We start from the raw sequence: 51,109 nt of genomic DNA on the forward strand, positions 1-51,109 counted from the left end.
AAGATCGATGTTCAATTTTCTTCTCCTGGAGGATTGATTGTCGTTCGGCACCGCAGGACGGAGCCGGTATCCGGCAGAGAAATCTCACGCCGCCGCGTCGAGACTGTCGAAAGCGGCCCGGTGCGAAGCCACGAAGTCCTGCACGATCATCGGCGGCACGCCGGTCACCTCGGCGATGATCTTGTCGGCGCCGGAAAAGATGCCGTTCTGGTAGTCGACCGCGATCGCGCAGAAATGCTGGATGAGAAACGCCGGAAGGCCGAACTTTTCGAGGCGGTCGCGATACTCGGGGATGGTCAGAGGCTGATAGCTGATCTTTCTGCCGAGCACCTCGCCGATGGCAGCGGCGATACCCGGCTGGTCCAGCTCGGTCGGGCCATGGAGGGTGTAGGTCTTGCCGATATGTCCGACCGGATCCGCCAGGAACGCGGCGATCAGGCGTGCCTGATCCTCGGCCGCAATCGGGGCATGGCGCCCGGCACCATAGGGCAAGTCGATGATGCTCTGCTCGACGATGGTCTTGCGCGCGAACGGATAGAGCAGCCATTGCGAGAAGAAGGTCGGCCGCAGATGCACGGTCGGAACGCCCGACCAGTCAAAGACCCGCTCGGCGATCCAGTGATCGCGCGCCGCGTGGCTCTTGGAATCTTCACGAGCCGAAATTTGCGACATGTTGATCACGGCCTTGAGCCCGGCGCGTTTGGCCGCATCGGCGAAGTATGCTGTCGTCTGGATGATGCCAGGGAGCACCGGGTAGCAGAAATAGGCGGCGGTGGTGCCTTCCACTGCCTGGATCGCATCGTCGTGCTCGAAGAGATCGCCGACAACGACCTCCGCGCCTTCCCGCCGCAGTGCCTCGGCGCGCGCGTCCTCCTTGTGAACTAGCGCCCTTACGGAGTGGCCCTTTTCGAGAAGGCGTTGGACTGTGTAGCGACCGGTCTCGCCCGTTGCGCCGGTGACCAGGAATTTTTCGGTAGTCATCTTTTATCTCCGTGTGGATGCTTGCATTAATTTATGTGTAATTGCACAGTTATGGTCAAAAAAAGGGGCTACTCCCCCAGGTTCAGTTCGAGGATCTCGTTGCGGATTCGAACGGCCCGATCCTTCCCGACGTCCTGTTCGAACGCGGCTTGGGCACTCTTCCAGAGAGGAACGGCCTCAGCCACTTTTTCCAGGCCGGAACGGGAAAGCGCCACGTCGAAAGAGCGGCCGCTTTCTGGCCTTCCGGCGACAACCCAGCCGGCAGCCTGCAGCGGCTTCAGTGCGCGAACAAGGGTCGTCCGCTCCATGATCAACATCTCCGCCAGTTTGGTGATCTTCAGCGTGTCGTAGGCCTCGAGCAGCGACAGGATCGAGAACTGCGAGACGGACAAACCCGCTGGGGCCAGATGTGTGTCGTAAAGACGGCTTAGGTACCGCGCGTTCTGGCGGGCAGCGAGGGCATAGCAGAGATGAGGACCATTGGGCATCGTCATGTGGCTTTCTTAAATGTGCAATTGCACAGTGTCAAGCCCCGCCGTAGCTTTCCGTCCTACTTTTGGACTCTTCAGGTCCGAAGATGGGGACTGGCCGCGACCGGCCCCCACCTCCAAATGATGCACCGCGTTAGCCGCGAAGGAATGCCAGCAGATCGGCGTTCAACCGGTCCTTGTCGACATGCAGCAGCCCGTGGGAACCGCCCTCGTAGACCACCAGCTTTGCCTGCGGGATAAGCTTGGCGGTCAGCTTCGCAGAGATCTCGAGCGGGACGATCTGATCGTCGCTGCCATGCACCACCAGCGCGGGGACCGTGATCTGTTTGAGGTCGCCCCGGAAGTCCGTCTCCGAGAAAGCGCCAAGCGCATGGTAGGCCGCAAGAAAGCCGGTCGCCTGCCCCTGCCGCCAATAGTTCTGCCGCAAACCTTCCGAGACCTTCGCACCCGGCCGGTTGAAGCTGTAGTACGGTGTGGTGACGTCGAGATTCCATTGCGAGCGGTCAGCCCGAACGGCCGCGCGGAAGCTGTCAAACAGCTCCTTCGGTGCACCGGCCGGATTTGTCGGCGTCTTCAGCAGAAACGGTGTCACCGCGGAAACGAAGGCGACCTTGGCGACGCGGCTCTGGCCGTGACGAGCGACGTAACGGGCAACCTCGCCGCCGCCCATGGAATGGCCGACGAACGTCGCCTGCCGCAGATCGAGCGCATTGACCAGTTGCGCAAGATCATCGGCGAAGGTGTCGTAGTCGTAACCCTTTGCGGGCTGGCTCGACCGCCCCAAGCCACGACGGTCATGGGCGATGACGCGATAGCCGTTCTGTAGCAGGAAGAACATCTGGTCCTCCCAGGCGTCGGAGGACAGAGGGTAGCCGTGGCTGAAAACGACGGCGGGACCCGAGCCCCAATCCTTGTAGTAGAGGCTGGTACCGTCCTTCATGGTCAGCCGGTCCTCTGTCGGCTTGCCGGTATTTGCCGGCGTCGGTGTTTTTGCATCGGCTGCGTTGACGCTAACAGCGGCAAGACCAACGCCGGCGGCGGCAACCCCCTTGAGCAGGTTGCGCCTGGAAGCGCCATTGGGTGTTGAGATCGTAGCCATAGTGAACTCCATGCGAAAGGAAGTCGCTTGCGACGGCGAGATTGGAGGATGGGGGCGGAGCGAAGAACCGCTCTGCCTCGGTGCAGGCGCGGATAACCTCGTGTGATCAGAACCCGAGCCGGCGCAGATCCTCAGTGACGAACGTCTGGCCGCTGCGGTTCTTGACGCTCGGCAGCTCGGAGACTTTCGCGCGCCAGGCGGTGAGCGCGGAATAATCCTCCGGCACGGCGATGCCGGCGGCATCGGCGAACATCAGCCCGGCAAACACGGTGATATCGGCCATCGAGAACGCATCGCCAGCGACATAGGGATGGCTCCGAGACACCGTGTCGAAATACTTCATGCCGCCAAGAGCTCGATCGCGCTGGCGGTTGCCCCAATCCCGCCGGCCGGCCCATTCAGGGCTCTTGAACACTTGAAGGGCGGCCCCAAGACCAGGCGTCGCGTAATGGAAGTAGTCGCCGACCGCATCGAGAAGCTCGGTTTCAGCCCGCTTCTGCATCATGTGGATAAGAGCCTTCTCCTTCGGTGTCTTGCCGGTAAGCTTCGGATCGCCGTCGAGATTGTCGAGATATTCGGTGATGGCGGTTGCCTCGGCGATATACGTGCCATCGTCAAGCTGCAGGACCGGCAGCACGCCGGACGGGTTCTTTTCAAGAAAGGCCGGCTGCTTGTGTTCGGCGGCGATGAGGTCGACGGAGACGAACTCGACCTGCGGCTCCAGCCCTTTCTCGGCGAGGACGATGCGGATACGAGCCGGATTGGGAAAGCCGGGGCGATCGAAGATTTTCATAACGCGGTTCCTTTAACTGTCTATCGATAGATAGATAACGCTTTGCCGTTTATCCCTTCCCTTTTCCAACGTCAACAACTATCTATCGAGTGATAGGTATGGAACGGCGATGGCTAGAACCAAAACGGATATGCATGAGGCGCTGATGGCCGCCGCAAAGGCGACGGTGCAGGCGCGTGGCTACAATGCGCTCAGCTTTCGCGAGCTGGCAAAAGAGGTCGGGATCAAAAGCGCCAGCGTGCACTACCATTTTCCCACCAAAGGCGATCTTGGGGCTGCGCTCGCACGCCGTTATACCGAAGATGGGGCAACCTATCTGGCCGAGCTGCTGGCGACGTCGAAGGACGCGGCGTGGTGCATGGATCGCTACACCGAGATCTTCCGCTCCGCATTGGCCAACGACAATCGCATGTGCCTGTGCGGAATTATGAGTGCAGAGTTCGATGATCTTCCGATCGAGGTTCGGACCGAAGTCGACAAGTTTGCCGAGACGAACGTTGGCTGGATCACGCGAGTCTTGGCGCGGGCCAAGCCTGCGGCGAGTGAGCAACAATTGCAGGAGCACGCGATGGCAATCTTCGCCGCCATCGAAGGTGCCCAGCTGGTCGCCCGCGGCTGCCAGGATATTGCCATTTACGACGGAACGATCCGCGCTTATCGGAGCACGGGCCTCATCCCGTGATGTCCAGCCGACGGCGCCAACGGCCAATGTTCGATGTGTCCGCCTGAACGGGTCGGAACCGCTAGTTCCGCTCGATCCATTATGCGATCTTCTTCGCCCATAACGTGAACGCCACAGCAACAAGCCTGGCATTCGGCTTGGGTTAGACGGCCAAATTCCTTACTCAATCGCATTTCGCGGACTTTCAGTTATTGCAGTTAGTGGCTTTGGGCACTATATTCGTGATTCAGGAGATATTGCCATGGCAAGCCAAATCGTTCACTTCGCCGGACTGTCGGATCGCGATCGCAAAGCAGCCTCGCCTCTGCCGAAACTGGGCGCGGGCGACAGGTTGGAACTTCATGTTCGTCATGAAGGCGGGAAGGAACAGACGCTCTCGATACCGCCCTCGGCCGCCGCGGCAGTTGAGGCGCTTTTGGCGCACATGCTGCGCGGCGAACGTGTTGCCGTGCTGGCCGAAGACCAAGAACTGAGCCCGACCGAGGCGGCGGCCGTTCTCGGCATTTCTCGTCCACTCGTCGTCGTGCGCATGGACCGGGGCGAGCTGCCATTCCGTTATGTCGGCAAACACCGCCGCGCCTTGCTGAAGGACGTGCTTATACTGAAATCGAGGCTCGACACCCGCCAGACCGCGATGGACGCTCTTGCTGAGGACACCGAGGACCTGATCCAGACCCATGGCCTCTAAACCGTCCGTCGCGGTCTATGATGCCTGCGTCCTCTATCCCTTCCACCTGCGCAACGTCCTGATCCAGTGCGCGTTCGATTGCCTCGTCGATGCGCGCTGGACCGATGACCATGACGCCGGCAGTGCAATGGAAAAGCACCATGCCCGCTCATCGACGATTGCCTCAATAACGGACCGGATCGCATCTATCCGGCTCGACAGAGCCACTTGGCAACCAGTAGACGAATGCTTGGGCAGGACTCAAGTTTTGCATTCGAACCGCAGATTTTCTATCATCCACTTACCAGCGGGACCCGGCGGACGGGCGCGCTTGTAAGCTATCGAAAGCGGGATCGGCATCCACCCGTCGGGCAAATTTTCGACCTCGGTCCGCTTCCGCAACAGCCGCCCTGTCCTGAAATCGTCCTCAACGAGATGTTCGGGCATCAAACCCCAGCCGAGGCCGGCGCGAAGAAATTCGAGTTTCGAACCGAGGTCCGCCACTCTCCAGAACTTCTCGGAAAAAACACCGAACGAACGCCCGCTCGATCTTGATGTCTTGTCGGAAATGATCAGTTGGTTGTGCTGGCAAAGGGTCTCCCTGCTCACGGGTTCGCTGGTTTGCGCTAGTGGATGCGCGCTACCCACGACAAGGCACATGGGTACTTCGCACAGTGGCGCGGTGTAGAACTCGGCAGGAGCGTCGGGCAAAGTGCCAATTACCGCGAAGGAAGCTTGGTTGTCCCACACGCTCTGCAGCGTAGAGCCCAACGACTCCGAGTACACTGAAAGCGCCGTATGCGGAAACTCGCGTTGGAACCTGTTAATGACGGCCGTGAGACGCGAAGTGGGCAACATGACGTCTACGGCGAACGACAGCTCCGCTTCAACGATTCCCTGGAAATTCGCTGCCTTGGCCTTGAAGGCGTCCGCGGCTTCCAGGGCGGCCTTTGCTTCTGGCAACAGTGCCACCCCATGATCTGTCAACTCGGTGCGCCGCCCGATTTTTCGAAAGAGCAAGTATCCGAGCTGTCCTTCCGTGGCGGCAATTGACTCGCTGACAGCCGATTGAGCCTTTCCGAGGAACCTGCCCGCAGCGGACAGGCCGCCCTGCTCGGCAACCGCAACGAACGCTCGTAGTCTTTCAAGGGACACGTCGCGCATAACACCTCCATCGGAAACTCCGATGAAACATATCTAATTTCATCGGCTATCCAAGGCCAGATTCGAAGCTTATTGCGGTGGCTATAGCCTACCGAAATCGATGGAGATCGAAATGCAAGACGCTTCCCCTATCCAGATCGCGATGACCTTCTTCGAGCATTGGAGCGCCAACCGCATCGACGAGGCGTTGGCCATGTTGTCTGCCGACGTTCTCTACGACAACGTTCCTCTCCCCAAAATCATAGGCGCTAACGCCGTTGCCGAATTCCATAAGAACTTTGGAATCGGAACCGCATTCACGCTCGATTGGCAGATCAAGGCAATCGCCGCGGACGGGAATGTGGTTTTGAACGAGCGCGTAGACATTTTCCACCACAAAAGCGGCGGAACGATCACCTTACCCGTTATGGGAACGATCACGATCGAGAACGGTGAAATCACCGTCTGGCGCGACTACTTCGACGCCGGCGATTTCGACCGACAGCTCGCGCAGATCCAGCTCTAACGACAATTTGCTTAGAAATCGGACGCTCGACGCTTCCGGTGACGTGGACTCACCGAAGCTCGCGAAGCCAATCCTGGACAACAACCAACGGCGTCAGGACGTAGCGATCGACGCCGGATTCGAAGTCACCGGCATCGCGGGGAACATGTCGGAGGCTCTGGAGCTCGGCTCCGAAGCAGACATCGCCATCATCGACGTCCGGCTTGGGGATGGCATCACCGGACCGTCCATTGCCCGCGCCCTCTTTTCCGGATTCGGACTTGGGGTGGTGTATTTCACCGTGAAACCCGGTCTTACCGAGAACCCGGAGGGCCGAGCTGTCGTCACCAAAACGGCAAGCCCCGAAAGAATAGTAGACGCCTTGTCCATGGCCGCCAAGAACGCTCGCCCAGGAACGCATCGCGTCGCGAGCGGGCCAACCTTCCACTGAAAGCTTGAGGCGCCGTACCGAATTTAAAAGGGCCCTGCGGCGCCCACACTGGCGCCGCGCGCCGGCAAGGCATGCGTCAGTGGACCACGGCAATCACGGGAATGCCGGCTTCCTCCGCAGCGCGAAGGAGTGCGGTACGCGCTGCCTTTGCTGGAATCTTACCTCGAATGGCGTCGAGACATGTTCTTACCGCGGCGATGTATTCCTTGCCATCGTCGGTCGGCCATGCCGCCACAAGCGCCTCGGCAACCTCACGGAGTGATCGGATCAGTATATGCTTTTCTCGACCGCTCATCACAAGCATCAGAGGAGCGAAATCTTCGCTTCTGTGCCAATCCACTATACCGCCCGTTCGCAAAAATAGCCGCCCTTTATTCGTAAGAGACGACGACGCCGGACATTGATCGACAGCGCTTCGCCGGGGAGGTTCTGACTGGATACAGCGACATTGCTAAAACCTCCCCGGTGTCCTTTCAACAAGGAAGAGGAAAATTTAAGCCAGATAGCGCCTAGGGGAAGACGGACCTAAGTCGGACTGGCCGCCCCGGTACCTGCTTCTCATATTAGGCTTGAGGTAACATGAAGCTCCGTGGAGGGACGGAACAGGAGGACGACATGAAATTCGGCTCCGACAACGCCGGCCATGAAGGCTGCTCCCAAGGCCATAGTTCAGCCTCGACCATCGCGACGATAGAAGCGGCCCTTTCCGCTGATCGCGATATCAACAGCAGCGCCATCGAGATCAGGATGCTCGGCCACGTGGTCCTGCTCGAAGGCTACATTACAAACGCCGCCGACCGCGGGAAAGTCATCTCGCTGGCAGCGATGATCGTCGGCCAGGAGAACGTCCAGGACCGGATGCTGAGCCATCTCCCCACGCAGTAGTCCAGCGGTATTTATACGGACTACGACTAAGGTCCGATGTAGCCCCCGCACGAGGCCCGAACTCTGGAACAGTTGTTCGCTTTGACTGTTTCGTCCTCCAGCGGAACCAACCGCGACAAGGAGGAAAACAGATGAATATCAATGTAGTAGGTATTGCCGCCGGCATCCTGTTGGCATCGACGTCCGCCTTCGCGCAGTCGTCAACGGTAACGGGCGCAGCAGGTGGCGCTGCAACGGGTGCGATTGTCGGCGGCCCGGTTGGTGCTGCTGTCGGCGGCATCGTCGGCGGCGTGGCAGGCAGCGTCATCGATCCGCCGCCGCAGAAAGTGGTGACCTATGTTCAACAGGCTCCGGCCCCTACCAAGCGCGTCGTGGTGAAGGAGAAGGTTGTCGTCGGACAACCCCTGCCGGAGACCGTGGTCGTGACGCCAATTCCCGACGACCCTAAATATGCATACGCGATCGTCAACGATCAGCGTGTGATCGTCGAACCTTCCTCGCGGAAGGTCATCCAGGTCATCCAGTGACCGACGGGCGGCTCAAGCCGCCCCTCCCAACAATCAGGGCACTCATGCACCGCACGAGAATGCGGGCGTCGCCCCATGCCCGAAGGAGATTGATCATGAAAAGCAGCCATCTCGCCACAATTGTCGCGGCGCTCTCACTCAGCGTGTCGCCCCTTTCAACGCTGCCGGCCGCAGCCCAGCAGGACACGCAGAAGAGCGGCCAGACCCAATCCGGTTCTCAGACGGGCGCGGACTCCGGTTCGCAGTCCGGCTCCAGCGCCACCGGCACTCGCACCGACTGCACCCCCGACGCCTCGGGAGCCTGCCCGCAAGGCAAGGGCCAGTCATCGCAGCAGAAATCCGGCCAGGGCTCGGATACCCAGAAGAGCGCCGAGCAGCCTTCCCAGGACAAGTCTTCGACGAGCGGAAGCGCCTCCGGCAAGTCTTCGACTGAAACCAAGCCTGGATCGCAAGACGCCGGTAGCGGCACGACCACCGAACAAAAGCCCCCCGCCAAGTCCGGCACCACGGATAGCAGCGGCGCGGTCACTTCAGGCACGAAGAGCAGCACGCAAAATGCCAAGCCTGCAAAGGGCACAGGCAAAGGTGCCAACACGCAGAGCGGTGATGCCTCGAAGCAATCGACCGACCAGAACGCGACGACGACGAAGAGCTCGTCCGAAACCAACGTCAACAACACCACGAATAACCAGACGAACACCAAGACCAACGTCAACATATCAGTCGAGCAGCAGACCGAAATTCGAACGGTGGTGAAGGAGGTTCATGTCGAGCCGGTGAAGGAAGTCAACTTCACAGTTTCCGTCGGGGTCAAGATCCCGAAAAAGGTAAGGCTGGAACCGCTGCCGCCGCGCATCGTGAAGATCGTTCCGCAGTATGAAGGCTACCGCTTCTTCATACTTGCCGACGGCCGGATCGTCATCGTCGATCCTTCTGCACTCACGATCGTCTACATCATAGCGGCATAGCAGCCGGCGCCTCGGCGGCCCACCGCCGCCGTGGCGCTGTAGGAGAGGAACATGATCTATTCCGAAGAGAAATCCGGTGGTCTGGCCTTTCCGCTGATCGCCATCCTGCTGGCCATCGCCGGTATTGTCGCCGTGCTTGTCGCCACAGGCGGCCGGCATAACAGCGCCGCCGGCCGCGTCTGGGTTCCACAGGATGAACAGCAGGGGCCGGGACAACAAAAGCCATCGCATCCATTGCCTCTGGCGTCTTAAGCTCGGTCGGGGCGCGCATCGCTCCATCCGGGGTCGTCGGGCCGCTCCGTTGCCGATCGCGATAAAGCGTTTCCATCCCAAAGCGGAGAGAAAGTGTGGCGTCGTCACATATGCCGACAGCCCGGTTGAGGCGCCGTATGAGGAGATCCAGTCAGCCGCAGCAGCTTTTGGTCTGCGGCGTTGCCATGTCCTTGAAAATCACACAGTCGCTGCCCGGTCCACCGGCGCAGGCGTCATCGCATCGCGTGACGAAACCCTGCAGACGGATCTCCAGGGCCCGCAATTCGACCATCTTGGCGCGGACCTCATCAAGATGCGCCTGTGCGATATCCCGTGTCTCGGTGCAGTCTCGCGCCGTACTGATCGACAGATCCACGAGCACGCGAACCTGGTCGATGCTGAAGCCGAAGTCACGGCATTGCTTAATGAAGGTCAGCCGACCAATGTCGGATTCGTCGTAGTTGCGCTGTCCGCTTGCCGTCCGGTTTGCGGGTGGCAGAAGACCGATTTCCTCATAGTAGCGGATGGTCGGCGTACTGGTGCCCGTCGCCTTTGCAAGGGCGCCGATGCTGAACACACGGATGTGAACGTTCATGGCCAATTATCTCCTTGCCCTTCAAGTTACTTGAAGGAGTAGGCTCCGACCAGCCTGAAAATTGGAGATCGAAGATGAACACCGGAATGAAGCTGACAGGCGCTGCAGTCGCGGCCTGTGCCGCGTGCTGCGCGGTCAGCGTCGTGCCTCTTATGCTCGCCAGCGCCAGCGCTGTTTTGGTTGGCGCCGCCCTTGTCAAATGGGGCGCTGTAGCGATCCTGCTCGTTGTACTTGCAACTGGCCTGTTGTTGCTGTCACGGCGAAAGCGAGTGCGATCGGCCGGCCTTGAAAACCTGATGGCGGCGAACAGCTGTGGCTGCGGCTCCTGCAGCACCGACGTCAAACAAGAAGCCCCGATTGCCTGCACGCTGGACGCCAACGCGTTCAAGGCGCGGACCGAGTTCATCCGGACACTGACGTCGCGCCATCTTCGGCAGGCAACCCGAACCGGCCTGCGCCTGAACCTGACCTATGCGCCCGACGCGCTTGCCGAGGTCCGGGAATTGGTGCGGATGGAGCAGGCTTGCTGCGCCTTCCTGACCTTCGACGTGACGCACGACGCCACTGGCGTGTTCGTCAACATCACCGCGCCACAGGCCGCAGCCACCGCTGCCGATGACCTGTTCACGCACTTCGCCCCTGCATCTCGCACCCTGGAGACTTCTGCATGAACCGCCGTCACGTCCTTCTTTCCTTCGCCGCTGTCACCCTCGCGATCGCGACACCCGTCTTTGCTGCCGGCAATGACCCGCTGCCTGGTTTCAAGGAGGCGGTTGCAGCCGGCGGACCGGTCCTCGTGCATGTCACGGCACCCTGGTGTGGGGAGTGCAAGCTGCAGAAACCGGTCGTTGCCAAGCTTCTCAGCACACCCGAATTCAGGGACATGAAAGAGTTCAAGGTCGATTTTGATACGCAGAAAGACGTGCTGAAACTGCTGCATGTCCAGATGCAAAGCACGTTGATCGTTTACAAGGGCGGCAAGGAGGTCGACAGGATGACCGGCAAGACCAACCCCGCCGTAATCGAGGCAGTCATGCGCAAGGCGCTGTAGATCGATGCCGCTCGCTCTGCTCGCCGGCATCCTCTCGATCCTGTCGCCCTGTGTTCTGCCGCTCGTGCCCGTCGTACTGGCCGGCGCCGTGGCGGAGCATCGGCTTGCGCCGCTAGCGTTGGCAGCCGGCGTGGCGCTATCGTTCACGGCAATCGGTCTGTTCGTCGCCACCATCGGCTTCTCGATCGGTCTGGACATGACAGTCTTCCGCACCGGTGCGGCCGTGCTGCTGATCCTTTTCGGCGCGGTGCTGCTGGTGCCGCGTTTGCAGGTTGGTTTTGCCACCGCGGCAGGTCCGGTGAGCAGCTGGACGCAAAACCGCTTCAGCGGCCTGTCGACGTCGGGCATCTCCGGACAGTTCGGTGTCGGCCTGCTCCTCGGCGCGGTATGGACGCCGTGTGTCGGCCCCACCCTGGGCGCTGCCTCCATCATGGCTGCCCGCGGCGAAAATCTTGGCATGGTCACATTGACCATGCTGGCATTCGGCATCGGCACGGCCTTGCCATTGCTGTTGCTGTCGATGCTGTCGCGCGAAGCTTTGTTGCGCTGGCGCGGGCGCATGATGAGCACAGCCAGCGGCCTCAAAATCGCGCTCGGAGTGCTGCTCATTCTTGCCGGCGCCATGACGCTCACCGGCTTCGATCGAACTGTTCAAACAGTTCTGCTTGACGCTCTGCCGAGTTGGATGCTGGCCCTCACGACTGCCATCTGAATTTCGAATTCCAGCGACTGGCTCAAACTTCTTCGAGCATCAGCTCCGCAATTCAGCAGGCTCCTATCCCTGCGAATGAACCCCGACTGAATGGTTCCTTCAGCTTCCGTTCCAACGAGGGCCTCTAGAAGAAAGACGTTCAACCGCGGTCCGATCCGCCTGAGGAGATACATTCATGATCCGCAGCTCTTTCATTGCAACCGCACTCGTCGCTCTCGTTGGCCTCACCGCCACAGCTCCCGCCATGGCCAATGATGTGCGCATCGAACAGTATGGCTGGTCGAATTCTGCCGGTGGCGCGCAGGAAGGGTACGGAAACCGGATCAGAACCTATCAGAACGGTGGCTACAACCGGATTGTCGGCCATCAATATGGCCGTCATAACGTTTCGGCTGTCGGTCAGGAAGGCAATGACAACTATGGCGCCACCTATCAGAACGGCAACCGCAACGTGGCCGGCATCGGCCAGTTTGGCTCCAACCACACGACCATCCTGACCCAGGACGGCAATGGCAACATCGCGGCTGGCGTTCAGGTCGGCCATGGTTGCAGCGCCAATGTCAATCAGGGTGGCAACGGCAACGTCGCGGCCTTCGTCCAGGCCTGCCCATAAGCAGGCTGCGCGGTGACGTAAAAAGAGGTCAGATCGCAACAGCATGCCATTAGGGGACGCCCCATGCGTAATAATATCAAACATCCACGCCGCCTGATGGCGATTCTCGCGCTAGTCCTGCTTCCCGTCGGCGCCGTTGCGGCCGTGACGACTCCCAACCAATCTGACGAGGCGCAGCTTTGCGAAATCAAAGCAACGCCTGGAGCAGGTATGGTGAGATTGGATGCGCTCGTCCGCGCCGACAAGCACGTTGGCGGTACTTACACCTTCCATGTCGAGAAATCAGGGGATGGCGGAAGCTCCACGATCAACCAGGGTGGCGACTTCGATTCCATAGCGGGACATACGGCTGTCCTCAGTTCCGTTTCGCTCGACTCCAAGGGAACCGAATACAAGGCGACACTGGATGTCGTGATCGGGGATAAGCGTTTCAGTTGCACGAAGACCGGCGGCAACTGAACGGCCTCCACACTCTGCAGATCTCTTGAAAAGGGTCGCCGGTTTTGGCGCCCTTTTTCTTCGACCAGGCGGCAACGACTGAACGACAACTGAACGGGCAATTCCGAACGGGTTCAGCTTGAAGATGCGAAAGTCGATCATCGGCCAAGTCAGCCGGCAAATGGAGATCAGGATGACCCGCAACGTGTTTAAGACCCTTACCGTCACTCTTCTTGCCGCGAGCCTGGGGCAAATAGCCTTGTCTGTGCCGGCCTATGCCGGCGGCCGGATCTCGTTCAATCTTGCGCCTGATAATGCCGAGGATGGGGGTCTTTTCTCAAGCGGACTGCACGTCTATTCGCTCTACCGCGGCCTGAAAGACGCCGACATCCGGCAGTTGGGCCGGGGTAACGCCGCCGGCATCGCCCAAATCGGCCGCGGCAACCTCGGCTTCATCCAGCAACGGGGCAGCGGTCATTCCGCAACCTTGCGGCAGAATGGCAACAACAATGCCTATGGCATTTTCCAGTATGGGCGAAATACTGAAACCGACGTGGTGCAGGATGGGGATAACGGCAGCGGCGCTACCTTCAGCTATGGCTGGTAAGGCAACTCACAACAGTCGGGGCGAGGTCACGTCCTTTCATCCATGCCTGGACAAGGCGCTTGCCCGCAATTCAAACCTCGGACCTCTGCCGGTCACAAGACAAATTTGAATGTGTATCGCCGCCAGTCAAATCATGGAACCGCCACCTCGCCGGAGCGTTTCTTGCTCACATCGGACGCTACCAGCATTCCGCTGGCACTCCCGAACCGGAGGTAATCATGAAAACGCTGATCGTCTCCATGGGCCTGTTGGCTGCAACCGTCTTTTCGGCCTTTGCAGCGGAACCAGCCAAAATGGTCGACACGAAGATGGGTAAGATCCTGGCAGACGCCAAAGGTATGACACTCTATACGTTCGACAAGGACGCCATGGGCAAATCAAGCTGCGACGATGCCTGCTTGAAGAAATGGCCGGCCTTCCACGCCGCCGCCAAGGCCAAGGCCGAAGGCGAATGGTCACTCGTCAAGGCTGCCGACGGCAAGGAGATGTGGGCTTATGAAGGTAAGCCGCTTTACACCTTCGCCGGAGACAAGAAGCCTGGCGATATGACCGGCGATGGCGTCGGCGGCGTTTGGCATGTCGCCAAGTAGCCCGGCGCACTGGAGCCTTTCAGTGCTGAATTGAAAGGCTCAAAACTGGGGATGCGGGCGATGATCCATCCGCGTGCGCGCCTCGTCCCAGGTCCGACATCGAGACAATCATCCCTTCGACGGCGTTTCCCGAACCGGCGTCAGCGCCCTTCCCAGCAGATGCGAGGTGTAGCAGAAGCACAGCGTTCGGCCATTCGAGCAGCGAAGCCGGTCCGTTCGCTCGTCGGTTATCGTCCAGCCGAGCAGCCGCCGAGAGCGGCGAGCGTCAGGTTATATAGGCCCGAGAACGGGCCGGTAATTGCTATGGGCTCAGACCGTGGATCCGCCGATGAAGGAGAAATTCGAAGCCACTCGAATGAACATTCGACAAAAATCCTAATGTGAAAGGATATGAACCCGCGACCCGGTTATTCATCATTCCCCTCGGTCACAGTTTATCTGAGCAATGCGCGAACTTGGGTCGACTGGCATGACTGGTTTGGGGCCGTGAAGAGACCAGCAGGTTTTGGAAAGGTCAAATAGCAGCCCTTCCTGCAGGCGGCCTGGCCATGGCCGTTGCCGACCCGGAGCCGCCATAAGGTCTTCGGTGGTGGCCTTACCGCGGCATCGATGAACGGTGCTTTCTGGGCTAGGTTGCTCGAAGCGGTCCCGAAGGCGAAGGGGATCTTATTCATCCGCAGCATCCCCGACGGGATAGACCGTGTCACCGTCGCGATATCGAGCGAGGCGCCGTCGAAATCACTTTGATGCTCACATCGTGACGGCTGATGTGGAGAAGCTGTCGAGCAAGCCTGCTCGCCCTCTTGCAGCGACAATCCAATCCATCGGGACAGTCCCTCGGTCTCCTGTGTCGCGGTTCAGGCTCCCGAAAATCCGATGCTCTCATTCCGGCGTGATTTTCTATTGCGATTTTTGATGAGCCAACAGAACACGCCCGTCCCACTCGGCATTCGGCTGCTCGTCAGCCCGTGACACAAGGCTACCGCCTTCAAAAGACTGCGCCAGCGCCTGCCTCGGCGCGTTGAAGTCGGGCTGCGTCGAAACCAGAGTGATCAGCGAGAGGGGGCGGTAGATGCGCTCTTCCATGACCGAGCCCATCCAAAGCGGTACAGTCTGCCCGTTTGTGACCGCCAGGTCGGTTACCCACAGTCGAAGTACGAGATGCGAATTGGCCGCGGCTGTCGTGTCCGCAGATCGCACGAACGTGAGATATGGAAGACGTCCGCTTGCGAACAGAGGAACCACAGGGACACCAGCAGCGTCGGTGGATGCAGTGAGCCATTCGAGGGCGGTCGCCGGCGTCCAGCCGATGGATGGCCCCCAACCGTCTTGCTGCAAAATATCCTCCAAATCCTGCAGACTGCCCGCCCACTGGAACGTCAGCGGTTCCTCCGCTTCGCCGGTGAGATCGATCCGCCGCTCGGGGAGTGTCTGCCAACCTGTCGCCCACCAGTCGGCAACAGCCGTGATCTGTGTCGTGCTCCTGGCTGCATACCGCTCCACATCCGTCGCATGGCTTCGATAGATGTTGCCCCCGCCGGCAAGGAGAAGTGCTACGGACGTCGCGACGAGCAACGATGGGGATCCTATTCGTTCGACCGGACGCCGCAGATAGAAGAGGCCGAGCAGGATCAGCCACGCGGATCCGAATGCCGCCCCGCCAACCACGTCGGAAAACCAATGTGCTCCGAGGTACAGACGCGAGAACGCGATCAGGAAGATCAAGACTGCAGCGCCTACGGCGACGGACACCTGCAGCGCCGGACGAAGCTCGCGGGCAATGAGAAATGCAAGAAAACCGTAGAGGACCATGTTCGTCGTGCTATGGCCGCTCGGGAAGGAATATGCACTCCAGCCGGAATAGAGCAACTCATCGGGTCTTGCTCTGTGGAGTGTAACCTTGATGATGGTGTTGAGAGCCGACGCCCCTGCGACGGCAACCAGCCAGAAAATAGCCGTGCGCCACGCACGCTTCCACACGAGCCAGAGGAGCACGATCGCTGTGACCGCCACCACAACTCTGGTGTCGCCAAGCTCGGTGATACCGATCATGACCGCATCGCCGGCTGGCGTGCGAACTTCCTGCAATGCGTTGAAGATGGCGCTGTCGGCAAGAACCAGCGGATCACCGCTGATCACGTCCTCGAGAACGCCGAAGAATACCCAGGCGGCGGCGCCGAGAAGGACAAGCATCAGCGAGAGAACACGCGCTTCGGAGCGCTCCGGGTCGAGCAGGCTGGCGATACTGCGGCTGAGCCATGTGTTCCGGGTCTCAGCCCAGCTCCGCATCTCTGCGATGCCACCGTCCAAAAGTGGAACAGCGCGCCTCAATGTCCAACGCCCAAGACGCCACGTGACCCAGCCAAATGCGAGCACCATGAGCAGAAGGATCGCCAGCGGCTTTGCGGCGGCGCCGAGAGCACCGAATGTGGCGCCGACGAGAACGCCGGGAAAAATGTGTGACGGCGCCCAGACAAGGGCCGAAGCGATGTTGACGGCGTAGAACCGCCTCACCGACATTCCAAGCATGCCAGCAAGAAGTGGGACGAAGGCGCGAACCCCCGGCGCAAAGCGGGCGATAAAGACGCTCTTGTCGCCGTGCCGCTTGAAAAAGGCCTCGCTACGCTCAATCAGTTCGGGGTGCCTGTTCAGTGGCCAGCGCCCAAGAATCTCGCGGTGGTACCGGTGGCCGAGCCAGAAAGAGACACCATCCCCGACGATCGCGCCTGATGTCGCTGCGGCGAGCAATGGCCACAGCACCAGGACACCCCTCGGAACGAGAGCGCTCAGGGCAAGTATCACCGCCGTACCTGGAACGATGACGCCGATCATTGGGATCGACTCAGAGAGAGCAAGCAGGAACACTGCGAGATAGGCAATGTGCGAATGCGCGCTTAGCCAGTCGATTACCGATGAGACCAAGGACGCCATTGCAGTCGTCCTATAGGATGCTGGTGATTAGCCGGTCGGCTCTGGTGCCTTCCCGATACACCGCACGGACGATGAGCGCTGCAATAACCCCGGTCAGCGCGCCGCCGACAACGTCGCTGGCATAATGGGTGCCGATAAAAACACGGGAGAAGGTGACAAGGCAGGCCGCGGCAAGGAAAGCAAGTCCGGCTCGTCGTGAGCCATGAATGAGAAAGGCTGCCGCGATCGCGAAGGTCGCCGTTGCATGGTCGGAGGGAAACGAAAAGTCGGCGCTTCGTTCGATCAGCAGGTTGGTTATTCCGCCGTCATAGGGGCGGGCCCGGTGAACCTCGAGGAGAATGAGCTGGTTGAGGCCGAGCCCCAACAGAAACGAGAACCCTGCCGCAACGAGCATATGGCGCATGTGCGGTCTGTCAGGCCTCCGCCACCATTGAACGGCGACCGCCAGAACCAGAAGCGGAACGCCGATACTGGAGATCCAGATCATCAGAAGATCGAGAGCAGCGCTATGTCCTGCCAGTCCGTTGATCGCATGCGTTACAGCGGCGTCGAGTTCATACATCGGCAGTCTCCAGTTTGACTAAAGCAGCCTCAGGCGCGCTGCCTTGGTGATTTATTTGACGGGATCATATGACCGCGCTGCGGACGCTCACATATCGGTCCGATCTCCTAGCCGGGCGCGCACGATGAACAATCCGGCGAGAGTCACCATGGTGAAAGCGGCTCCCGCCAGGAATGTGCCCTGAGGCCCCGTCATGTCCCATAGAGCACCGGCGACGATACTGGCTGCGAGCAATGCGATTCCCGTCACCAGGTTGAAAACGCCGAAGGCGGTTCCCCGCAGCTCGGCGGGAGCGCTCTCGGCGATCAGCGTTGCCAGCAGACCTTGGGTGAAACCCATATGAAGGCCCCAGAGCACGACACCAACCCCGACCCAGACCATCTCTGCCGCAAATGCAAGCGCGAGGTCCGCCCCGAGTAGCAGGACGAGCCCAATTGCTAGAAGGGTCGTGCGATTGACGCGATCCGACAGCACGCCAACTGGATAGGCGGAAAGGGAGTAGGCGAGACTCATGACGACCAGGACAACGGGGATCACCGTTATGGAGAAGCCGATGGATTGCGCCCGCAAGATCAAAAATGCTTCGCTGAAACGGGCGAGCGTGAAGACTGCCGCGACCGCGACCACCCACCAATAGGTCCCTCCCAATCGGCACAGTTCATCGCGATGCAGCGGCATCCGGACACGATTCTGCTTCTTGGGCCGATCCGGTTCCTTGACCGCGACGACGATGAGACCAACAGACAGGAACGCCGGGATAACGGCGATCCAAAACACTGCCTGGAAATGGTCGGCTGTTAGCCACATCAAGCCAATCGCGAACAGCGGACCGAGGAAGGCGCCGACCGTATCGAGCGATTGCCGCAGGCCAAAGCTGGCGCCGCGCAGATCGGGCGGGGCGATGTCAGCGACGAGGGCATCACGTGGAGCACCTCGAATGCCCTTGCCGACGCGGTCGATGAATCGCGCCGCGATAAGCCATTCGATGGAACCAGCCAGCGGGAAGATAGGCTTGGTGAAGGCGGCTAGGCCATAGCCGATCGCCGCTAGAAGCTTGCGCTTGCCGAGCCAGTCGCTGAGTGCACCGGAAAAGACCTTCGTGATTGAGGCTGTCGCCTCGGCGACACCTTCGATGATGCCGACGCTCAGTGCTGACGTCCCGAGCACTGTGACCATGTAGATTGGTAACAGAGCGTGGATCATCTCGGAGGAGATATCCATCAGCATCGAGACGAAGCCGAGGACCCAGATGCCCGTCGGGAGACCGGAACTGCGGACAAGCCAGGTGCCGGTGCTCGCCGTGGGTCCGTCAGGCCTATCCAGTTTAACCCTCATTTATCGGTTCTCGTCATGAGCATCGAAGACCCTTTGTGCGTAGCTGTCGAGCAATGCCTCGCACCCTCGCAAGCGCTCGCTCGCCTCTGCCGCGAGCGTGGCTCCGTAAAAATCGAGCTTCTTGATCTTCTCCAGCCAGCCCTGGAGCTTCTTTAAGTCGGTATCTTCCTCTTCGAGTTCGGCATAAGTGAACTTGTTGATCGCGATTTCCTTGGCGATCTCGGCCTCGAAATCGGTGCACCGTCCCAGAAACTCGCGATACTGATCGTCGCGATCGGCTTTGAAGCGGGATACGACCTTGTCCTCTTGCGCGCGGTCGAGGGCGACCGTCTCCAGGATAACGGATTCACCGCCCATCTTAGAAACATCATTCTCGAGCATCTTCAGGCGTCGGACATGATCGTCAGTCTTCGGCAGCAAGCAGACCCCGTTCTGCAGATAGACGGCACCCATTCCCTTCAGCCGCCGCCAAAGCGCGATGCGTTTGGTGGCGGGGTCCGGGGGCACTTTATAAGTGAGTAAGAGCCAAGCCAAATTCGTCATGTAACAAGAATAATGCAACGATCGTTACATATCAATCATATTTGTCAGCGCATTGAAAGGCGGGCAATCTCAGGGGTTAGCGGACTGCTGCCTTATCCTCTTCGTCAGAGCCTCCAAGCGATGACGGTAAGCCTTGACGGTAGCCTCGGCATGCTGTTCGTCCCTCAGACGATTGAGTAAGGCCTCACGTAAACGCTCGTGGGATCGGGTACGATTTCGTTCATGCAGGCACTCCTTATCTGAACGGAACTCATGTGCTGTCAGGAACCAGAGATTTCCGCTACGGAGATGCTGCGCACTTTCTGCCACCACGACACAGGGCGACGACCGGCCCTACTGCCCGATCATCGACGAGTCCGCCAATCTGGCGACGAACCGCCGCAGCCGCCGATCAATGCCCCGCTTCGGTCTCAACGGGCTGAAGACGGAGCACGGTGAATGCTAGCCGCCTGGATCCAACCTTTCACAAGTCAACGCTTGAACAACGCTAGCAATTCCGGTTCCGAGCGTTCGCCGCTCATTCCATCCTGAACCTGGCGTGGCAGGTCGTGCAGGTCTGGAGCATGAGATGGAACGCGTGTTCCGCCGGCATCGCCGAAAGCTCCTGCTCGTTGCGGACGTGGGTGCCAAATGGGCCGCCTCCCATCGCCTCCCCAGGCTTCATGCGCATGCTGGCGGGCATCGGTCCGGGATTTTTCTCAGCCGCGGCGTCAAGCGCGACAGCGTAGTCGCGCAGGTCGTTCGCGATGCGGTCGAACCGTTCTCGTTCCTCGAGGATGTTCGGCTTGGCCTTTGATTGCGCGCTGGCGGCCTCCGAGGCGAAATGTCCGGAGAGAACGACGCCGGATTTGTCGCGGATGGTATCGGCTGCCAGCCTGAACTCGGCCGCCTTGTAACTCATCGGGTCCTTGAACATGCCGGAGATCGTCTTCGCCGCGGCCGCCATGGCCTTCATGTCCGCCTGCCGGACCGCGACGACGTCCTGCGCAGCCGTCGACGAAATGGCACGTATCAGGACTGCTCCCGCGAAGGAGAGCAGTCCGAGTCTTTTCCAATGATTGACCTGCCTCATCGATCCGCCGCCAGTATCGAATGCCATGGTGTTTTCAACGGAATATCCGCTCTCTACCGGATATCCGTCGCCATCTGGGCAGGAAGAGGGCGAAGGCCCTCCCCGGTCACGCCACCATCTTGCGGCAATTCTCGGCGCAACGGCGGCAGGCGTCGACGCAGCTCTGCATGTCGCCGATCCGTTCGCAGTCCTCGGCGCACTGGGCGCAGATTTCGGCGCACTCCCGGCAGACATGCTTGTGGTGCTCCGAGCCGATCAGCATGAAATGCGCCGAAGTCCGGCAGATCTCCGCGCACGCCATCATCAGCTTGAAGTGCGGGGGCTTCGTGTGCTCCCCGCCCAGTTCCAGGCAATGGCCCATCGCCATCGACAGGCATTCGCGGTAGCAGGCCAGGCAGTTGTCGATGCAGGCCTTCATTTCAGTCGACATGTGATGCATGGCTCAATCTCCTACTTGGCTTCTTTGTCCACCCACTTGGACATCTCTTCGATCTCCTTTTTCTGGGCTTCAATGATCTTCTGGGCCATCTGCTTGGCCTCGTCGTTGTCGCCGTATTTCAGCTCAACCTCCGACATGCTGATCGCGCCCATGTGGTGGGCGATCATGCCGCAGACGAAGGAAAGGTCGGCGCCCTTCTTCATCATTCCCTGCATCATGTTCATGTGCATGTCCTTCATGCCTTTCATCGACGCCTTCTGGTAATCGGTCATGTCGCCCATCGGCATGCTGTTCGAGGGCATGTCCATCTTTGACATGTCCATGCCCTGAGACTTGCACTTCTCGGGATACGCCATTGTCGACTGGGCGGAAGCGCTCGCTGGAAGGATCGCAAGGGACGCGGCGGCAGCAACTGCGGAAATGGCAAGGGTAGTGAGCTTCTTCATGATCGTGCTCCGATAGTTGATTGAGGATGGTAGGTCTCAAGTAGCGGAGCTTCGGGGCGGTGGATCGATCGCGCGGATCAGCAGTAGCGGCCGATAGCCGGCCGATATCCGTTCATGTCGCCTGGGCTCAAAACGCGGCTCGGCGATTTCTGCGAGTTTCGGGAGGATCGGACAGCAATGCATCGTCAAACAGCACGCGTTCTGCTGCCCGGACGCATGCCCGGATTGGGGATGATGCTCCGTCGCCGCCTGACAATACTGGACTTCGACATCGGTCGACGCCGCGGCCATGCCGAAGGAATTTGTTGCCATCAACAAGGTGACGACCACGACCTGCGCGTAGTGAAATATGCTCCCAAGTCTCATTCGGCTGGTTTTCCCTTCTGCCCTAGAACCGCAGGGCAGCTGAAATGTTCCAGGCAATCGATAATCTGTGGCGACGGGGATTTTGGCATGGCCGATGAGGAACCATTAACTGGTGCTGGCTAGTCTGCCCCTGTCGCTCGGAAGGAACCGATGAAACGTGGCTATACACCTGCCCAGATAGGACTGCACTGGCTGATCGCCTTCATGATCCCGGTCCAGTATCTGACAGGCGGCAGCATTGAGAGAACACACCACGCCGTTCACATGGGCGTGACACCGTCGTACTGGGACGTCGTCCAGCACCACCTCCACAACTATGCGGGAATCGCGATCGGCCTGCTGATGGGCATACGGCTGGTTCTTCGAATCATGCAGCCGCCGCAGACGAGCGCACGCCGCACGTGGGCCGGGCGGGCCGCAACAGCGCTTCATCATGCCTTCTATGCAGCGATCATCGCGCAGGCCTGTATGGGATTCGTCGCAAGCTATTTCTGGTTCGGGATCGCGCCCTATCACGTCGCGGGATCGAGGATCATCCTGGCGATGGTCGCGCTGCATTTTGCCGCGACGGCCTGGCACACGCTGGTGGCCCGTGACGAGACGGTCGACCGGATGGTGTTCCCGCGCAGCAAGCCGTCAGCCCAGGAGCTGTAACGTGGCCAGCGTCAGCACGACGTAGCGGCCCGTCTTGGCGACGAACACGAGAATCGTGAAGGGAAGCAGTGGCTCCTTGAGCACTCCGGCGACAACCGTGATGGCGTCTCCAAACACGGGCATCCAGGAAAGCAGCAGCGTCCACTTCCCGTATTTCCTGTACCAGCGAGACGAGCGTTCGAGCGCCTCCTCCCCGACTGGAAACCAGCGCCGATTCCGGAGCGTTTCGAGACCCCGGCCGAGGAACCAGTTGACGATGCTTCCAAGCGTGTTTCCGACACTGGCGACGGCGAGCAGAACCGGGACGGAGAACTTGCTGGTGAGAAGAAGGCCGACCAGCACCGGCTCCGACTGCATGGGCAGTATCGTCGCCGCACCGAAGGCGGCGGTGAAAAGGCCGGTGTAGGATGCAAGATCGATCATCGTCAAAAAAGAACAGCCCCTGTTGACCTTGCCACCGTTGGAAGCCCTAGCTGTGCACAACGTGATGTTTGCGCCACATAAAGGACTCGAACATTGACGAGACATAGCTCGTAATTGAAATCGCGCTGCTTTGCATGTAGCTCGTTGGGAATGGACAGGATGTACCGAATCACAATGAGCAGGCTGCTCGTGATGCTGCGGCTGGTGATCATCGTATCACTGGCGGGGTACTCGCTGTCGAATGCCCACGCCGCGATGCACGGATCCGCGTTTCCCGATCTGAAAGCCGTCGTCTCGGACGTGACGCCGTCCCATGAAGACCATGACATGGTTGAGGCAACCGATCACGGCCACTCGCATGGCGACGTATCCCATGATGACGATGGTGCATCGAAACTCGTCAAGCAGGAATGCTGCAAGGACTTCTGTGGCGGGCTTGGCATTATTTGTGAAGGCCCTGACGTCGGCGGACCCGTCGTGGTCTCGATCCGGCAGTTCGCCGACGACCGTACGACCCTTGGCGAACTGCCGCCCCTGCACCGTCCCCCGAATATCTAAAAAGAGACGCGCCCGCTTGACGGGGTCCAGTCGGTCGCCTGCCTGAATCTGGGCAGCGCCGTAGGCTATCTCTTATTCGGAAAATTCATAATGAAATCCTCGCTTTTCGTGGTGGGGCTGCCGCTTGTTGTCGGCGGCTGCGCATCCACGCTTCCTCCTGACGTGGTGGTTTCCGCCGCCGCGGTCGAACAACCCTCGGCGCGCCCCGCCGCATACCGGTCGCCGATCTCGGGCTACGTCGTCAGACAGCCTGTCGATCCAAAGCCGTGGCGCAGACAGAACGATCCGCAGTCTCCTGAGAAAGGAGACGCCTCATGATCGGCCTCGGAAAATTCGTCACGGTGCTGGCGTTCCCGCTGATACTGAGCGGCTGCGTCACCGGCGCCGAATATTCAACCAACCAAGCAGGTTTTGCTTCCGTTGCCGACAAGACGGCGATTGTGACCACGAAGCAGACGGTCTGGATACAGAACCAGAACCAGGCTCGCTCGGCGGCTGCGGAGGTTAAAAGCCTGCTGGCGCGAAAGAAGTCCCTGGACGTCGAGACGGCGGTCCAGATCGCCCTCTTGAACAACAAGGGCCTGCAGGCCGCCTACGCCGATCTCGGCGACAGCGCCGCCGATGCCTGGCAGTCGACAATGTTCATCAACCCGACCGTGTCCATCGGCACGACGGGCATGGGCACCCCGGAACTGGAGGCGTTCAAGACCATCGAGGGGATGATCACGACGAACATCCTGGCGCTCGCGACGAAAAAGACGGACGTGGCGATCGCCGACACCCGCTTCCGCCGGGCGCAGTTGACAGCGGCCTTGAGAACGCTCCAGGTCGCCGCTGACACCCGGCGTGCCTGGATCGGTGCGGTGGCGGCCTGGGAGAACGTCGGCCAGCTCCAGCGAGCCCAGGCGGCGGCGGACGCCGCTTCAGAACTCGCGGAGAAGCTGGGCGAGACAGGCGCGATGGCAAAGGGCGCCCAGGCCCGCGAGCACGTGTTCGTCGCCGAACTCGCTGGAGAGACGGCGAAGGCCCGACTGGCGGCGCGGCTTGCCAAGGAGGAGCTGACCCGGCTGATGGGCCTGTGGGGCTCGGACCTTGATTACCAGGTTCCGAACGGCCTGCCGACGCTACCGAAATCCGTTGTGAAACGGGACACCATCGAGGCCGAGGCTCTTAAGAACCGCATTGACCTTCAGGTCGCGAAGCTCGAACTCGAAGCCACCGCCAGATCGTACGGTCTCACCGAGGCGACACGCTATGTCACCGACCTCGAAATCCTCACGGGCTTCGAAACGGAACGGGAAGTTGAGGAAGACGAGAAGAAGACGGAAACGACAGCCCAGGTCGAGCTCGAGTTCGCCATCCCGATCTTCGACACCGGCAAGGCGCGGATGCGCAAGGCCGAGGTGGCCTACATGCGGGCGGCGAACCTGCTGGCGGAGAAGGCAGTCAATGTCCGCTCGGAAGCGCGCTCCGCCTACGAGGCCTATCGCTCGAACTACGACATCGCCCGGCACTACCGAAACAATGTGGTGCCGCTGCGCACGAAGGTCGAAGAGGAATCCCTGCTAACATACAACGGCATGATCTCGAACACCTTCGATCTGCTGAGCGACACGCGCGACAAGATCAATTCCATCCTGCTCTCCGTCAACGCCAAGCGCGACTTCTGGCTCGCCGAAGCCAACCTCGCGCCAGCGATCTACGGCGGCGGCGCGACGAACGCGTCGACAGAGACGGAAGTCGCCGCTGCCTCCGAAGGCGGCGGTGGCCATTGAGAAAGGAACTCACCATGTTCAACAGACGACAACTGTTCGGTGCCAGCGCTGCCCTGCTGGCGGCAGGCGCCTGGACGAAGACGTCGGCCATGGGCCTGCCCGACACGCCGACAATGGATTCGGCAGACATGCAGCCGCCGCTCCTCCCAACCTCCGGTCCGGAATACCAGCCGGTCGTCACCCTCAACGGCTGGACCCTGCCGCATCGGATGAGCAATGGCGTCAAGGAATTCCACCTCGTCGCCGAACCGGTTGAGCGCGAGATGGCGGACGGCATGACCGCCTATCTTTGGGGTTATAACGGACAGTCACCTGGACCGACGATCGAGGCTGTCGAAGGCGACCGCGTTCGCATCTTCGTCACCAACAAGCTGCCGGAACATACGACCATCCACTGGCACGGCATGATTCTTCCATCGGGTATGGACGGCGTCGGCGGCCTGACGCAGCCGCACATCCCGGTTGGAAAGACCTACGTCTACGAGTTCGACCTCGTGAAATCAGGCACCTTCATGTACCACCCGCATTCCGACGAGATGGTGCAGATGGCGATGGGCATGATGGGCTTCTTCGTCGTCCACCCGAAAGATCCGAAGTTCATGCGCGTCGACCGCGACTTCGTGTTCCTGCTCAACGCCTACGACATCGATCCCGGCTCGTACGTGCCGAAGATCATGGAGATGACCGACTTCAACATGTGGTGCTGGAACAGCCGCGTGTTTCCGGACATCAGCCCGCTGGTCGTCTCGAAGAACGACAGAGTGCGTGTCCGCGTCGGCAACCTGACGATGACCAACCACCCCGTCCACATGCATGGCTACGATTTCGAAGTGACCTGCACGGACGGCGGCTGGGTGCGGCCGGAGGCGCGCTGGCCGGAGGTCAGCATCGACATCCCGGTTGGTGCTATGCGGGCTTACGAGTTCGACGCCAAGTATCTCGGCGACTGGGCCATCCATTGCCACAAGTCGCACCACACGATGAACGCCATGGGTCACGACATCCCGACCTTCATCGGTGCCGACAAGTCGAAGGTCACAGAGAAGATCCGAAAGCTGCAACCGGAATACATGCCCATGGGCACGAAGGGCATGGCCGACATGGGCGAAATGGAAATGCCCATTCCCGAGAACACCGTTCCGATGATGACCGGCTGGGGCAAGTACGGCCCCATCGAAATGGGCGGCATGTTCTCCGTCGTGAAGGTCCGCGAGGGCATCTCGGCGGACGATTACGCCGATCCGGGCTGGTACGAAAATCCGCCCGGAACGCAGGCCTGGGAGTGGACCGGCGAACTGCCGGACGCGACCAAGGCCAATGACGCAAAAACCCAGATCACTCCGAAGCCCGTCAAAGGATGACGGCTCCATACCTCCCAACTGCAAAGGAACGAAATGAAGAAAATTCTAATCGCAGCCGCACTCGCGGCCCTCGCAACACCCGTCCTCGCCTCCGGCAATCACGCCGGCGGCCACGGTGAAAAAATGGCGGTCGGCGAGCCGGGCGACAAGGCCAAGGCGACACAGACGATCCGCGTCACGATGAAGGAAACCGATGACGGCAAGATGTTGTTCACGCCAGCGGTCTTCAAGGTTCGCAAGGGGCAGACGGTCAAGATCGAGATCAAGAACGCCGGCACCGTCGACCATGAATTCGTGCTCGATCAGGAAGACAAGATTCTGGAGCACAAGAAGGTCATGGAGAAGTTCCCGGAAATGGAACATGCCGACGCCAATTCGATCCGCCTTCCGGCAGGCCAGTCGGGCGAGATCGTCTGGAAGTTCACCACCGACGGTGACTTCAAGTTCGCCTGCCTGATCCCCGGCCACTACGAAGCCGGCATGCACGGCGACGTCAGCGTCGCCGGAAAGTAATAGAAACCAAGGAGCCCTGAACATGAAAACTGCAATGATCACAATCGGTGTCGCCGCCCTGCTCTCCGCGAGCGCCGCCTTTGGGGCTTTCGCCCAGGAATTCACCAAGGGTGCCGTCACCAAGGTCGACGCCAAGGCGAAGAAGGTCACCATCAAGCATGAAGACTTGAAGAACCTCGACATGCCCGCGATGACGATGGTCTTCCGCATTGAAGACCCGGCTCTCCTCGAAAAGCTGAAGGAAGGGTCGAACGTCGAGTTCGTTGCTGAGCGCGTGAATGGCAAGCTGACTGTCACTGAAGTAAAGTAGCGGACGCCTGCCGCCCGGACCGGTCCGGGCGGCAGGACATCGAGGTGTGGAGACGATGCACAGGATAAGCTTCATCTCAATGGCGGCGTCCGTCCTCGCGCTCCCCGGCGGAGGGGCCCTCGCCGGCCCGGCGAAGATGACAGTCCACAAGGATCCGAACTGCGGCTGCTGCAACGAATGGTCGAAGGCGATGGCCGCAGCGGGATTTTCCGTCGATGCCCGCGACGCCGACGATCTCGCCCCCGTCAAGGCGCGGCTGGGTGCGCCCGCCGATTTGGAGGGCTGCCACACCGCCGTTGTCGAGAAATACTACCTTGAGGGACACGTGCCGCTCGCGGCCGTCCAGCGACTGTTGCGGGAGCGGCCGCCGCTTCGGGGGCTGCGTGCCGGGCATGCCGCCCGGTTCATTGGGGATGGGTGACTATCCGACGGCATCCTATGACGTTTATGCGATCCCGTCGGGGGCCGGCGCGCCTACGTATTGATGGCGGTTCGGCCCCGGAAGGGCTAAGGTCTCGATCGATCAAGCCATGGCCGTATCGCCGCTTCAGGAAACGGGCGCGGTGCAAAGTGCCGCCCAGAGATCGTGCTTCCAGTCGGTTCCCCGCCGCGTCGACACGTCGACCGCATAGTTCTCGGAATTGGTCCGCACCATGGCTGGCGAAACGCAGCGCACGCTCGCCTCGTGTCTTGCTTGGTCCCGGAAGAGCACTGTGCCGCCACCGTCGAATTCTGACAGCGTGATCACCACGTCGAAATCGAAGGCGGGATCGCGCGCGGGGCGGCCATCCGCCAGACTGAGGCTGACCGATCGGCCACCGCCGAACGAAGCGGTGTGGAACGTTGCAAGCTCGGACGACGCCGCCGTCGACGCGGACTGAGCGCAAAGGATCAGAGGCAGAAGGATTCGGCGCATTTACCCCTCCCGCGGTCAATACATGTTGATCCTATCATATCCGCGCAGGCTCCGCGACAATTGCGCAGCCACCTCCGAAGGATCTGTTGGCCCCGGTACGACCTCGTCAACTTGAATGCTGGCGTCGGACGCAGCTGCGGTAATCATAGAGAAGGAAGCTGAGGAGGTTTGATCTACCGCCTTGATCGCCATGAAGGCGGGAAGGAACAGACGCTCTCGATACCGCCCTCGGCCGCCGCGGCAGTTGAGGCGCTTTTGGCGCACATGCTGCGCGGCGAACGTGTTGCCGTGCTGGCCGAAGACCAAGAACTGAGCCCGACCGAGGCGGCTGCCGTTCTCGGCATTTCTCGTCCACTCGTCGTCCTGCGCATGGACCGGGGCGAGCTACCATTCCGTTATGTCGGCAAACACCGCCGCGCCTTGCTGAAGGACGTGCTTATACTGAAATCGAGGCTCGACACCGCCAGACCGCGATGGACGCGCTTGCTGAGGACACCGAGGACCTGATCCAGACCCATGGCGTCTAAACCGCCCGTCGCGGTCTATGATGCCTGCGTCCTCTATCCCTTCCACTGCGCAACGTCCTGATCCAGTGCGCGTTCGATGGCCTCGTCGATGCGCGCTGGACCGATGACATCCATGACGAGTGGATGCGCAATCTTGCAGCCAACACGCCCGCCTTACCAATAGAACGTCTGATCGCCACGCGTGACAGGATGAAGGCCGTGCTACCGGAGGCGGACGTTGCAAACTGTGCCTCTTTGGTCGCGGACCTCGAGCTACCTGATCCGGGCGATCGGCATGTGCTCGCAGCCGCCGTCACCGGGAAAGCCTCCATCATCGTAACCTGGAACCTGAAAGATTTCCCAGCGCAAGACCTCCGCCCTTACCGCGTGACCAGCCAGTCGCCGGATGATTTCCTGACCGAGCTCCATGCCGCGTTTCCCGACGCGCTGATCTCCAGCGTCAAACGTGCGAGGCTTAATCTGTGGAAGACAACGCCGACGGTTGAACGTTTCATAGACGCGCTTCAGCAAAATGGGCTGAAGAAATTTGCAAGGATGCTCTGCCAGAACATAGCCTTGCGGGACTGATCCGGATGATCCGATCAACTTGCCGCAGTCGTCGCCTTCAGGCTTGAAGCAGAAGGGAATAGAACCGTCGACCCCGCTATTTTCAGTGTTGTGCCCAGGACGCCGAAAGCCTGATCAACCTGATGCCCGCCTACCAGATGAACCCCGATCAGATGGGGCCGATCGTCCGCAATACCGCTGAGGGAAAGAAGCAGTTGGTCCATGCGCGCTGGGGCCTGCCCTCCCCGCGCTTCACGCTCGAGAAGGCCGCCAAAGCGAAAGCCGAGAATTGCGGCCAAGGGTAAGCCATTCGATCTCGAAGAACTGATCCGCATGGAGGCCGACCGCGGCACGACCAATGTGCGCAAGCTCAGTTTTCGCATTGGAAGCGATGGTTCGGCGTCGAAAACAGATGTCTCGTCCCGGTCACCAGTTTCGCGGAACCGGATTCGGCCAGCCAAGCGGAAGGTGGTAAGGTGCCAAATGCCTGGTTCGCCCGCGACGAGCAAAAGTCGCTGATGTTTTTCGCTGGCATTCATGTGCCGCAGTGGCAGAGTGTCCGAAAGGTCAGGGACGGCCTGACCACCGACGACCTCTATGGGTTTTTGACCACGGATCCCAACAGCCTGGTGAAGCCGATCCATGAGAAGGCCATGCCGGTCCTGCTACTGACGAAGGAGGAGACCGACACCTGGATGCGGGCGCGTTGGGATGAGGCCAAGGATCTCGCACGGCCTCTCCCGGACGACGCGCTGATTATTTCCTCATGCGAGCCGTACGGATCCGCGATCGTCTCGACATCCGGAGAGCCGGTGGAACAGGGCAGTCTGCTTTAACGCCTGAACTCAGAGCTTGATTGTATCGAAAAACGAAAAAGCCTGCCGCGGGAGGAGGTGCGGCAGGCTTTTCGAAAGAATTGAACAACGGCTGGGAGGAGGAGTGCCGCTGTTCCGTCAGGCGCCCTTTGGGAGGAGGTATGGGTCGCCTGAAACACGAAGCTCTGCGGGAGGAGGTGCATTGCTTCGATGATCTGAGAATACCAGAGGCTGCCCCGACCGCCAGCGCTGAGATTGCAGTACAGCCATGCGCTTGTTGCAATGAAACATAATCCTCTGCTTATTTTTCGGCCACTGTTTTCGAGACGCCGCTTTCCCGTGCTGGCTCGAAACCAAGAACGAATTCGATCACCTTGTTGGAGGACATTTCGCACGGTTTAAGTATCGACCCCGGTTCAGCCAATCGATAGAGGTTGAAGCTGACGATATCTGTTCCGCTAAGCTCCTCACCATAGAGCCAGATCCGTTTGCCATCCTCCGACCGCTTGACGGTCACGCCCCATGGCCGGTCACCAAAATATCCGTCGACATAGCCGTCCGGCAATTTCGCAAGCGCGTCTTCGAACGTCGCCAGAATAGGTGGCGGAGTTTTGCCGCCGGCGGTCATGGTGCCAGGCATTCGTCGCAGATCCCGCAACCATCGTCATCCATGCTCGATGCCGAGCGTAACTTTCGACAACAAGTGGCGGAGAAGACCGACGTCGCCATCCGCATGGGCAATCTGCCGGACAGCGGGCTCATCGCCCGCAAGCTCGGACAGAGCCGCCGCGTGGTTTGTGCCGCCCCCGGCTACCTCACGCGCAAGGGAGTGCCGGAAACTCCGGCGGATCTTGAGCATCACGACTGCCTGACATTCAATTTCCGTCCCGCAAGACCCTCCTGGCCGTTCGCACCGATGGTCGGGATCTCGCACAGCCGATCAAAGGCACGATCGTCGTGAACAACGGCGAGACGATGAAGCAGATGGTGTTGGCTGGGGCCGGCATTGCCCGAGTGGGCCTGTTTCATGTGGCCGACGAGATTGCGACAGGGCAACTGGTCCCATTGCTCGAAGACTACAATCCGGGGGACCTGGAACTGGTCCATGCCATCTATGTCGGTGGCGGCCCCCTGCCCCACCGCGTCCGCCCTTCATCGAACATATGGTGCAGAGATTGCGTGATTCATCGCTGCTGAATGGCCCTCCTTGACCTACATAAACGGGCGGCCATCACCTACCGGAACCGGTGCATTATTTGCGATTAAATGCCAAACGACAGGTGATGCCGGGCGCCGGCGCGCCTTTCATTCGAGGCGGTAATTCGACAGGTCGACGCCAACGATGAGCGGTTCGGTCGCCGGCGTGTTGTCGGGATTGCGGGGATACACCCGGAATTTGGAAGGCAGCACGATCCCCTCGACGGTGACCGGATCGAGGAGATAACGCGCGGCCGCGTTGTTGCCCTGGATCTCGACCTCGTAGTCGTGACGCCGGATCAAGCCGTTCGGACCAACGTAGAAGGTCTGTTCCCGGCTGTGGGTGGCGATGTCTGCAGGAAAGGTAACCCGCACCCGGCGCCACGTCTCGCCTTGTTCCGACCAGGGCGCGATTTCCTCGGCCACGACGCCCGGCTGCGCGAGGACGAAGGGCGAGGTCAGATAGGTCCACATCGTGTAGCCCGAGAAATAAGCGAGCTGCGGGTCGCTCCAGTGCGTCTCCATCGCGAACCCCGCGAAGCTCGCGCGCGGCTGCGCGAGCCTTTCGACGACCTTACCCTCGGGCGTTTCGATGCTGACCTCGTCCGGCGTGAAGCGGGAGCGGTTCTGTGTCGGATGGAACGGCCAATGCGACACCTCTTCCTTCCGGAGGTTCACCCGGACATCGGCTTGAGCGAGAGTGTCCGGCTTTCCCTTCAGGTCCCAGAGAATGCCGAACTGATGAAGCCGTGCTGTCAGAAAGGAAAATTGCCGGAACCGATCGAGGCCGCCATGGGCCTCCATCACCTGCTGCTGAATATCGCGCATCTGTCTTTCCTCAATTGTCCAGAAAGGTCTGGCAGTGGGCGACGAATGTCTCGGCGTACTGGAACAGCGCGCCGTGCCCGGAGTCCGGATAGAGGATGAGTTGCGCGTTCTTCATGGCTTTGAACATCGTGTAAGCATTGATGCTCGGGAACATCGTGTCGTCGCTGCCATGCACGATGAGCGTGGGCTGCCCGATGGCCCGAAGCGTTGCGTCACCCTCGTCCTTCGCAGCACACCAGCCGATGATCGCCTTGGCCTGAGGCTCGCTGACATCATCGCCGCTGTCCGGGTCGCGGTCTTGCGTGCGTGCCGTGGCGCGCGCCACGAACGCGCGGCCGGCGCGCTGGCTGTCTTCCGAGGGCGTGAAGAACAATGGCAGACGCACATCCGACGCGCCCTGCGCGAAGGCCTCATCCACCACGGCAAGCAGATGTTCCTCGCCGCCGCGGGGCGCCGCGCCGGCGATGATGATCTTGCGGATCAGCTCGGGATGCTGGACGGCGAGGACCTGGGCGAGCATGCCGCCCAGCGAGAAGCCGAGAAGATCGACCTGCGTCAGGTCGAGGCCACGGATGAAGGTCTCCGCGTCCGCCGCCATCTGCTCGACCGTGTCGGGCGTACGCCCTGTCGACGTGCCAATACCGAGATTGTCGAAGACGACCACGGGCCGCGCCTCTGCCAGCCTGTTCACGACCGCTGGATCCCAGGAATCCATCGTCCCGGTGAAGTGTTGCAGCAAGATCAATGGTGTTCCTGAGTCCCGGCCAAAACGCCTGAATGCAAAGCGAACATTGCCGGTATCGAGATATTCGGTTTTTGCCGTTTCGAGTGACATGTGATTTCCTTGTGAGGTGGACCGCCTGGCGGCGAAGTTGCTTGTTAGAATTTGACCCGCGGACCTACATCGTCAGCACGATGCGAAATCGGGCTTCGCCGGCCATCATCTTCCGATAGGCTTCGGGTGCACGCTCAAGCGGCATGGTCTCGATCATGGCCGAGACGCTGGCCAGCGCGGAAAACCGCAACGTCGCGTCGGCCGTGTCCGGGTCGCCGGTCAGGGCGCCTTCGATGGACCGCCCGCCGAACAAGAGGTCCGAGGTCGCGACCTGCACTGGCTCGGGAGAGGCGCCAAGGGCGATGACCCGGCCGCGCGGACGGAGTCCCTTTACCGCCTGCGCGACGGCGTCGCCGCCCGACGCCGTCGCGACGACGAGATGAGCGCCGCCCAAGGCCCGCAGCGCCGGTGCAATTCCGACGTTTGTGCTGTCGATGTAATGATGGGCGCCGAGCTTTTCGGCGAGACCGCCCTTGTCCGGCCCTCGCCCGATCGCGACGACCTCGAAGCCCATGTGCCGGCCGAACTGCACCGCGAGATGCCCCAATCCGCCGATCCCGATGATGGCGACGAGGTCGCCGGCGCGTGCTGGCGCGTTGCGCAGCGCGCTAAAGGTCGTGAGCCCGGCGCAGAGCAGCGGAGCGGCATCCTCGGAGGCGAGTCCCTCGGGGATCGACACGAGCCCGCTGGCACGTGCGATCATGGATTCCGCGTATCCGCCGTCATGGTGGATGCCGGTGAATTCCTGGTTTCGGCAGTTGACGAGGTCGCCTTTCCGGCACTCCTGGCAATGCCCGCAGCTTCCGCCGAGGAAGCCAACGCCGACGCGCTGGCCCAGCGTCCAACCTTCGACGTTGCCGCCGACCGCATCGATGACGCCCACCGCCTCATGGCCGGGGACCCGAGGCCATTGGATAGGAAAGGCCCCCTCGACCGTCGCCGCGTCCGAGTGGCAGACGCCACAGGCCTCGACGCGCAGGCGGACCTGCCCGGGCCCCGGCTCGACGAAGGGCTTTCGCGTCAGTTCAAGCCGGCCCGGCGCGACGGCCTGGACGGCGGTGTATGTCTTCGAATGGCTGGACATCGGAGCTCCCGCATCTGAAAAATCTCCCAGAGCGGTAGCAGTTGGGCTGTTCAGGCCGACAGGACATAGATGCCATTATTCTGGCCACGCGATTAGTATAACGACGTGAGCGCCACCACATGGAGAATCAGCAGCAAGGAGCAAGAATGAGAATCGGTCTGATCCTTAATCCAGGTTTTCAATCCGTGTGTTTCGGGGCCGTCGCCGCGTTCGACGTGGCCAACAAGCAAGCGGGCGAGAAGCTTTACGACGTGCGTGTCCTATCGGAAGAAGGGGGACTGGTCGCCTCGTCGCTGGGCATGCAGGTCATGACCCACGGGTTCGATGATGCCCCCTACGACACCTTGATCGTTGCCGTCGGCCTGGAGATACCGACATCGTCGCCTGGGCTGATTCGGCTACTTCGCGCCGCCGCCCGCGACGCTCGACGCGTCGCAGCGATCTGCCTGGGCTCGTTTGTTCTAGGAGACGCCGGGCTCCTGAACGGTCGGCGCGCCACCACGCATTGGCGTTATGCTCAGGCCCTGCAGGACCGGTTCCCCAGTTGCCATGTCGACATGGACAAGCTCTTCATCTCGGACGGGCCGATCTGGACATCCGCCGGCATGACCGCCGGAACGGATCTCGTCGTCGGCATGATCGAGCGCGATCATGGTTCGGACGTCGCCCGCTCGGTCGCCAAGGGCATGGTCATGTACCATCGCCGCTCGGGCGGCCAGTCGCAGCATTCCACCTTGCTGGATCTGAGCGTGAACGAGGACAGGATCCAGCGAGTGCTGGACTACGCGCGCCAGAATCTTTCAGAGACCCTGGCAATCGACGACTTGGCTGAGGTCGCCTGTCTCAGCCCGCGGCAATTCACGCGACTGTTCCGGTCGGAGACCGGCACGACCCCGGCAAAGGCCGTGGAGGCGCTGCGGGTCGAGGCCGCGAAACTCATGCTGGAGCAGAGCCGTCTGCCGATCGAGGTGATCGCACGCGAAGCGGGCTTCGCCAATCGGGAACGGATGCGTCTGGCGTTTGGCCGCGTGCACGGCGAGGTACCGAGGGCGATCCGCAATGAAGCCGGACCTCTCGCCACGCTCTAGGTTCGCAAGGGAAACGGGTCGTCAGTTTGGAGGCCCGACCCTTGCCCGATCCGAGGCTGGCGTTGCCGCGGAGGCGTGCCCAGCACCTGCGAAAAAGCGGTACAGCGTGCCTGCCGCCACGATCAGCACGACGACGTTGGCAAAGACGAACAGTGCCGGTGCGAGTGTGCGGGCGATACCTTCATCGCCGAGCATTAGAAGGCGGATCGGCGCCGCCGCAAGCGCCGTCACGCCGAAGGTGAAGGCCCAATACGATGGCGCGAGGGGTTCACGAAGGATCCAGGGCAGCAGCCTCAGCAGGATCACTGCCTGGAGGATGCCATATCCGATCATGCCGTGGGCTAGCAGCAGCGGAGCCTGCGGCGCGACCGCGATGAGGGAGACTGCGCCGACCACCGGCGGGGCGAGCTGGATTCCAAGGGTCGGCCGAAGCGCATTCGCCATTCCCGGCGCCGTCAGCAGCCGATGCAGCAGCACGGATTCGATCGCGAGCCAGCCGAAGAAGCCGGCGCCGAAGACGTACTGCCCGAGATCGGGGAAACCGAGGGCGGCGCCGACCGTGGCGGCGACGAAACTACCGGCGACCGTCGGCAGATAAAGCACCGGCGTCGTATGGCTGGGATCGCGTTCGCCCATCCAGAGGCCGCCGGTTCGCCAGACGGCAAAGCCCGCCGTGAACGCCGCTCCCACGACATAGAGTGCAAGAGCGACACCGTAGACGTAGGGAATGACGCCTCCAGCCACTAGGATCGTGGCGACGCCGGCCAGCCCGATGAAGCAGCACTGCACTGGGTGAGCGGCTTCCGTCAGCGCGAGCTCGCGCGCCACGAGCCATTTCAATCCGTAGAGCGTCGTGACCGCGAGCCACACGAGTCCGGCAGCCAGCATGAGCGACTCTCCGACGAGAGCCGGCAGCCCCCAGGCGAGATGGGCGGCGCGCCAGGCGCCACCGAGCCCTGCTATGCCGAGCACCATTCCGAAGAACGATGCCGGCACGATCGGGATGTTCGATATTCTCATCGATCTGTCTTTCGAAACGGCCGCACGCAATCGCAGGCTCCCTGTTAGCACCCGGCCGTGGCCGGCCAGCCCGCGAGCACGATCTTGCCCTTGGCGCGGCCGCTCTCGATCAGGACATGCGCCCGGCGTAGATTTTCGGCCGAAATCGTCCCGAAGACTTCGGTCAGGGTGGTGTTCAGCGTACCAGTGTCGACCAGCCGGGAGACCTCGTTGAGTAGTGCTCCTTGCTCTGCCATGTCGGCCGTGCCGAACATCGAGCGGGTAAACATGAACTCCCAGTGCGTCGACACGCTCTTCACCTTGAAGGACGACACGTCAAGCGACGCCGGGTCATCGATCAGGGCAAAGCGGCCCTGCGGCGCGATGAGCTTGGCTATTTCGCCAAGATGCAGATCGGTGTTGGTGGTCGAGAACACGAAGGCGGGCTGCCCGGTACCCAGCCGTTCGATCTCCGCCGCGAGCGGTTTCGAATGATCGATCACATGATGTGCGCCGAGGCTGCGGCTCCACTCGGCCGTCTCCGGACGCGAGGCCGTGGTGATCACGGTGATGTCGGTGAGCCTGCGGGCGAGCTGCGTCGTGATCGATCCGACCCCGCCGGCGCCGCCCACGATCAGGAGTGCGTTGGCAGCACCCGGCACGGGCTTGCGGATGTCGAGCCGGTCAAAGAGGACCTCCCAGGCGGTGATGGCGGTGAGCGGCAGCGCCGCGGCCTCCGCGAAGCCGAGTGAGGCGGGCTTCTTGCCGACGATCCGCTCATCGACCAGATGGAACTCGGCGTTCGTCCCCATGCGGCCGAGCGCACCGGCATAGAAGACCCTATCGCCTGGCGCGAATAGGCTCACTTCCGGACCAACCGCTTCGACGGTGCCGGCGGCGTCCCAGCCGAGCACCTTGAACGTGCCCTGTTCGGCCGATGGCCGCATCCTCATCTTGGTGTCGACAGGGTTCACGGACACGGCTTCGATCCGCACGAGGAGATCACGTCCCGCCGGCTCCGGCCGCGGCAGATCGACGTCGGTAAGGGATGCCGGATCATCGATGGGAAGAGGGGAGCTGACGCCGATAGCTTTCATGATAGGACCTCGCGATAGGAGTAGATGTCCGAGACCTATCGATCGACAACCGATACCGACAGGACGTAGATGCCGTCATTCGGGCCACGGGACAGACAGGGTGAGGACCACCGGCCCTCGGATACAAGTTCAGACCCGCGCGATCACCATGATCGTAAAGATCCGGCAGAAGCGGCTTGTGCCGGTCCACGGCTCATGCCGCATCGTTCGGCATGAGCGCGTCGAAGCTTCGTCCATTTGACCCTGAAGCCAGGCGGCTAGCCGAGGCGGATGTTCCACAGATCGATCGAAACGACGAGCGGATCGGTCGTGAAGCTACTGTCAGGCTGCCTGGCATAGATGCGCCTTCTCGTCGGGAACTTGATGCCAGAGACCTCCTCATATCCGTCGATGATGTGAGCGCCAGGCGTGTTGCCTGCGATCTCGACGTCATAATCGTGACGCTTCAAAAGCCCGTCGCCGTCGAAATAGAGCGTTTGGACAGCGCTGTGCGTGGCGATCTCGGTTGGGAAACGGACGGCGAGACGGCGCCAGTCCGCGCCATCGGCCTGCCAAGGCTCAAGCTCTTCGGTCTCGACGCCGGGCCAGGCGAGTAAAAACGGTATGTTCAAATATGTCCACATGGCGCAGCCGGCGAAGTACGCCAGTTGCAGCTCCGTCCAGGGCGTCTGAAGTGTGTGGCCGGCGAAGCTCGCACGCGGCTGCAGAAGCTCTTCGAGAACGGTTCCGTCTTCGGCTTCCAAGGCAACGCGTCCGGGCTCGAATCGTGAGCGGCGATTGTTGGAGCCAAAGGGAGCATGCGAAGCCCACTCCGTCTTGAGCCCCACCGTGACGGTGGTGTGCTCGAGCGTCTGGGGGTGGCCCTTTAGCGGCCACAAAACGCCGCCCTGCACGAGATCGGCGCAGACCTGCTCAAACTGCCGCCAACGCTGGAGGCCTCCATGAGCTTCGATCGCAAGGTTTTTAAGTGGTGTCATGAGATGCTCCTGGCAGGACACGCGCAAAATGGCGTGGCTTCTGGCATGGAAACTAAGCCGCCGCTCGCGTCCGTCGAACGTCTTAGATGCCTTGTTTCCGGCCACGGTCTTTGAACTGGCGAAGCCTTGTGTAAACAGGAGCAGACTGAGGCCGCTGCCGACGCAATAAGACGGAGAGCGCGGCATCCTTCGAAAACGGCGTCCTCTGATTCGAAGCGAAAGGCTCGGTTAATATCTGCTGCGATGCCCGACCATAAAAGAGATACCTATGTACGACCGATCCAAGCTATCCGCGTTGATCCGCTTCGCACGCTTCGATGCGGTTTCCTTTGTAATCGACGTCTATCCGGGCGACGGCGACTGGACGCGGCTGTTCTCCGACGTTGTGGGACCCGAAGGTCGGGGGTCTTCAGCTTCGTGCCGGCCGAAGTCGCCCATCTCAAGAACGATCCGGTCGGCCTGATGCGGACACTTGCGGGGGAGCCAAGGCGAGAGAACGTCGAGGCCTTTTCGGCAGATCTCGTCGCAATGCCGGAGGTTACGCAGCCACTCATGTCCCGTGGCTGCACCTGTTCTACCACGATCTCCACACGGCGCTGATGCAGGCTAAACAAACGAACGCCTTGAAGGGATGTGAACCAAAGACCCGACGGGCCTGATGAAAGCAACGCACTGAAACCATGAGGAGATGCTAGGTTACGGAGTGAGTTTTTCCAGCCGTAGCGCGTGTGCTGCCGGCGTCCTATACGAAATGACTGTGGGCAAATACGGATCGACTTGACCGAAGTCGTGATGCTTGGCATAAAAACGCGGCCCTACTCGCGGGCCGGTGTGCCCGCCACGCAAAGCTATGTCAGCGTTTTCCATACTGAAGCGTCACTCCGTGCCAAAAGGCATGGTCTGGCCATTAGCGGGCACATGGTCGGATCATTTCAGGATATGGATATGACCGAAGCAACAAAACTCAACAGCCTTAAGCATCTTGCTAAACAGTACGCGCGTGCCAACAGGATCACGCTAAACCACGCGCTCAACTTGGTTGCGGCGAAGCTGGGTTTCGCCAACTGGACGAAACTCGTCTCAGCTAGCAAGAACGATTGGATCCCCAGTTCGGAACAGATGACGAGCGTTGAGGCCTTCGTAGCCCATGCTCTTCCGGCGGCGGATTTTCAAGCTGGGCACCCCGAAGCAATGACCCGCCGCTTCGCATGCCTTGAGCAAGCAGAGCAGGGCATGATCGAAGGTCACGAATACCGCATTCAAGTGGCCTTGCACGACGTCGTCATGGTGGGAGATGGGTGGAGCATCACAGTGCCTGAGAACCCAGGGGCTCGCCCAATCGTCCAGACATCCACCGAAAATGACGGAAAATGCCCGGTGCTTAACCCTGAGTTCCTGCAACAGGCGCTCACATTGGCGAGACAGCGCGCTGCCCAGGTTCGTGGCGAAATCTCCACGGATTGGCCCCGGCGCTCCACAAAGCCCGACCATGAAGGCATGGTTCGCCACCCCCTCTGGGGCGACGAGTCTGCAGTCTGGTTTTGCCTACGATGCGATGGAAAAATCAACGGCCCTCAGATCGCTCAGAGCCTCTGGCATTGCCCTGATTGCGGTGCATCTCCACTCGATATCTTCAACACGGCGTTCTGGTGCGAAGACGGGGGGAAATCTCTCCCGCCGGTGAAGGCCGACGGCGCCAAAGACAATGATAAGCCCGATTTCCGGGTAGTCAATGACAGGCCCAAGCTTGACCTAAACCCGGAGAAGATCACTCTGCTCATCCGAAGCGCATTGCTCGATGATGCGACGAACATTAGCGAAAAGCTGGGTGCGCTTCAGGCTGAAATCACTGTCGATGACGAGAATGACGTCTGGATCTCGCTTGAGGAGGATTTGTGGCCGCACGACAAAGAGCCCATTCAGGCTTTGATTGTGGCTGCACAGCTTGGTCTCGAGGTCGAACTCGAAACGATGTGGTCCACCATACCTTTCCACTGGCCGGGACTGGGTGAGCTAACCTCGAGCACGAGAGAATATACGCAGATGATGCTGGATGCGTACGCGCAGTACGATTCTTCACCAGATAGCAAAACGTAGTCCTTTTGCGACCAACCATCTTGCCCAGAAACGTATGCTGTTGTTAAGTTGGTTAGTCACAATCCCTTTGCATCAGTGCTGGAGGCTCAGGGCAATCGTGATCGTTGCGCGGCAATCATTTGCAACAGGAGCCGGCACATGACCGGCTACCGTGCAAAACTGGCATGAACTGCGGCGCGCGTGCGCCGCGGTTGGCCTGCCAAGATGGCATTGCGAAGTGGTCACGAAGCCGAGATTACTTTTGAGCCAACTCCGGCGTTTACGAATCCGCGGAGCCGCTCTATGGCGCGGCGACCGCGCCGCCCGTCGGCTTCTGGCGCAAGACATCCTGCGCAAGCGCAGCCAAGCCTTCTATTCCTTTGCGCATGTCCGTGACCCCGCACGCAAGATAGACCCGAACGCCGGTCCCAGGTCCGATCATGCCGCTTCCACCGCCCGGATGAGCTGCGTCAGGGCGGTCGTATCGACCGAACTGCCGAAGCGAAGCGTGCGGCCGCAACTCAATCGCAGTTCGACCACGCCGGAGGACATTTCCCGGTCATCAGCGGCATTCATCTGCACCGCTTTCACGTCTACGGGGATGAACAATGCATTCGACGACGCCGAGAGAAGCCCCTTCTTCTTCAGCTCGCTACGCCAGGCGTAAATCTGCTGGCGCGTAATATCGTGCCGATGGGCAACCTCTGTGATGGTTGCGCCAACATCCCCAACCGACATGACAATCGCGAGCTTCTCAGCGTCGCGCCATCGGCGCCGCCGCTCTTGCCCAAGAATTTCAACGCGCATCGCAATCCCCGCATAAGACACGTCGCTAACGACGTCGTTAAACACGTGTCTTAGGCCATCAAGGCCTTATGCGGCAGGCGGCGCCAATCGGGCGGTTACCCTTGACCTCGTCCGGCCATTGGCGATGAGCCTCACGTCGGCCCCGCCGCGTCGTGAGAACCTCCAAAGTAGTATCCATGGAGAAACTCCTTGTTGCTCTTCCATGGAAAGTCGATCACAGACCAGGCGACATCCGGCAACGTGGGAGCAGAACACCGGTTACCGCCCCTGTTATGAGTCTTTAAATGCGGCTGTCGAGTTGACACATAGACTTTGCACTTTCGAACGGCCGCTTGGGGGCCAGCAGCCGACGAGATGCTTCCGTACGAATGTATTCTAATCGACCAGCGCCACGTCGAGAGCCTTCCTGCGCCCATCTTCCAACACCGCAATTGAGTATGTGACCGTCGCTCCCTTAATCATGCTGCCCCATATGGCGGCGGCAACCGTTGATCTGGATACAAAAGTGTCTTCGGCATCCGCGCATTCAAGAAATGCGAATGTTGGTTTACGCCCCTGAACTTTCATGCGCCCGGTGTAACGTCGAATATCTGAAATTGTTAGGGACTCTTCCCGAATTTCTGATTTCCGTCCAACTTGTAAAAATGATGGTCTCGCCGCCTCCAAGCTGTCTAAAAGCGAAGTGAGCTCGACCACAAGCTGGTATCCGATCTCGTTTGAAGTTCTTGAAATTATCCGTTTTGCGCGAACGAGATGTTCAGCGAGCGTTGCGTCGACGATGCCAGGTTTCAATGCGCTAAGAAACTGACGCATTTCCAGCGCTGTCACTACTATGGCATCCCCGTTGTCGCGGTTAGTCAGAAATTCAATTTTTCTAGCGAAGATTTGTATCTGCAGGTCGGTGAAAATCGTCTCGAACCGAAACGTTGAAAACCCAATTTCTCTAGCACGAGTGACATGAGCCTGCGCACCCGCGAAGTCCAGATCATAAAGTTTCGATCTTGCAGCCTCCCGTAAAATTTCTGGCGCATTCGGGCTGAGCTTTAGTGCGAGGTCAAATTGATCGGCAGCGCCCCGAAAATCACTGTAAGCACGCATAAGAAAGCCGCCGTAGAAGAAATAAAGCTGCGGCTGGGTTTGGTCGAGCTCAATCGCGGTCTGATATGCCGTGCTGGCCCGAACATGATCGGACTGTTTGAACGCGACAAGAGCCTCGCATCGGTAAACTTCAAAGTAGTCGGGATTTGCAATTTTCGTATCTTCGATGATGTCAAACGCCTCATCAAAGTTCTCATTATTAGCCGCGGCAAGTGCACGGCGAAGTTTTTGAACGGCAAGAGCTTCCGATTTTGAGCGAACAACGAACGTCCGGAGGTTGAACAAGTCATGAGCGGCAGCGCCACGCTCAGCTTGATATGTGCCTTCTATCGTTCGATATTTCGCTAGGAAAAGTTTGCTGTCATCGAGTGAAATATTAAGCACGCGGACTATGTAGGATTTAGCGAACGGCTTGATTTGATAGCTCGTTTCAAGCTTATTCTCTGTCGTCTGCTCTAAGATAGCGAACTGAATTAATTCAGCAAACGCAGATTCCACGTCTTTCGCACTAAGTTCTCCAACATGTTGCACTATAATCGGTGATACCGAGGACGGTAACTGCGCCATGATCGAAAGTATTTTCTTGGCGTTTTGCGATAGTGAACTGAAGACGTTCTCCATACAGAAATGAAGTGCGGTCTTCGGGTTTCGGATAATGGAATGAGGTGTCAGGCCTGACGACACGCCAAGGGCAAACCACTTGAGAAGAAGCGGCTTGTGGCCAAGCCTGCTCACGTATAGTCGAAGCTCTTCATTGGTAGCCTTTTTCAAGCCAGCAATGTTGTAAACCGATATCAGGATGCGAAGGTAAGAGATCGCTTCCTTTTCCGAAAATGCGTCAATTTGGACGGTGAGGTCCGCACCAAGTGGAACCCTTGAGGTAAAGATGATTTTGCTGGAACCGGGGACGTCCTGCGCAAACGACCGTACCGATTCATCTAGGATTGTCTCAAGATTGTCTATAACGAGCAAAATCTTGTTGAATTCGAGTAGCTTCCGCACGCGCTCCAGCGCAGGTAGGTCATTTTGCTCAAAAAGACCTGCAACTGCCTCAAACATTTCGAGTGAACTGTTGATCGCATCTTCTATACGTTCGATTTCAGCGGTAGTCAGCTTTGAGGATTTTGCCGAGACCCAGACGATCGCATCAAACCCGTGATCATTGGAATCAAGTAATCCATACAACGTCTGAAGCGTGATCGCGGTCTTGCCGTTCCCGCCATCGCCTAGAACAGTAATAACTGGATGCCGCGCGAGTATCTTTTTCTTGAGTTCTTTTTCTAGGGCCGGCCGGGGGAAAAAACCAGTATCATCGTAGTCGGGCGTGGGAAGGTTGTTGAAGACGCCAGAAAAACTACCGTCTTCTATAAACGCTACAGCCAACCGCATTACCGATTGAGGGTCATCATGATACTGTTTGAACGTTTCGGTTAGTGTAGGCCAGATTCCGGGGCTTTTGATTAAGTCACCCGCTAGCGCGAACGCCCTGCCATACTCATCGATTGTCAACGGTCTGCCATGCATCACCGAATTTCTGACAGAGATTGATCGCTCAAACTCCGACCTCTTGGCGAGATAATGCGAGCGCAACGATGTCGGTAACTTGTGCTTGTGTCTTAGAATTGTCGAATATTTATCGCCGATGTCCAAGCCTTGGAGGAGTTCGACGTCTAGCACATTGTCGTTTGACACTTCGTCTTGAGCAATACGGGAAAGTGCTTTGGTGCGCTCGTCATCACTCAACAGCCTTTCGTCATCGGCAATAGTCACGCCTCGTAGAGTTTTAATCATGTCCTTTTCGATAGAATCGAAAAAAACGAATAGTGCGATCCGTTGATAGCTCGCCAAGGCACGCCCTCCTGTTTCGATATTTTCTATCAAGACGAGCAAATACAATCAAGGGTTCACCTGGTTCACCTTCGGAATTGCACCCCTTAACTACCAGGGCTAGATTAGCGCGGCAGTCCAAGCGCTCCGGCATGGAGCGCGATGACGCCAATTAGCAATTCTGATATCGATTCAGCTTTTCACGGCGCTTGTTCAGGCTCTGTTTAAAAGAAGACTGGGTATATCCAAGACTTGCCAACCCCTTTGCTATGCTGGCGCGAATACTTCTGCACGAAAGGGTAGATGATGCTCGCTGGCCGTCCTTCGAGGGAAGCAAGATAGAACAGCCCGAAACCCAGCGCCTGCGGTTTCGTAGACAGCGGGCATAAATAAAGGTTGGTGACTCTCTTGCGCAGAAACAGGGAATTGACGGCTTCCCCGAGGACGGCAGCAGTCACGAATGGATCGTTTGCTGTGGTGAAGAAGTTGAGGTCTTCCGTGCTTCTGGCCGAAGCGGAGGCAAGTCGGTCCAGCCGCAATATGCTCTCCTGATACATATCAGGGCTCAATGGCGGAAAGCAGTGGATCTGCACCAGGCGCGCCGATTCCTTTTTGGTGACGACTTGGCCCATTAGGTTGTGCTCGTAACCAACGCCCATCATAAGGACATCGTGTTGCATTTCAGGAATATGTGCACCTTCGTATCCCGCAACCTGCCTGACGTCCGATTTGTCGTCGAGCGAGAATTGGGTGTCGACCTTCTGGGAGTAATGCTCCGGCTCGGTGTAGACGAACTCCACATCCTTCACGCCGTACATCTTGAAATACCGCAGGAACAGCAAGATGTGCGGATGAAGGAAGCCCGTGATGTCTACGCAGATCGGCTGCGGGTTGGCTGGGTCGTATCCGCTTTTCTCCAGTCCCACCCGAACGAGATCGGCTTCGTAGGTCGGCAGACCGTCGACTATCTCTCCCGCGGGATATTCATGAGACTGATAAGAATATTCTGGCAGTATCCACCACACTTTTCGATTTGCGGTCACCTTCGTGAAAAGCTGTGAAACTCGTTCATTTTCGTTATACGCGGAGATGAAGATACCACGTTGCCGCCCTTGCTCCGCTGTATCGAACAATCGTTTCGCGTCTATCAAATAACCGATATTCAACATCACAGCAGACTCTTCTGCTTTTCATCTGAGGCACTGCTTACGAACATTCCGCTTACCCGTTTCAGAAACAGGGCGCGCAAGTCGTCCTTCTTTTCGTCATCAAGGATGGCATTCGCCAGCTCCATCTGGAGCTGCAATGTTCCGCGCCTGTGAACGGAGACGCCCCACCGCGGCGCGAGCATCGGACCTAGCTGATACTTTCCGCCCAAATCGCGGTGGTTCTTCCCCTTATGGCCCAGCGGGACTTTAATCAGGTACGACCAGTGCTCGGATGCTTGCAGGACTTCTTTCGCGTTCCTAGTCAACTTCTCCTCGTCGACGGCAAAGGTGCACAAATCGCACTCAGACGGCTTGTCGCTGTATCTGATTGTGCGGAAAAGGACCGCAAGCGCCTCGACGCTCTCTCTTGCCTCTACACCAAACGTATCCGGTTGAGCATCTTCCCAGAACCAAGCCGCGCTATCCAGCACACCGAGAGACTGAGATTCTACACTTATGACATGGCCGCCGACAAACGGGCGCTCCCCGCTAAACAGTGAACGACGGTATATCTGTTTCAATATCCCGATTAGATTTCTCGGAATTCCCTGCGAAAGGTGGATTAGCGTGTCCAGACCGCAGTAAGGGACATTCTGCCCGCAATCCCGGTATAATTGGGCCAGCAAATCCGAGTCGAAGTGGGCCAGAACGTCTCCGTATCCAGAAGATTTCCGATCGCCGGCCAGATATGATTCCGTTAGTTTTTTGATGCTCTCAGCTGTTTGCATGAGTTTCGATGCACTATCCGACCAGTCGCGATAAAGCAGGAAAATGTTGAGTTTTTCGAGCAGAGGATTGTCGCGGACGGTGAGGCAGTCAACTAATCGCTTGTGCCATTCAGCGGGCCGATCGAAGTGGTCCGAGAGTTGTTTCTTCAGCTTGCGGAAGTACGGTCGCTCCTTCCCGGCTTTGTCGCGACTTTCCAGCAGTTTCAAAAGTGGCTTCTGATAATTGTTGTCTTTGTCGAGCTCTTCAAAAAAAACGCTCAAATTCGCCTGACCGGCGGCCACGACCGAGCCGGATTGCTGAAGGCGTCTTACCACAAGCTTAGAAGCGAAAATTTTGTAGTCTTGCTCGTGATCGCGTAGGAAAGCGTCCAGCTCCAGTTGCAAGAATTCTGACCCGCGCTTGATTGGTTCGCCCGAGCCTAACGTCCGATAGGTGCGAATGCCGTAAAGCCGTGCACCGATGCGGAAGGTGGTGTTCCCGGACCGATACCTGATCAAGGTATTGAGGAACCTCTGTTGCTCGGATGTGAAGTTCTCCGCCTCGTCGATGAGATAGGTGACAACCGTCTCAGAGAATCCGACGCTTACGTTCGCAAGCGTGGCAGGGACGCCAAACACAAGTCTCCCGGGCGAAAACGGGATTTCGATGGGGTCCATGTGCCCAGTTACGGCAACATTGTTAGCCGCGTAGTCGATCTTTTTTCGCAGCCGGGTTAGAAAAGCGATCAACCCGTCGATTGTTTCGGTTTCAAGATCGATCTCGATGTCGAAAAGCCCTGTCACGCCTTTCACGAAGGCCTTCTCATCGAATTCGTTGACGGTCGGGCTGCGTATTGCCTCGCCGATCGATGCCAGTAGGCTCGTCGCCAGCCACAGTTCGAAGTACATATTAAAGATGGCCAACCACAGATCGGGAGACTGGCCTTTCCCGGCGAACTTATGTGAGTTCAGGCCTTCGGCGGGGACGTAGATGCCTAAGTATCCGTCGTTGGCTACCGCCGCGCCCAGATCGCCGCCACACAGGGCAGCGCGCACAGGCGCTGAGCAATACCGCATCAGATGGGTCTTGCCGCTTCCCTTTCCGCCGAGGATGAGCATCGGCGTCCGCAATTTTGGCTGAAGCAGTTGCACCAGTCCGCCATCGTTGTTCGATATGTCCACCCAGTATTCGACTATCTCCGCCGCGGAAAAGTCGGAGGCCTTAACCAGATCAAAGGGATTTTCCTCAAGGCGAGTGATCATGCAAGTGCTCCGATTTTCGGGTAACGCCGGAACGCGGGAACCCACTCCACCTGCGCACCGTTGGCCCGCTCGCCCCATATTATGGGGAGCGTATTGTCGGGTGTATTGTGGTGGAAGCCGAAAAGCATCTGGCTGTCTTCGAAACCGCCAGCATGACCAGGACATATGAGCTGTCCATAGTGCAGCGCCAGACCTCTGAGAATTCCAGCGTCTATGCCCGACGGCACTACCTTCAGATAGCGCGACTGGTCGGATAGGCATCTGTACGAGTCGTCAAGCTCGATGACGGCAGTGCAGTTGTCGCCGAACAGGCTGTTTTTTCGTGCTTTGTCCATACCCGCCTTAGTCCCGAACAGGGAATAATAGCAGAACTTGGCGCTCGACTTCAGGTCTCGCAAGTCCGCTAGCAGGTTCTTGGAATAGTCGACCGCCGTCTGCCCCGATCCACAGACGTCGTCGACGAAGACATACTGCTCGACCTTCTCATCTGCGATCTTTCTATTGAATTTTCCATCCGACAGCGCGACCCGTTCGATAATCTGTCCAGAATCCAGAAAGTTCCCCTTAGCGAGCGAGTTCTCCTGCCGGAAATAATAGAGCAGATGGACCCCGCTTTCCGAAGGGTTTCCTATGCCAAGAAATCTGGTCGCTTTAATTTTCTCGTCGAGGAGGGGACCTAGGACCGCGAGATCGCGGCTCCCTCCATTCGAAGTCCTAATCTCTTGGATGAGCGGAACCAGAAACAGGTCGCGGTAGAGAGTCTTAAGAAGAACCCGTATCTCTACGCTGCCATAATAGAGAAACTGGGAAAGCCAGTAGAGAGCGTGCAAACGTTCAACGTCTACGTCATTGCCCGACTTACCGTTGAAGTTCATCAGCCATTCTTCGACAAGGGGTCGATTAATGCGGCCCTCCCAAAGTCTGTCATTGAGCACGGTTATCCGATCGAGCAGCGCATTTCTCGTGGAAACGGGTTCGTCGTCCTCGGGTTCGGGAAGGATGGAACTGATATCACTGATCAGACTCATCCGGCCGCCTTTCGAATACAAGCACCCACTCGCGCATGATGACTGCAGATGTCTTATTTCGCGCTGTCATTAATCCTCTTCCCTTGATGGTATCGACCAACTCCAGCTTGACCTCGAAGCCCGATCGGAGCGCCAGCAGCTTCATGAATTCCGATGTTTCGAAGTTCTCACCGCAGATCGTATTGTTGCCCACGATCATCACCAAGCGTCCGCCGGGGCGGAGGACCCGCCTCGACTCCACGAAGACCTGGCTCATTTCCACGAGATAGTTGAAGACGACGGCAGCTCGCATCGCGTTCTTTTCCGCAATCATGCGGATGAAGGCGTCTGCTTCGGGCATTCCCATCTCGGCGTAGTCGCCAAGCATGTTCTTCGAAAATCGCTCGCGCCCTATGCTTTTCGAATCTAGTGCCCTCATCTGCTGGACCGATGCCATTCCAAGCCAGCCGATGCTCAAGCTGGAGGATCTTATGTATTTCTGTGCACCTGCATATGGCGGTGACGTTATAATGAGATCGACACTGGCAGCCGAGAGTTCGCTCTCACAAATCGACGGATCGCGGAGAGATCTGGCGTCATCGCCGACGCAGGCGTTTTCGCCCAAAGGGTCTTGAAGCTCAAGGGTAGATATCCTCGCGGAGTTTACCCTGAATGCTTGGTCGAACAAATCCCAAACGTTGGGGTCGTCTTCGAGCGCCCTCCCAGGCGCAACGATCCCGGCTTTACGGCGAACCGGAACCGAGAACCGAGGGTCGGCACGGCTGCAGGCTCTGGCGACACCCGAGAAAATCACCCATAGAAGGTCGGTTACATCACCCTCGGGTTCTCCTTCAATTGCGCCGCGCAAGCGAGCCAAGCGGCCGGTCGTCTCTTCACTGTACCAAAGTCCGATGTTCACGACTTCGGGCGGCACGACGTCCTTCGCTTCGATATACCGTGTCTGAACTCGTGCGAAGGCGCTCTCGAGTTCGTCGAGATTGACACGCGTTATCTTCGCTTTAGTGATGGCTCTCGCCAGAGGATTAACGTCAGACCAGTACGCAACATTCCCGGCAAGGACCGTTTCGAGGGCGACCGTGCCCGATCCGCTGAACGGGTCCAGTACAACAGCACCACGAGGAACATGCCTCCGCGCGGCCAGGAAGAAGTGTGCGATATGCGCTAGCAGCTTTGCCGGATACGGATGGATGTAATGGCTGGCTCTTTCGCCCTTTATCCAATGCACTAGGTTCCGGAACGAAACCTGGATCGCCGCCTGTTTGACGGCATAGTCGCCGACAAAACGGTCGAACTCTAGACTGGTGTCGACTGGATAGGCAACCCAAGGCTTTGATCGTTCGACACCACGCTGGTCAGCAACCCGATCGTCCGACGCGTTCTCAGCTGCCGAACTCGCAGAATGCGTCTCAGTGCCTGCCAAAAATCCATTTGCACTCATGGATTTGGCAAGGCTTTCAGCGCCGGGAAACGAGAGAGCAACTCTTCCCATTCGCGGGCGGACAGCCCACTTGTTTCCCGGGACACCCGGTTCCCGCCAACGAATGCTTGCAGTACATCAACCGCCTGTGCTGACAGCGTGACCGAATTGAGTCTGAAATCGAGAAAGGCTTCGTGGGTTAATGGCACCCACGAGGCAACGATTTTGAGAATCTCGTCGGCGTATACACGTATCTCGTACTGGGCGTGCGGATCGGCGCGTAGACGCAGAAAATGAAGGAGGTTGTGGAGATTCACCTTCCAGTACCACTGGGTATAGGTGCTCAGGGTGAGATTGATGCGTGCCAGTTCTCGAGCAAGGCTTGACCTGTTCTGGTCCGTAATATCGCCGCGCTCGTCTTCGTTGATCATCCATGCATAGTGATTATAATTTCTCTCCGCATCTTCCCTCAGGAGAGCAATAATCTGCGCGGCCTGCTCCCTGTCGACGGAGTTGCCTCGTCCTTGACGATTGGACTTAGACTGCTCGGCGATCTGCGTGGTCTCCGGAATATAAAATTCCCGATCCAGGATCGAATATCGGGCCGAATACTCATTCAGGCTCGCAGTGCGATGCCTTACCCACTGCCGGGCCACGAAAATCGGCAGTTTCACATGCAGCTTGATTTCGGCCATCTCGAATGGGGTGCTATGCGAGTGCCTCATGAGATACCGAATAAGACCCCGATCCTCTGAGACTTTCTTAGTCCCCCGGCCGTAGGACACCCGCGCGGCCTGTATAACAGCGGCATCGTCACCCATGTAGTCGATTACGCGTACGAAACCGTGGTCCAACACCGGGAGAATGTTAAAAAGGATATCTTCGATTTTTGCCACCGTGGGACGAAGCGTTTGCGAAGCGTTCGAGCGGGCCGCTTCGATCTCCTTTTGCTGTTCCGGTGTAATAGTCAATTTCTACCCTTACCATTAGAAATGTTGTAGTTCGTGGCCCCACTACCGACTAACCTACAATGGTCCCGGTCCAATGCGCAATGTAAGAGTCACGCCTTCTCCGCCTGATCTCGCATAACGGAAAGCCATCACTTGACCTACGGCTGAATCGCCAGACACTGCGCGTAACCGAGCATCGGGCGCGCCAGCGCCGTTATGATCAACGGATGGTCCTGAACATGCCCGGCGCGGCAATGCGACTGCGCAGCAGGTCACGGGCAATGGTCTGTTTCGTGGTTTGGGGTGCGGACGTCCTGACCGGCGGCGTGCAGAACGAGGTCCTCGAGATGCACGAACTCACCTCGAGCCGGGTAGCGTCACGGTGGCGTCGATGAGGGCCGCAGAAGGCTTTGTAACTGGAGCAGATCTGGTGGCAGAAGGGATTCCTGTTTTTTGTGAATCATGATTCACTTCCTTTATG

At 59.2% G+C, this 51,109-nt stretch carries 57 protein-coding genes and 5 pseudogenes (1 of these 62 cut by a window edge); 30 read left to right on the plus strand and 32 right to left on the minus strand.

The window, feature by feature from the left end:
- The 5 genes from ATY29_RS09570 to ATY29_RS09590 form a co-directional block, all read right to left on the minus strand.
- Nucleotides 1-15, minus strand: partial view of an SDR family NAD(P)-dependent oxidoreductase gene (locus ATY29_RS09570; protein WP_097536252.1) — the 5' end (the start) only. 762 nt of this gene lie to the left of the window's left edge; 15 of the gene's 777 nt are visible here — the first part of the coding sequence; the start codon lies at nt 13-15; its stop codon lies beyond the left edge, outside the window.
- Between the two features lie 69 nt (nt 16-84).
- On the minus strand, nt 85-981 hold the full coding sequence (locus ATY29_RS09575) for an NmrA family NAD(P)-binding protein (RefSeq protein ID WP_097536254.1): 897 nt from the start codon (nt 979-981) through the stop codon (nt 85-87).
- Between the two features lie 68 nt (nt 982-1,049).
- Nucleotides 1,050-1,475: a MarR family winged helix-turn-helix transcriptional regulator gene (locus ATY29_RS09580; protein WP_097536256.1), complete on the minus strand. Its 426-nt coding sequence runs from the start codon at nt 1,473-1,475 to the stop codon at nt 1,050-1,052.
- Between the two features lie 130 nt (nt 1,476-1,605).
- On the minus strand, nt 1,606-2,571 hold the full coding sequence (locus ATY29_RS09585; RefSeq protein WP_097536258.1) for an alpha/beta fold hydrolase: 966 nt from the start codon (nt 2,569-2,571) through the stop codon (nt 1,606-1,608).
- A gap of 106 nt (nt 2,572-2,677) precedes the next feature.
- Nucleotides 2,678-3,364, minus strand: coding sequence for a glutathione S-transferase family protein (locus tag ATY29_RS09590; RefSeq protein WP_097536260.1), 687 nt, complete (start codon nt 3,362-3,364; stop codon nt 2,678-2,680).
- Nucleotides 3,365-3,473: 109 nt separating this feature from the next.
- Between ATY29_RS09590 and ATY29_RS09595 the strand changes: the two genes are divergently transcribed.
- Together ATY29_RS09595 and ATY29_RS09600 are read left to right on the plus strand one after the other, a co-directional pair.
- Nucleotides 3,474-4,046 carry a TetR/AcrR family transcriptional regulator gene (locus tag ATY29_RS09595; RefSeq protein WP_097536262.1) on the plus strand — a complete coding sequence of 191 codons (573 nt, stop codon included), beginning with the start codon at nt 3,474-3,476 and terminating at the stop codon, nt 4,044-4,046.
- Between the two features lie 241 nt (nt 4,047-4,287).
- Nucleotides 4,288-4,734: a MerR family transcriptional regulator gene (locus tag ATY29_RS09600; RefSeq protein WP_097536264.1), complete on the plus strand. Its 447-nt coding sequence runs from the start codon at nt 4,288-4,290 to the stop codon at nt 4,732-4,734.
- A gap of 240 nt (nt 4,735-4,974) precedes the next feature.
- On the opposite strand, the gene ATY29_RS09610 is transcribed toward ATY29_RS09600, so the two are convergent.
- Nucleotides 4,975-5,877 (minus strand): LysR family transcriptional regulator, encoded by a 903-nt coding sequence (locus ATY29_RS09610; protein ID WP_097536267.1) that lies wholly within the window; start codon nt 5,875-5,877, stop codon nt 4,975-4,977.
- A gap of 112 nt (nt 5,878-5,989) precedes the next feature.
- Between ATY29_RS09610 and ATY29_RS09615 the strand changes: the two genes are divergently transcribed.
- A complete protein-coding gene (locus ATY29_RS09615) occupies nt 5,990-6,382 on the plus strand; it encodes a limonene-1,2-epoxide hydrolase family protein (protein ID WP_097536379.1) in 393 nt (130 codons plus the stop codon).
- A gap of 43 nt (nt 6,383-6,425) precedes the next feature.
- Entirely contained in the window at nt 6,426-6,812 is a 387-nt protein-coding gene (locus ATY29_RS09620; protein WP_244597382.1) for a response regulator, read from the plus strand.
- A gap of 76 nt (nt 6,813-6,888) precedes the next feature.
- Here ATY29_RS09620 and ATY29_RS09625 read toward each other — a convergent pair whose 3' ends face one another.
- The gene (locus tag ATY29_RS09625) at nt 6,889-7,170 is read right to left on the minus strand and encodes a DUF982 domain-containing protein (RefSeq protein WP_097536269.1); all 282 of its coding nucleotides are present in this window, start codon (nt 7,168-7,170) and stop codon (nt 6,889-6,891) included.
- A 257-nt stretch (nt 7,171-7,427) separates the two neighbouring features.
- On the opposite strand from ATY29_RS09625, the gene ATY29_RS09630 reads away from it, so the two are divergent.
- The 4 genes from ATY29_RS09630 to ATY29_RS09645 all read left to right on the plus strand — a co-directional run bounded on the left by ATY29_RS09630 (nt 7,428) and on the right by ATY29_RS09645 (nt 9,444).
- Nucleotides 7,428-7,697 (plus strand): BON domain-containing protein, encoded by a 270-nt coding sequence (locus ATY29_RS09630; RefSeq protein WP_097536271.1) that lies wholly within the window; start codon nt 7,428-7,430, stop codon nt 7,695-7,697.
- A 131-nt stretch (nt 7,698-7,828) separates the two neighbouring features.
- The gene (locus ATY29_RS09635) at nt 7,829-8,224 is read left to right on the plus strand and encodes a DUF1236 domain-containing protein (protein ID WP_097536273.1); all 396 of its coding nucleotides are present in this window, start codon (nt 7,829-7,831) and stop codon (nt 8,222-8,224) included.
- Nucleotides 8,225-8,319: 95 nt separating this feature from the next.
- Entirely contained in the window at nt 8,320-9,192 is an 873-nt protein-coding gene (locus tag ATY29_RS09640) for a DUF1236 domain-containing protein (RefSeq protein WP_097536275.1), read from the plus strand.
- A gap of 51 nt (nt 9,193-9,243) precedes the next feature.
- Entirely contained in the window at nt 9,244-9,444 is a 201-nt protein-coding gene (locus tag ATY29_RS09645) for a hypothetical protein (RefSeq protein ID WP_097536277.1), read from the plus strand.
- A 151-nt stretch (nt 9,445-9,595) separates the two neighbouring features.
- Here ATY29_RS09645 and ATY29_RS09650 read toward each other — a convergent pair whose 3' ends face one another.
- Nucleotides 9,596-10,039 (minus strand): MerR family transcriptional regulator, encoded by a 444-nt coding sequence (locus ATY29_RS09650; RefSeq protein ID WP_097536279.1) that lies wholly within the window; start codon nt 10,037-10,039, stop codon nt 9,596-9,598.
- A 74-nt stretch (nt 10,040-10,113) separates the two neighbouring features.
- On the opposite strand from ATY29_RS09650, the gene ATY29_RS09655 reads away from it, so the two are divergent.
- The 7 genes from ATY29_RS09655 to ATY29_RS09685 all read left to right on the plus strand — a co-directional run bounded on the left by ATY29_RS09655 (nt 10,114) and on the right by ATY29_RS09685 (nt 14,050).
- On the plus strand, nt 10,114-10,710 hold the full coding sequence (locus ATY29_RS09655; protein ID WP_097536281.1) for a hypothetical protein: 597 nt from the start codon (nt 10,114-10,116) through the stop codon (nt 10,708-10,710).
- Nucleotides 10,707-11,090: a thioredoxin family protein gene (locus tag ATY29_RS09660; protein WP_097536283.1), complete on the plus strand. Its 384-nt coding sequence runs from the start codon at nt 10,707-10,709 to the stop codon at nt 11,088-11,090. The genes ATY29_RS09655 and ATY29_RS09660 overlap by 4 nt, the downstream gene beginning before the upstream one ends.
- Nucleotides 11,091-11,094: 4 nt before the next feature.
- A complete protein-coding gene (locus ATY29_RS09665) occupies nt 11,095-11,802 on the plus strand; it encodes a cytochrome c biogenesis CcdA family protein (RefSeq protein ID WP_097536285.1) in 708 nt (235 codons plus the stop codon).
- A 175-nt stretch (nt 11,803-11,977) separates the two neighbouring features.
- On the plus strand, nt 11,978-12,415 hold the full coding sequence (locus ATY29_RS09670; RefSeq protein WP_097536287.1) for a curlin: 438 nt from the start codon (nt 11,978-11,980) through the stop codon (nt 12,413-12,415).
- 63 nt (nt 12,416-12,478) lie between these two features.
- Nucleotides 12,479-12,874 (plus strand): curli-like amyloid fiber formation chaperone CsgH, encoded by a 396-nt coding sequence (gene csgH / locus ATY29_RS09675; RefSeq protein ID WP_054185978.1) that lies wholly within the window; start codon nt 12,479-12,481, stop codon nt 12,872-12,874.
- Between the two features lie 172 nt (nt 12,875-13,046).
- Entirely contained in the window at nt 13,047-13,460 is a 414-nt protein-coding gene (locus ATY29_RS09680; RefSeq protein ID WP_054185977.1) for a curlin, read from the plus strand.
- Between the two features lie 218 nt (nt 13,461-13,678).
- Nucleotides 13,679-14,050, plus strand: a complete 372-nt coding sequence (locus ATY29_RS09685; RefSeq protein WP_097536290.1) for a COG4315 family predicted lipoprotein — start codon at nt 13,679-13,681, stop codon at nt 14,048-14,050.
- Nucleotides 14,051-14,950: 900 nt separating this feature from the next.
- On the opposite strand, the gene ATY29_RS09690 is transcribed toward ATY29_RS09685, so the two are convergent.
- The 7 genes from ATY29_RS09690 to ATY29_RS09720 form a co-directional block, all read right to left on the minus strand.
- Nucleotides 14,951-16,981: a bifunctional DedA family/phosphatase PAP2 family protein gene (locus ATY29_RS09690; protein ID WP_097536292.1), complete on the minus strand. Its 2,031-nt coding sequence runs from the start codon at nt 16,979-16,981 to the stop codon at nt 14,951-14,953.
- A gap of 10 nt (nt 16,982-16,991) precedes the next feature.
- Nucleotides 16,992-17,543, minus strand: coding sequence for a phosphatase PAP2 family protein (locus ATY29_RS09695; RefSeq protein ID WP_097536294.1), 552 nt, complete (start codon nt 17,541-17,543; stop codon nt 16,992-16,994).
- Nucleotides 17,544-17,630: 87 nt separating this feature from the next.
- Nucleotides 17,631-18,866 (minus strand): MFS transporter, encoded by a 1,236-nt coding sequence (locus ATY29_RS09700; protein ID WP_244597387.1) that lies wholly within the window; start codon nt 18,864-18,866, stop codon nt 17,631-17,633.
- Nucleotides 18,867-18,878: 12 nt separating this feature from the next.
- The gene (locus ATY29_RS09705) at nt 18,879-19,421 is read right to left on the minus strand and encodes a Chromate resistance protein ChrB (RefSeq protein ID WP_097536298.1); all 543 of its coding nucleotides are present in this window, start codon (nt 19,419-19,421) and stop codon (nt 18,879-18,881) included.
- A gap of 517 nt (nt 19,422-19,938) precedes the next feature.
- A complete protein-coding gene (locus tag ATY29_RS09710; protein ID WP_097536383.1) occupies nt 19,939-20,493 on the minus strand; it encodes a cytochrome c in 555 nt (184 codons plus the stop codon).
- A 106-nt stretch (nt 20,494-20,599) separates the two neighbouring features.
- On the minus strand, nt 20,600-20,932 hold the full coding sequence (locus ATY29_RS09715; protein WP_097536300.1) for a four-helix bundle copper-binding protein: 333 nt from the start codon (nt 20,930-20,932) through the stop codon (nt 20,600-20,602).
- A gap of 11 nt (nt 20,933-20,943) precedes the next feature.
- A complete protein-coding gene (locus tag ATY29_RS09720) occupies nt 20,944-21,378 on the minus strand; it encodes a DUF305 domain-containing protein (RefSeq protein ID WP_097536302.1) in 435 nt (144 codons plus the stop codon).
- A 516-nt stretch (nt 21,379-21,894) separates the two neighbouring features.
- On the opposite strand from ATY29_RS09720, the gene ATY29_RS09730 reads away from it, so the two are divergent.
- Nucleotides 21,895-22,398: a cytochrome b gene (locus ATY29_RS09730; protein ID WP_097536306.1), complete on the plus strand. Its 504-nt coding sequence runs from the start codon at nt 21,895-21,897 to the stop codon at nt 22,396-22,398.
- Here the strand turns inward: ATY29_RS09730 and ATY29_RS09735 are convergent.
- Entirely contained in the window at nt 22,381-22,821 is a 441-nt protein-coding gene (locus ATY29_RS09735) for a YqaA family protein (protein ID WP_097536308.1), read from the minus strand. The two genes, ATY29_RS09730 and ATY29_RS09735, sit on opposite strands and share 18 nt — an antisense overlap.
- A gap of 159 nt (nt 22,822-22,980) precedes the next feature.
- On the opposite strand from ATY29_RS09735, the gene ATY29_RS09740 reads away from it, so the two are divergent.
- The 7 genes and pseudogenes from ATY29_RS09740 (at nt 22,981) to ATY29_RS09770 (ending at nt 27,849) form a co-directional block, all read left to right on the plus strand.
- Nucleotides 22,981-23,379: a hypothetical protein gene (locus ATY29_RS09740; protein WP_097536385.1), complete on the plus strand. Its 399-nt coding sequence runs from the start codon at nt 22,981-22,983 to the stop codon at nt 23,377-23,379.
- 90 nt (nt 23,380-23,469) lie between these two features.
- Nucleotides 23,470-23,697, plus strand: coding sequence for a hypothetical protein (locus ATY29_RS09745; protein ID WP_097536310.1), 228 nt, complete (start codon nt 23,470-23,472; stop codon nt 23,695-23,697).
- Nucleotides 23,694-25,154: a TolC family protein gene (locus ATY29_RS09750; protein WP_097536312.1), complete on the plus strand. Its 1,461-nt coding sequence runs from the start codon at nt 23,694-23,696 to the stop codon at nt 25,152-25,154. Before ATY29_RS09745 ends, ATY29_RS09750 begins: the two co-directional genes overlap by 4 nt.
- A gap of 14 nt (nt 25,155-25,168) precedes the next feature.
- Nucleotides 25,169-26,515, plus strand: coding sequence for a multicopper oxidase family protein (locus ATY29_RS09755; protein ID WP_097536314.1), 1,347 nt, complete (start codon nt 25,169-25,171; stop codon nt 26,513-26,515).
- A 33-nt stretch (nt 26,516-26,548) separates the two neighbouring features.
- Nucleotides 26,549-27,028, plus strand: a complete 480-nt coding sequence (locus ATY29_RS09760) for a cupredoxin domain-containing protein (RefSeq protein WP_097536316.1) — start codon at nt 26,549-26,551, stop codon at nt 27,026-27,028.
- Between the two features lie 22 nt (nt 27,029-27,050).
- The gene (locus tag ATY29_RS09765) at nt 27,051-27,338 is read left to right on the plus strand and encodes a copper-binding protein (protein ID WP_097536318.1); all 288 of its coding nucleotides are present in this window, start codon (nt 27,051-27,053) and stop codon (nt 27,336-27,338) included.
- 55 nt (nt 27,339-27,393) lie between these two features.
- Nucleotides 27,394-27,849 (plus strand): annotated as a pseudogene (locus ATY29_RS09770) (DUF411 domain-containing protein).
- 36 nt (nt 27,850-27,885) lie between these two features.
- Here ATY29_RS09770 and ATY29_RS09775 read toward each other — a convergent pair.
- Entirely contained in the window at nt 27,886-28,254 is a 369-nt protein-coding gene (locus ATY29_RS09775) for a hypothetical protein (RefSeq protein ID WP_097536320.1), read from the minus strand.
- A gap of 186 nt (nt 28,255-28,440) precedes the next feature.
- On the opposite strand from ATY29_RS09775, the pseudogene ATY29_RS09780 reads away from it, so the two are divergent.
- The 3 genes and pseudogenes from ATY29_RS09780 to ATY29_RS09790 all read left to right on the plus strand — a co-directional run.
- Nucleotides 28,441-28,781, plus strand: a pseudogene (locus ATY29_RS09780) (MerR family transcriptional regulator); the annotation flags it as partial.
- A 108-nt stretch (nt 28,782-28,889) separates the two neighbouring features.
- Nucleotides 28,890-29,348: a VapC50 family PIN domain-containing toxin gene (locus ATY29_RS09785; RefSeq protein ID WP_342210723.1), complete on the plus strand. Its 459-nt coding sequence runs from the start codon at nt 28,890-28,892 to the stop codon at nt 29,346-29,348.
- 122 nt (nt 29,349-29,470) lie between these two features.
- Nucleotides 29,471-30,163: pseudogene (locus tag ATY29_RS09790) on the plus strand (SOS response-associated peptidase family protein).
- A gap of 280 nt (nt 30,164-30,443) precedes the next feature.
- On the opposite strand, the gene ATY29_RS09800 reads toward ATY29_RS09790, so the two are convergent.
- Nucleotides 30,444-30,782 carry a hypothetical protein gene (locus ATY29_RS09800; RefSeq protein ID WP_097536322.1) on the minus strand — a complete coding sequence of 113 codons (339 nt, stop codon included), beginning with the start codon at nt 30,780-30,782 and terminating at the stop codon, nt 30,444-30,446.
- Nucleotides 30,783-30,845: 63 nt separating this feature from the next.
- On the opposite strand from ATY29_RS09800, the pseudogene ATY29_RS09805 reads away from it, so the two are divergent.
- Nucleotides 30,846-31,353 (plus strand): annotated as a pseudogene (locus ATY29_RS09805) (LysR substrate-binding domain-containing protein); the annotation flags it as partial.
- 94 nt (nt 31,354-31,447) lie between these two features.
- Here ATY29_RS09805 and ATY29_RS09810 read toward each other — a convergent pair.
- The 3 genes from ATY29_RS09810 to ATY29_RS09820 form a co-directional block, all read right to left on the minus strand.
- Nucleotides 31,448-32,167, minus strand: coding sequence for a hypothetical protein (locus ATY29_RS09810; protein ID WP_097536324.1), 720 nt, complete (start codon nt 32,165-32,167; stop codon nt 31,448-31,450).
- 10 nt (nt 32,168-32,177) lie between these two features.
- Nucleotides 32,178-33,002, minus strand: a complete 825-nt coding sequence (locus tag ATY29_RS09815) for an alpha/beta fold hydrolase (protein WP_097536326.1) — start codon at nt 33,000-33,002, stop codon at nt 32,178-32,180.
- A 64-nt stretch (nt 33,003-33,066) separates the two neighbouring features.
- Nucleotides 33,067-34,086: an alcohol dehydrogenase catalytic domain-containing protein gene (locus tag ATY29_RS09820; protein ID WP_097536328.1), complete on the minus strand. Its 1,020-nt coding sequence runs from the start codon at nt 34,084-34,086 to the stop codon at nt 33,067-33,069.
- Nucleotides 34,087-34,232: 146 nt separating this feature from the next.
- Between ATY29_RS09820 and ATY29_RS09825 the strand changes: the two genes are divergently transcribed.
- Complete coding sequence (locus ATY29_RS09825; protein WP_097536330.1) at nt 34,233-35,174, plus strand: GlxA family transcriptional regulator; 942 nt, start codon at nt 34,233-34,235, stop codon at nt 35,172-35,174.
- Nucleotides 35,175-35,195: 21 nt separating this feature from the next.
- On the opposite strand, the gene tehA is transcribed toward ATY29_RS09825, so the two are convergent.
- The 3 genes from tehA to ATY29_RS09840 form a co-directional block, all read right to left on the minus strand.
- Nucleotides 35,196-36,194, minus strand: coding sequence for a dicarboxylate transporter/tellurite-resistance protein TehA (tehA, locus tag ATY29_RS09830; RefSeq protein WP_097536332.1), 999 nt, complete (start codon nt 36,192-36,194; stop codon nt 35,196-35,198).
- A gap of 44 nt (nt 36,195-36,238) precedes the next feature.
- Nucleotides 36,239-37,270, minus strand: a complete 1,032-nt coding sequence (locus tag ATY29_RS09835; RefSeq protein WP_097536334.1) for a zinc-binding alcohol dehydrogenase family protein — start codon at nt 37,268-37,270, stop codon at nt 36,239-36,241.
- A gap of 257 nt (nt 37,271-37,527) precedes the next feature.
- On the minus strand, nt 37,528-38,247 hold the full coding sequence (locus ATY29_RS09840; protein ID WP_097536336.1) for a hypothetical protein: 720 nt from the start codon (nt 38,245-38,247) through the stop codon (nt 37,528-37,530).
- A gap of 268 nt (nt 38,248-38,515) precedes the next feature.
- Between ATY29_RS09840 and ATY29_RS37615 the strand changes: the two are divergent.
- Both ATY29_RS37615 and ATY29_RS37620 read left to right on the plus strand, forming a co-directional pair.
- A pseudogene (locus tag ATY29_RS37615) lies at nt 38,516-38,870 on the plus strand (class I SAM-dependent methyltransferase); the annotation flags it as partial.
- A gap of 322 nt (nt 38,871-39,192) precedes the next feature.
- On the plus strand, nt 39,193-40,344 hold the full coding sequence (locus ATY29_RS37620; protein ID WP_244597383.1) for a hypothetical protein: 1,152 nt from the start codon (nt 39,193-39,195) through the stop codon (nt 40,342-40,344).
- 280 nt (nt 40,345-40,624) lie between these two features.
- Here ATY29_RS37620 and tnpB read toward each other — a convergent pair whose 3' ends face one another.
- The 8 genes from tnpB to thyX all read right to left on the minus strand — a co-directional run bounded on the left by tnpB (nt 40,625) and on the right by thyX (nt 50,649).
- On the minus strand, nt 40,625-40,765 hold the full coding sequence (gene tnpB, locus ATY29_RS38180) for an IS66 family insertion sequence element accessory protein TnpB (RefSeq protein WP_097536338.1): 141 nt from the start codon (nt 40,763-40,765) through the stop codon (nt 40,625-40,627).
- The gene (gene tnpA, locus ATY29_RS09865; protein ID WP_165779419.1) at nt 40,762-41,130 is read right to left on the minus strand and encodes an IS66-like element accessory protein TnpA; all 369 of its coding nucleotides are present in this window, start codon (nt 41,128-41,130) and stop codon (nt 40,762-40,764) included. Before tnpA ends, tnpB begins: the two co-directional genes overlap by 4 nt.
- 375 nt (nt 41,131-41,505) lie before the next feature.
- Nucleotides 41,506-44,124: an NB-ARC domain-containing protein gene (locus tag ATY29_RS09870; RefSeq protein WP_133118196.1), complete on the minus strand. Its 2,619-nt coding sequence runs from the start codon at nt 44,122-44,124 to the stop codon at nt 41,506-41,508.
- Between the two features lie 155 nt (nt 44,125-44,279).
- Nucleotides 44,280-45,224 carry a hypothetical protein gene (locus ATY29_RS09875; RefSeq protein ID WP_097536344.1) on the minus strand — a complete coding sequence of 315 codons (945 nt, stop codon included), beginning with the start codon at nt 45,222-45,224 and terminating at the stop codon, nt 44,280-44,282.
- Complete coding sequence (locus ATY29_RS09880) at nt 45,224-47,233, minus strand: ORC-CDC6 family AAA ATPase (protein ID WP_097536346.1); 2,010 nt, start codon at nt 47,231-47,233, stop codon at nt 45,224-45,226. Before ATY29_RS09880 ends, ATY29_RS09875 begins: the two co-directional genes overlap by 1 nt.
- The gene (locus ATY29_RS09885; protein WP_097536349.1) at nt 47,230-48,261 is read right to left on the minus strand and encodes a phosphoribosyltransferase-like protein; all 1,032 of its coding nucleotides are present in this window, start codon (nt 48,259-48,261) and stop codon (nt 47,230-47,232) included. Before ATY29_RS09885 ends, ATY29_RS09880 begins: the two co-directional genes overlap by 4 nt.
- Nucleotides 48,245-49,681, minus strand: a complete 1,437-nt coding sequence (locus ATY29_RS09890) for a hypothetical protein (protein ID WP_133118197.1) — start codon at nt 49,679-49,681, stop codon at nt 48,245-48,247. The genes ATY29_RS09885 and ATY29_RS09890 overlap by 17 nt, the downstream gene beginning before the upstream one ends.
- Before the next feature lie 14 nt (nt 49,682-49,695).
- Nucleotides 49,696-50,649 (minus strand): FAD-dependent thymidylate synthase, encoded by a 954-nt coding sequence (gene thyX, locus ATY29_RS09895; RefSeq protein WP_097536353.1) that lies wholly within the window; start codon nt 50,647-50,649, stop codon nt 49,696-49,698.
- Nucleotides 50,650-51,109 lie beyond the last annotated feature (460 nt).

The organism is Rhizobium hidalgonense, assembly GCF_002914525.1.
GTDB classification, from domain to species: Bacteria; Pseudomonadota; Alphaproteobacteria; order Rhizobiales; family Rhizobiaceae; genus Rhizobium; species Rhizobium hidalgonense.

Bases quoted from the DNA above. Each gene is read 5' to 3' on its own strand.
- ATY29_RS09575 (WP_097536254.1), bottom strand. From the start codon at position 981: ATGACTACCGAAAAATTCCTGGTCACCGGCGCAACGGGCGAGACCGGT.
- ATY29_RS09580 (WP_097536256.1), bottom strand. From the start codon at position 1,475: ATGACGATGCCCAATGGTCCTCATCTCTGCTATGCCCTCGCTGCCCGC.
- ATY29_RS09585 (WP_097536258.1), bottom strand. From the start codon at position 2,571: ATGGCTACGATCTCAACACCCAATGGCGCTTCCAGGCGCAACCTGCTC.
- ATY29_RS09590 (WP_097536260.1), bottom strand. From the start codon at position 3,364: ATGAAAATCTTCGATCGCCCCGGCTTTCCCAATCCGGCTCGTATCCGC.
- ATY29_RS09595 (WP_097536262.1), top strand. From the start codon at position 3,474: ATGGCTAGAACCAAAACGGATATGCATGAGGCGCTGATGGCCGCCGCA.
- ATY29_RS09600 (WP_097536264.1), top strand. From the start codon at position 4,288: ATGGCAAGCCAAATCGTTCACTTCGCCGGACTGTCGGATCGCGATCGC.
- ATY29_RS09610 (WP_097536267.1), bottom strand. From the start codon at position 5,877: ATGCGCGACGTGTCCCTTGAAAGACTACGAGCGTTCGTTGCGGTTGCC.
- ATY29_RS09615 (WP_097536379.1), top strand. From the start codon at position 5,990: ATGCAAGACGCTTCCCCTATCCAGATCGCGATGACCTTCTTCGAGCAT.
- ATY29_RS09630 (WP_097536271.1), top strand. From the start codon at position 7,428: ATGAAATTCGGCTCCGACAACGCCGGCCATGAAGGCTGCTCCCAAGGC.
- ATY29_RS09635 (WP_097536273.1), top strand. From the start codon at position 7,829: ATGAATATCAATGTAGTAGGTATTGCCGCCGGCATCCTGTTGGCATCG.
- ATY29_RS09640 (WP_097536275.1), top strand. From the start codon at position 8,320: ATGAAAAGCAGCCATCTCGCCACAATTGTCGCGGCGCTCTCACTCAGC.
- ATY29_RS09645 (WP_097536277.1), top strand. From the start codon at position 9,244: ATGATCTATTCCGAAGAGAAATCCGGTGGTCTGGCCTTTCCGCTGATC.
- ATY29_RS09650 (WP_097536279.1), bottom strand. From the start codon at position 10,039: ATGAACGTTCACATCCGTGTGTTCAGCATCGGCGCCCTTGCAAAGGCG.
- ATY29_RS09655 (WP_097536281.1), top strand. From the start codon at position 10,114: ATGAACACCGGAATGAAGCTGACAGGCGCTGCAGTCGCGGCCTGTGCC.
- ATY29_RS09660 (WP_097536283.1), top strand. From the start codon at position 10,707: ATGAACCGCCGTCACGTCCTTCTTTCCTTCGCCGCTGTCACCCTCGCG.
- ATY29_RS09665 (WP_097536285.1), top strand. From the start codon at position 11,095: ATGCCGCTCGCTCTGCTCGCCGGCATCCTCTCGATCCTGTCGCCCTGT.
- ATY29_RS09670 (WP_097536287.1), top strand. From the start codon at position 11,978: ATGATCCGCAGCTCTTTCATTGCAACCGCACTCGTCGCTCTCGTTGGC.
- csgH (WP_054185978.1), top strand. From the start codon at position 12,479: ATGCGTAATAATATCAAACATCCACGCCGCCTGATGGCGATTCTCGCG.
- ATY29_RS09680 (WP_054185977.1), top strand. From the start codon at position 13,047: ATGACCCGCAACGTGTTTAAGACCCTTACCGTCACTCTTCTTGCCGCG.
- ATY29_RS09685 (WP_097536290.1), top strand. From the start codon at position 13,679: ATGAAAACGCTGATCGTCTCCATGGGCCTGTTGGCTGCAACCGTCTTT.
- ATY29_RS09690 (WP_097536292.1), bottom strand. From the start codon at position 16,981: ATGGCGTCCTTGGTCTCATCGGTAATCGACTGGCTAAGCGCGCATTCG.
- ATY29_RS09695 (WP_097536294.1), bottom strand. From the start codon at position 17,543: ATGTATGAACTCGACGCCGCTGTAACGCATGCGATCAACGGACTGGCA.
- ATY29_RS09705 (WP_097536298.1), bottom strand. From the start codon at position 19,421: ATGACGAATTTGGCTTGGCTCTTACTCACTTATAAAGTGCCCCCGGAC.
- ATY29_RS09710 (WP_097536383.1), bottom strand. From the start codon at position 20,493: ATGAGGCAGGTCAATCATTGGAAAAGACTCGGACTGCTCTCCTTCGCG.
- ATY29_RS09715 (WP_097536300.1), bottom strand. From the start codon at position 20,932: ATGCATCACATGTCGACTGAAATGAAGGCCTGCATCGACAACTGCCTG.
- ATY29_RS09720 (WP_097536302.1), bottom strand. From the start codon at position 21,378: ATGAAGAAGCTCACTACCCTTGCCATTTCCGCAGTTGCTGCCGCCGCG.
- ATY29_RS09730 (WP_097536306.1), top strand. From the start codon at position 21,895: ATGAAACGTGGCTATACACCTGCCCAGATAGGACTGCACTGGCTGATC.
- ATY29_RS09735 (WP_097536308.1), bottom strand. From the start codon at position 22,821: ATGATCGATCTTGCATCCTACACCGGCCTTTTCACCGCCGCCTTCGGT.
- ATY29_RS09740 (WP_097536385.1), top strand. From the start codon at position 22,981: ATGTACCGAATCACAATGAGCAGGCTGCTCGTGATGCTGCGGCTGGTG.
- ATY29_RS09745 (WP_097536310.1), top strand. From the start codon at position 23,470: ATGAAATCCTCGCTTTTCGTGGTGGGGCTGCCGCTTGTTGTCGGCGGC.
- ATY29_RS09750 (WP_097536312.1), top strand. From the start codon at position 23,694: ATGATCGGCCTCGGAAAATTCGTCACGGTGCTGGCGTTCCCGCTGATA.
- ATY29_RS09755 (WP_097536314.1), top strand. From the start codon at position 25,169: ATGTTCAACAGACGACAACTGTTCGGTGCCAGCGCTGCCCTGCTGGCG.
- ATY29_RS09760 (WP_097536316.1), top strand. From the start codon at position 26,549: ATGAAGAAAATTCTAATCGCAGCCGCACTCGCGGCCCTCGCAACACCC.
- ATY29_RS09765 (WP_097536318.1), top strand. From the start codon at position 27,051: ATGAAAACTGCAATGATCACAATCGGTGTCGCCGCCCTGCTCTCCGCG.
- ATY29_RS09775 (WP_097536320.1), bottom strand. From the start codon at position 28,254: ATGCGCCGAATCCTTCTGCCTCTGATCCTTTGCGCTCAGTCCGCGTCG.
- ATY29_RS09800 (WP_097536322.1), bottom strand. From the start codon at position 30,782: ATGCCTGGCACCATGACCGCCGGCGGCAAAACTCCGCCACCTATTCTG.
- ATY29_RS09810 (WP_097536324.1), bottom strand. From the start codon at position 32,167: ATGCGCGATATTCAGCAGCAGGTGATGGAGGCCCATGGCGGCCTCGAT.
- ATY29_RS09815 (WP_097536326.1), bottom strand. From the start codon at position 33,002: ATGTCACTCGAAACGGCAAAAACCGAATATCTCGATACCGGCAATGTT.
- ATY29_RS09820 (WP_097536328.1), bottom strand. From the start codon at position 34,086: ATGTCCAGCCATTCGAAGACATACACCGCCGTCCAGGCCGTCGCGCCG.
- ATY29_RS09825 (WP_097536330.1), top strand. From the start codon at position 34,233: ATGAGAATCGGTCTGATCCTTAATCCAGGTTTTCAATCCGTGTGTTTC.
- tehA (WP_097536332.1), bottom strand. From the start codon at position 36,194: ATGAGAATATCGAACATCCCGATCGTGCCGGCATCGTTCTTCGGAATG.
- ATY29_RS09835 (WP_097536334.1), bottom strand. From the start codon at position 37,270: ATGAAAGCTATCGGCGTCAGCTCCCCTCTTCCCATCGATGATCCGGCA.
- ATY29_RS09840 (WP_097536336.1), bottom strand. From the start codon at position 38,247: ATGACACCACTTAAAAACCTTGCGATCGAAGCTCATGGAGGCCTCCAG.
- ATY29_RS37620 (WP_244597383.1), top strand. From the start codon at position 39,193: ATGACCGAAGCAACAAAACTCAACAGCCTTAAGCATCTTGCTAAACAG.
- tnpB (WP_097536338.1), bottom strand. From the start codon at position 40,765: ATGATCGGACCTGGGACCGGCGTTCGGGTCTATCTTGCGTGCGGGGTC.
- tnpA (WP_165779419.1), bottom strand. From the start codon at position 41,130: ATGCGCGTTGAAATTCTTGGGCAAGAGCGGCGGCGCCGATGGCGCGAC.
- ATY29_RS09875 (WP_097536344.1), bottom strand. From the start codon at position 45,224: ATGTTGAATATCGGTTATTTGATAGACGCGAAACGATTGTTCGATACA.
- ATY29_RS09880 (WP_097536346.1), bottom strand. From the start codon at position 47,233: ATGATCACTCGCCTTGAGGAAAATCCCTTTGATCTGGTTAAGGCCTCC.
- ATY29_RS09885 (WP_097536349.1), bottom strand. From the start codon at position 48,261: ATGAGTCTGATCAGTGATATCAGTTCCATCCTTCCCGAACCCGAGGAC.